Annotated in this window: 45 protein-coding genes and 2 tRNA genes (1 of these 47 cut by a window edge); 22 read left to right on the top strand and 25 right to left on the bottom strand. The window is 68.9% G+C overall.

Annotated elements, in window-relative coordinates; translation table 11 throughout:
* Positions 1–94: 94 nt before the first annotated feature.
* The gene (locus tag VEC11_RS05970; RefSeq protein WP_464129681.1) at positions 95–796 is read right to left on the bottom strand and encodes an FAD-dependent oxidoreductase; all 702 of its coding nucleotides are present in this window, start codon (positions 794–796) and stop codon (positions 95–97) included.
* 110 nt (positions 797–906) lie between these two features.
* Here VEC11_RS05970 and VEC11_RS05965 point away from each other — a divergent pair, with 110 nt between their 5' ends.
* The 3 genes from VEC11_RS05965 (at position 907) to VEC11_RS05955 (ending at position 2,240) form a co-directional block, all read left to right on the top strand.
* A complete protein-coding gene (locus VEC11_RS05965; protein WP_464129680.1) occupies positions 907–1,581 on the top strand; it encodes a TetR/AcrR family transcriptional regulator in 675 nt (224 codons plus the stop codon).
* Between the two features lie 104 nt (positions 1,582–1,685).
* Complete coding sequence (locus VEC11_RS05960; RefSeq protein ID WP_464129679.1) at positions 1,686–1,838, top strand: hypothetical protein; 153 nt, start codon at positions 1,686–1,688, stop codon at positions 1,836–1,838.
* A 3-nt stretch (positions 1,839–1,841) separates the two neighbouring features.
* Positions 1,842–2,240: a hypothetical protein gene (locus VEC11_RS05955; protein WP_464129678.1), complete on the top strand. Its 399-nt coding sequence runs from the start codon at positions 1,842–1,844 to the stop codon at positions 2,238–2,240.
* 39 nt (positions 2,241–2,279) lie between these two features.
* Here VEC11_RS05955 and VEC11_RS05950 read toward each other — a convergent pair whose 3' ends face one another.
* Positions 2,280–2,513 (bottom strand): hypothetical protein, encoded by a 234-nt coding sequence (locus VEC11_RS05950; RefSeq protein ID WP_464129677.1) that lies wholly within the window; start codon positions 2,511–2,513, stop codon positions 2,280–2,282.
* Positions 2,514–2,655: 142 nt separating this feature from the next.
* On the opposite strand from VEC11_RS05950, the gene VEC11_RS05945 reads away from it, so the two are divergent.
* Positions 2,656–3,123, top strand: a complete 468-nt coding sequence (locus tag VEC11_RS05945; RefSeq protein WP_464129676.1) for a hypothetical protein — start codon at positions 2,656–2,658, stop codon at positions 3,121–3,123.
* A 35-nt stretch (positions 3,124–3,158) separates the two neighbouring features.
* On the opposite strand, the gene cmk is transcribed toward VEC11_RS05945, so the two are convergent.
* Entirely contained in the window at positions 3,159–3,788 is a 630-nt protein-coding gene (gene cmk / locus VEC11_RS05940) for a (d)CMP kinase (protein ID WP_464129675.1), read from the bottom strand.
* 139 nt (positions 3,789–3,927) lie between these two features.
* On the opposite strand from cmk, the gene VEC11_RS05935 reads away from it, so the two are divergent.
* The gene (locus VEC11_RS05935; protein WP_464129674.1) at positions 3,928–4,254 is read left to right on the top strand and encodes a TIGR02300 family protein; all 327 of its coding nucleotides are present in this window, start codon (positions 3,928–3,930) and stop codon (positions 4,252–4,254) included.
* 6 nt (positions 4,255–4,260) lie between these two features.
* Positions 4,261–4,788 (top strand): c-type cytochrome, encoded by a 528-nt coding sequence (locus VEC11_RS05930; RefSeq protein ID WP_464129673.1) that lies wholly within the window; start codon positions 4,261–4,263, stop codon positions 4,786–4,788.
* Between the two features lie 42 nt (positions 4,789–4,830).
* Here the strand turns inward: VEC11_RS05930 and VEC11_RS05925 are convergent, their stop codons facing one another.
* The 4 genes from VEC11_RS05925 to VEC11_RS05910 are packed head-to-tail and all read right to left on the bottom strand — an operon-like array spanning position 4,831 to position 6,829.
* The gene (locus tag VEC11_RS05925) at positions 4,831–5,517 is read right to left on the bottom strand and encodes an aquaporin (RefSeq protein ID WP_464129672.1); all 687 of its coding nucleotides are present in this window, start codon (positions 5,515–5,517) and stop codon (positions 4,831–4,833) included.
* Positions 5,510–6,013: an arsenate reductase ArsC gene (locus VEC11_RS05920; protein ID WP_464129671.1), complete on the bottom strand. Its 504-nt coding sequence runs from the start codon at positions 6,011–6,013 to the stop codon at positions 5,510–5,512. Before VEC11_RS05920 ends, VEC11_RS05925 begins: the two co-directional genes overlap by 8 nt.
* A 1-nt stretch (position 6,014) precedes the next feature.
* Positions 6,015–6,488 carry an ArsI/CadI family heavy metal resistance metalloenzyme gene (locus VEC11_RS05915; RefSeq protein ID WP_464129670.1) on the bottom strand — a complete coding sequence of 158 codons (474 nt, stop codon included), beginning with the start codon at positions 6,486–6,488 and terminating at the stop codon, positions 6,015–6,017.
* Positions 6,485–6,829 carry an ArsR/SmtB family transcription factor gene (locus VEC11_RS05910; RefSeq protein WP_464129669.1) on the bottom strand — a complete coding sequence of 115 codons (345 nt, stop codon included), beginning with the start codon at positions 6,827–6,829 and terminating at the stop codon, positions 6,485–6,487. The genes VEC11_RS05915 and VEC11_RS05910 overlap by 4 nt, the downstream gene beginning before the upstream one ends.
* 180 nt (positions 6,830–7,009) lie before the next feature.
* Between VEC11_RS05910 and VEC11_RS05905 the strand changes: the two genes are divergently transcribed.
* From VEC11_RS05905 to VEC11_RS05885, 5 genes are all read left to right on the top strand, one after another.
* Positions 7,010–7,435: a VOC family protein gene (locus VEC11_RS05905; protein WP_464129668.1), complete on the top strand. Its 426-nt coding sequence runs from the start codon at positions 7,010–7,012 to the stop codon at positions 7,433–7,435.
* A 51-nt stretch (positions 7,436–7,486) separates the two neighbouring features.
* A complete protein-coding gene (locus tag VEC11_RS05900; RefSeq protein WP_464129667.1) occupies positions 7,487–7,930 on the top strand; it encodes a hypothetical protein in 444 nt (147 codons plus the stop codon).
* A 195-nt stretch (positions 7,931–8,125) separates the two neighbouring features.
* Positions 8,126–8,201 (top strand) — tRNA-Ala (locus VEC11_RS05895).
* A gap of 112 nt (positions 8,202–8,313) precedes the next feature.
* Complete coding sequence (locus VEC11_RS05890; protein WP_464129666.1) at positions 8,314–9,375, top strand: NAD(P)-dependent alcohol dehydrogenase; 1,062 nt, start codon at positions 8,314–8,316, stop codon at positions 9,373–9,375.
* 108 nt (positions 9,376–9,483) lie between these two features.
* A complete protein-coding gene (locus VEC11_RS05885) occupies positions 9,484–11,181 on the top strand; it encodes a serine hydrolase domain-containing protein (RefSeq protein WP_464129665.1) in 1,698 nt (565 codons plus the stop codon).
* Positions 11,182–11,196: 15 nt separating this feature from the next.
* On the opposite strand, the gene VEC11_RS05880 is transcribed toward VEC11_RS05885, so the two are convergent.
* From VEC11_RS05880 to VEC11_RS05855, 6 genes are all read right to left on the bottom strand, one after another.
* Positions 11,197–11,589: a hypothetical protein gene (locus VEC11_RS05880; protein ID WP_464129664.1), complete on the bottom strand. Its 393-nt coding sequence runs from the start codon at positions 11,587–11,589 to the stop codon at positions 11,197–11,199.
* Between the two features lie 40 nt (positions 11,590–11,629).
* On the bottom strand, positions 11,630–12,643 hold the full coding sequence (gene rtcA, locus VEC11_RS05875) for an RNA 3'-terminal phosphate cyclase (protein WP_464129663.1): 1,014 nt from the start codon (positions 12,641–12,643) through the stop codon (positions 11,630–11,632).
* On the bottom strand, positions 12,640–13,260 hold the full coding sequence (locus VEC11_RS05870; protein ID WP_464129662.1) for a hypothetical protein: 621 nt from the start codon (positions 13,258–13,260) through the stop codon (positions 12,640–12,642). The genes rtcA and VEC11_RS05870 overlap by 4 nt, the downstream gene beginning before the upstream one ends.
* Before the next feature lie 28 nt (positions 13,261–13,288).
* Positions 13,289–14,515, bottom strand: coding sequence for an RtcB family protein (locus tag VEC11_RS05865; RefSeq protein ID WP_464129661.1), 1,227 nt, complete (start codon positions 14,513–14,515; stop codon positions 13,289–13,291).
* A gap of 700 nt (positions 14,516–15,215) precedes the next feature.
* A complete protein-coding gene (locus VEC11_RS05860; protein ID WP_464129660.1) occupies positions 15,216–16,769 on the bottom strand; it encodes a vWA domain-containing protein in 1,554 nt (517 codons plus the stop codon).
* Positions 16,770–16,791: 22 nt separating this feature from the next.
* Positions 16,792–16,867 (bottom strand) — tRNA-Pro (locus VEC11_RS05855).
* 250 nt (positions 16,868–17,117) lie between these two features.
* On the opposite strand from VEC11_RS05855, the gene rtcR reads away from it, so the two are divergent.
* The gene (gene rtcR, locus VEC11_RS05850; RefSeq protein ID WP_464129659.1) at positions 17,118–18,704 is read left to right on the top strand and encodes an RNA repair transcriptional activator RtcR; all 1,587 of its coding nucleotides are present in this window, start codon (positions 17,118–17,120) and stop codon (positions 18,702–18,704) included.
* On the opposite strand, the gene VEC11_RS05845 is transcribed toward rtcR, so the two are convergent.
* The 7 genes from VEC11_RS05845 to VEC11_RS05815 form a co-directional block, all read right to left on the bottom strand.
* Positions 18,701–18,919: a hypothetical protein gene (locus tag VEC11_RS05845; protein ID WP_464129658.1), complete on the bottom strand. Its 219-nt coding sequence runs from the start codon at positions 18,917–18,919 to the stop codon at positions 18,701–18,703. The genes rtcR and VEC11_RS05845 overlap by 4 nt on opposite strands.
* A gap of 11 nt (positions 18,920–18,930) precedes the next feature.
* Entirely contained in the window at positions 18,931–19,560 is a 630-nt protein-coding gene (upp, locus tag VEC11_RS05840) for a uracil phosphoribosyltransferase (RefSeq protein ID WP_464129657.1), read from the bottom strand.
* A 12-nt stretch (positions 19,561–19,572) separates the two neighbouring features.
* Positions 19,573–20,733, bottom strand: a complete 1,161-nt coding sequence (locus VEC11_RS05835; protein WP_464129656.1) for a DUF1688 family protein — start codon at positions 20,731–20,733, stop codon at positions 19,573–19,575.
* Positions 20,734–20,934: 201 nt separating this feature from the next.
* Positions 20,935–22,191, bottom strand: a complete 1,257-nt coding sequence (locus VEC11_RS05830; protein WP_464129655.1) for a GTP cyclohydrolase II — start codon at positions 22,189–22,191, stop codon at positions 20,935–20,937.
* Positions 22,192–22,229: 38 nt separating this feature from the next.
* Positions 22,230–23,399: a winged helix-turn-helix domain-containing protein gene (locus VEC11_RS05825; RefSeq protein ID WP_464129654.1), complete on the bottom strand. Its 1,170-nt coding sequence runs from the start codon at positions 23,397–23,399 to the stop codon at positions 22,230–22,232.
* Between the two features lie 55 nt (positions 23,400–23,454).
* Entirely contained in the window at positions 23,455–25,827 is a 2,373-nt protein-coding gene (locus VEC11_RS05820) for a TonB-dependent receptor (protein ID WP_464129653.1), read from the bottom strand.
* 83 nt (positions 25,828–25,910) lie between these two features.
* Positions 25,911–27,740, bottom strand: a complete 1,830-nt coding sequence (locus tag VEC11_RS05815; protein ID WP_464129652.1) for a tetratricopeptide repeat-containing sulfotransferase family protein — start codon at positions 27,738–27,740, stop codon at positions 25,911–25,913.
* Positions 27,741–27,875: 135 nt separating this feature from the next.
* Between VEC11_RS05815 and VEC11_RS05810 the strand changes: the two genes are divergently transcribed.
* The gene (locus VEC11_RS05810; protein WP_464129651.1) at positions 27,876–28,667 is read left to right on the top strand and encodes a hypothetical protein; all 792 of its coding nucleotides are present in this window, start codon (positions 27,876–27,878) and stop codon (positions 28,665–28,667) included.
* Here VEC11_RS05810 and VEC11_RS05805 read toward each other — a convergent pair.
* Positions 28,664–29,851 (bottom strand): DUF418 domain-containing protein, encoded by a 1,188-nt coding sequence (locus VEC11_RS05805; RefSeq protein ID WP_464129650.1) that lies wholly within the window; start codon positions 29,849–29,851, stop codon positions 28,664–28,666. The genes VEC11_RS05810 and VEC11_RS05805 overlap by 4 nt on opposite strands.
* Positions 29,852–29,985: 134 nt before the next feature.
* On the opposite strand from VEC11_RS05805, the gene VEC11_RS05800 reads away from it, so the two are divergent.
* Complete coding sequence (locus tag VEC11_RS05800) at positions 29,986–30,534, top strand: HD domain-containing protein (protein WP_464129649.1); 549 nt, start codon at positions 29,986–29,988, stop codon at positions 30,532–30,534.
* On the opposite strand, the gene VEC11_RS05795 is transcribed toward VEC11_RS05800, so the two are convergent.
* Positions 30,531–31,988 carry a LytTR family DNA-binding domain-containing protein gene (locus tag VEC11_RS05795; RefSeq protein ID WP_464129648.1) on the bottom strand — a complete coding sequence of 486 codons (1,458 nt, stop codon included), beginning with the start codon at positions 31,986–31,988 and terminating at the stop codon, positions 30,531–30,533. The genes VEC11_RS05800 and VEC11_RS05795 overlap by 4 nt on opposite strands.
* Positions 31,989–32,116: 128 nt before the next feature.
* Here VEC11_RS05795 and VEC11_RS05790 point away from each other — a divergent pair, with 128 nt between their 5' ends.
* The gene (locus tag VEC11_RS05790; protein WP_464129647.1) at positions 32,117–33,532 is read left to right on the top strand and encodes an alpha/beta hydrolase; all 1,416 of its coding nucleotides are present in this window, start codon (positions 32,117–32,119) and stop codon (positions 33,530–33,532) included.
* Positions 33,533–33,620: 88 nt separating this feature from the next.
* Positions 33,621–33,803, top strand: a complete 183-nt coding sequence (locus VEC11_RS05785; protein WP_464129646.1) for a hypothetical protein — start codon at positions 33,621–33,623, stop codon at positions 33,801–33,803.
* 11 nt (positions 33,804–33,814) lie between these two features.
* On the opposite strand, the gene VEC11_RS05780 is transcribed toward VEC11_RS05785, so the two are convergent.
* Positions 33,815–35,194: an MFS transporter gene (locus tag VEC11_RS05780; protein ID WP_464129645.1), complete on the bottom strand. Its 1,380-nt coding sequence runs from the start codon at positions 35,192–35,194 to the stop codon at positions 33,815–33,817.
* A 182-nt stretch (positions 35,195–35,376) separates the two neighbouring features.
* Here VEC11_RS05780 and pgsA point away from each other — a divergent pair, with 182 nt between their 5' ends.
* Complete coding sequence (gene pgsA / locus VEC11_RS05775) at positions 35,377–35,943, top strand: CDP-diacylglycerol--glycerol-3-phosphate 3-phosphatidyltransferase (protein WP_464129644.1); 567 nt, start codon at positions 35,377–35,379, stop codon at positions 35,941–35,943.
* 27 nt (positions 35,944–35,970) lie between these two features.
* Here the strand turns inward: pgsA and VEC11_RS05770 are convergent, their stop codons facing one another.
* Positions 35,971–36,870, bottom strand: coding sequence for a hydrogen peroxide-inducible genes activator (locus VEC11_RS05770; protein WP_464129643.1), 900 nt, complete (start codon positions 36,868–36,870; stop codon positions 35,971–35,973).
* 114 nt (positions 36,871–36,984) lie between these two features.
* Here VEC11_RS05770 and VEC11_RS05765 point away from each other — a divergent pair, with 114 nt between their 5' ends.
* From VEC11_RS05765 to VEC11_RS05750, 4 genes are all read left to right on the top strand, one after another.
* Positions 36,985–37,527 carry a peroxiredoxin gene (locus VEC11_RS05765; RefSeq protein ID WP_464129642.1) on the top strand — a complete coding sequence of 181 codons (543 nt, stop codon included), beginning with the start codon at positions 36,985–36,987 and terminating at the stop codon, positions 37,525–37,527.
* A 223-nt stretch (positions 37,528–37,750) separates the two neighbouring features.
* A complete protein-coding gene (ahpD, locus tag VEC11_RS05760) occupies positions 37,751–38,269 on the top strand; it encodes an alkylhydroperoxidase, AhpD family (RefSeq protein WP_464129641.1) in 519 nt (172 codons plus the stop codon).
* A 32-nt stretch (positions 38,270–38,301) separates the two neighbouring features.
* Positions 38,302–39,342, top strand: a complete 1,041-nt coding sequence (locus tag VEC11_RS05755) for an aldo/keto reductase (protein WP_464129640.1) — start codon at positions 38,302–38,304, stop codon at positions 39,340–39,342.
* A 67-nt stretch (positions 39,343–39,409) separates the two neighbouring features.
* Complete coding sequence (locus tag VEC11_RS05750; RefSeq protein ID WP_464129639.1) at positions 39,410–41,578, top strand: beta-propeller domain-containing protein; 2,169 nt, start codon at positions 39,410–39,412, stop codon at positions 41,576–41,578.
* A 12-nt stretch (positions 41,579–41,590) separates the two neighbouring features.
* On the opposite strand, the gene VEC11_RS05745 is transcribed toward VEC11_RS05750, so the two are convergent.
* Positions 41,591–42,604, bottom strand: a complete 1,014-nt coding sequence (locus VEC11_RS05745) for an adenosine deaminase (protein WP_464129638.1) — start codon at positions 42,602–42,604, stop codon at positions 41,591–41,593.
* 62 nt (positions 42,605–42,666) lie between these two features.
* Here VEC11_RS05745 and VEC11_RS05740 point away from each other — a divergent pair, with 62 nt between their 5' ends.
* Positions 42,667–43,125, top strand: the 5' portion of a protein-coding gene (locus VEC11_RS05740) for a beta-propeller domain-containing protein (RefSeq protein WP_464129637.1). The gene runs 1,845 nt beyond the window's last position; 459 of the gene's 2,304 nt are visible here — the first part of the coding sequence; it begins with the start codon at positions 42,667–42,669; its stop codon lies beyond the right edge, outside the window.

Below are 43,125 nucleotides of genomic sequence, written 5' to 3'. Positions count from 1 at the left end.
GCCGGCGGCGTAGATGCCGGGCATGCTGGTTTCGCGGCGCTCGTCGACCTTGATGGCGATGCCGAGGGGCGTATCGATGGTGAGACCCATTGATTCATGAGCTTGCGGACGGCTTGTTGCGCGGATGCGCGAACAGGATGTCGACCGCGACGTTGGCGCCGGTATCGAGCTTGACGGTGGCGCTATGGCCCCCGTGATGGGCGATCTCGATGATGCGGCCATCGACGACAGGGATGTTGCGGCGCGCGAGGTCGGCCCGGATATCGGGCGGAATGTCGTGACCATTGGCGAACAGCGTCAACCTGTCGGTCCAATCGTGGAACAGCCTGACATGCTGGTGCGACTGCGGGCCGGACCAGACGAGGCCCCAATGCTGGCCGGCGACTTCAAAGCCGTCGCAATAGGGGCAGGGCACGATGGACGTGCCCCAGCCTTCGGCAAAGCCCGGAACATCAGGCATCTGGTCGGCGACGCCATAGCTCAGGATCAGGCGGCGCGCCCCAAGGCTTTCGCCACTGTCGGTGAGGACGGAGAAATCGTCGATGGCGCCGGAGACGCTGTCGGCGCGGGCAGCGACCAGCCTGATCGCGGGATAACGCGCCAGCTGCTGCCGCGCCTCGGCGAGGATGTCCAGCGGTGGCTTGTGATCGTGGCCGAGCAGACCATGCGAGTGGCCGGCGAAGCGATTGCGGGGCAGGCCGGTATCGAGAACGGTGACCTTGCGGCGGGCACGGCCGAGCTGCAGAGCGGCGGCGAGGCCGGCAAAGCTGCCGCCGATGATAATGACGTCATCCATGACGATGGGCTTCCTGTTGCAGATGAAGGGTCAGGCCCGGCTTGCACATTTCCGGTACTACGTGGTATCCTAATGCAGGAATTAGGATACTGTCAAGTACTGGAGTTGTCGTGACCGAAAACAGCCAGGGCCGGCGCGGCCGGCCCGCCAACGAGGCGCTTGGCCAGACGATCGTCGAGGCCGCGTGCGAACTCTTTGTGGAACTGGGTTTTCAGGCGACGACCCTGGACAAGGTCGCCCGACGGGCGAAGGTATCCAAGCTCAGCATCTATCGGCATTTCGAGAACAAGGAGGCGCTGTTCAGCGCGGCCATCGCGGCCCGCTGCCATGAGTTTGCTCCACAGGCGCTTCTGGAAGGTGTCGACGGTTCAGCCGAAGATCAACTCATGGCGGTGGCAACATCCCTGCTGCGCACATTGTTGAGCCCGGACGTCCGCAGTGTCGAAGCCATGATCATGGCTGACAAGACGAATCAAAGGTCGTTGAGCAAGCGCCATTATGAAGCCGGCCCCGCCCATGTCATCGCCGAAATCGAGGCCCTGTTGCGTCACCTGCACGCGGAGGCAGCTCTGAACGTGCCCGATCCTCTCCAGTCCGCCCGCCTGTTTGCCGCGCTTGTCAAAGGATCCGATCTCCTGCTCATCGCACGCTTCGATGAGGCGAGGGCAGGGGACAACAACGAAATCGAAGCCTATTGCCGGTCGGCCGTCGCCATGTTCATCGCCGCGCACGGATTGCGGTCAGAAAGTCCGCGTGGCGTGGCTGGAGAAGAGGCCGGGCAATGACGGAATTGCTGCGCACGCCCCGGGCGCCCGGTGCGTGGCTTCTGACGGGCTTGCACCTCGGGCGGAACAGGCAGATGCTCCCCCTTTCAAAGAGGAGGTGGCGGATGCAGCAGATCCTCTTGCCGGTCGTCGGCGCGCTGGTCGGCGGGGGCACGGCGATGCTCGTGTCGGGGGACGTGACGATCGCGGCGGCGGTCGGCGTCGGCACCGGCATCGGCACCTGGCTGGCGGCCAGGAAGCAGCAGCAGGCGGGCTGAACGGTGCGCGGGCTCAGCCGCCGCTCCTTTCTCGGCAGCGTGGCCGGCGCGGCGGCCGCGGGGGGCGCCCTGCTCGCCGTGACCGGGCCGGGCCGGGCGGCGCCGGCGCGGGCGGGCGACGGGGACTTCGCCAGCCCGGTGCCGGAGGGCGACACCTTCCGCGCCGATCCGGCGCCGGGCCGGCAGACGGGCCGCAACGACAGCGACGGCGGCGAGGCGTTCGATCATGTCGGCTATGGCGCGGGCAGCGGCGCGGCCCGGCGCGAGGCGCATGCGGCGCGCTGCGCGGGGCTCAGGCAAAGGCTGGCGCGGATCGGCGGCGCGCGGCCGCGCACGCCGGATCTGGAGCGGCAGCTCGCAGCGCTCCGGCCCTATCTGGCGCGGTGGCGCTGCGGCAGGTAGGCGGCTCAGGACCGCCTTCGAGCTGACGTGCTTCGGCGCTCAAGGACTGGCGGGGTCGTCGTCCTTGGTGAGCAGGTAGACGCCGCCGATGATCGCCAGCACGATCAGGGTCGGGATGATGAAGCCGCCGCGAATGTCGCCGGGCTGATTCAGGTCCGCGCCCGCCCGCAACCCGGCGGCGAGGCTCAGGGGCGCCGCCGACTGGGCGAGCGCGCCGCTGCCCAGGCCGATCATCGAAAGAGCGGCGGCGACCGCCAGCAAACGTCCACGCATCACTTTCTCCCCGGTAGGTCCGAGCGGCGAGCATGGCAGGTTACGGCAGCGAAGCCAAGCCGGGCGCCCGGCAGCGCAGTGGCGCGGTGGACAGGCGCCGGGCGCGGGCGCATCATGACCGCGCAACAGGGGGAGGCCGGACATGACCATAGCTCTGAAAGCGGCGCTCGCGCTCGGCCTGTGGCTCGCGCCGGCGGCCGCCTCCGCGCAACCGATCGGCGACGCTGCACCGGCAACGGTCGAGCCCGATACGGACGAATATCTGCAGCATGCCGCCTCGGTGGCGCGGGTGGTCGTGCTGGAGCGACAGGGCGATGCCGGCGCCTCGCTGTTCAGCACGACGGGCGGCGACCCGGCGATGAACGGCGAATATATCTATCTCTCCTTCGGGAGCGATCCGCGCGAGGCGGCGCAGATCTTCCGGGTCGGCGACGTGCTCGAATGGCGCGTCGTCGCCGAGACGCCGGGGCGCGTGCTGCTGGCCGTGCGCGAGAACGTCATGAACGCCGATGGCGAGATCGGGGAGCGCCGCCGCCGGGTCGCCGTGACCTGGACGCCGGGGCCAGGCGGGGCCGCGCCGACGGCGGTGACGGTGGCGACGGCCCCCTGAGCCGAGCCCATGGGTCCCGGCTTTCGCCGGGATGACTAGGAGGTCGGCGCGCGCTTGCCCTCGGCCGCGTGGATGGCGGCGGCGATGGCGGCGTCCTGGTCGAGGTCGCTCGTGTCGAGCAGCACCGCGTCCTTCGCCATGACCAGGGGCGCGGCGTCGCGGCCGCAGTCGCGCTCGTCGCGGGCGTGGATGTCGGCGAGCACGTCGGCATAATGGACGTCGAGGCCGCGCGCCTTGAGTTCGGCATAGCGGCGCCGGGCGCGGATTTCGGGCCGGGCGGTGACGAAGAGCTTCACCTCGGCCTCGGGCGCGATCACGGTGCCGATGTCGCGGCCGTCGAGCACGGCGCCGCCGGCCTGGGTGGCGAAGCGCTTCTGCCGCTCGAGCAGGGCCTGGCGGACCTTCGGGTAGGCGGAGATTCGCGAGGCGATGCCGCCGACCATCTCGCTCTTCAGCTGCGGGTCGCCGAAGTCGATCTGGGAAAGATCGGTGGCGCGCGCCGCGGCGAACTCGCTCTCGGGATCGCCGCCCAGCTCCATCAGGTTGAGCGCAGTGGCGCGGTAGAGGAGGCCCGTGTCCATATGCGGCAGGCCGAAATGGGCGGCGAGGGCGCGGGCGATCGTGCCCTTGCCGCTCGCCGCGGGGCCGTCGACGGCGATGATCATGAGGCGGACAATGCGCGAAAGCGGATCATGGGGCTTGGCTTTGACAGCGCCGACCCCATGTGGCAAGGCGCGCGCCGACCCGGCTCCATCCGTCAGGACGGCGCCCGTTTTTTCATTTTCTGTTGGAGAGCCTTCACCCATGGTGAAACCGGAATGGGGCACCAAGCGGACCTGCCCCAAATGCGCGACCCGCTTCTACGATCTCGGCAAGGACGATCCGATCCACTGCATCAATTGCGGGGTCGCCTGGCAGGCTGAGCCGGTGCTGAAGTCCAAGCAGCCCCTGCCGTTCGAGCAGGCCAAGCCCGAGGTCGAGGCCGAGAAGGAAGATGCCGATCTCGCCGCCGAGGATCTGGCGATCGACGTCGACGAGGACGCCGAGGAGAATCCGGACGACGAGGTCGATCTGGGCGGCGACGACGATATCGGCGTGCCCGGCGCCGGCGCGGACGAGGAAGAGGTCTAGGCGCGCGTGGCCGGGCCGGCGCCGCAGCCTTTCAACAAGGGATTGCTGCTGCTGGTCTTTGCCGGGGTTTCCGCGGTCATCGTCACCGCCTGGCTGGTGCTGGGGCAACGCGCCGAAGCGCCGGTCACGGTCGAAACCGTCAAGGTCGACCCCCAGGGCCCGGAGCGGCCGATCGCTTTCTATCTGGCGCAGGCCGACGCGGCCCGCGGCGAGCGCTTCTTCCGGGGGCGCTGCGGCGTGTGCCACACGATCGAGACCGGCGCCCCGCAAGGCATCGGCCCGAATCTCGTCGGCGTGATGGGCAACAACATCGCCTCGCGGCCTGAATATGGCAGCTACTCGACGGCGCTCGCTCAGCAGACCGGCGACTGGGACTGGGAGACGACCAGTCGCTTCCTGCGCTCTCCGCGCGCCTTCGCGCCCGGAACCCGGATGGCCTTCGCCGGCGTCACCGACCCCCAGGACCGCGCCGACGTCATGCTCTACATGAACGGGCAGGGCGGCAGCCTTCCGAACCCCGCCGGCGCGCGCTGAGCCGCGCGACAATCCGGCAGGTAGCAATGCCTGCCAAGCCCCCTAGTCCGGCTTCTCCGTCACGCCCCTGGCGAAGAGAAACGCCGCGACGCCGGCAGCCGCGAGCGCACCAACCAGTTGCGACAGGATGAAGAATGGCACGTTGGCCGGGGCGATTCCGGCGAAGCTGTCGGACAGCGAGCGCGCAATGGTGATCGCCGGGTTGGCGAAGCTGGTGGAGGACGTGAACCAATAGGCAGCGGTTATGTAGAGCGCAACGCTGGCCGGCACCCATTGCGGGCGGTGCCGGACCGTGCCGATGATCGTCAGGATCAGGCCGAAGGTCGCGATCGCCTCGCCGGTACACTGGCCCATGCCGGTGCGCGCCTTCACCGAGAGCTGCAGCGCCGGCAGCTCGAACATCAGGTGGGCGGCCCAGGCGCCGAGGATACCGAAGGCCAGCTGGGCGATCGCATAGGCCCCGGCATCGCGCCAGGCCAGCTCGCGGCGCAGGGCAGCGACCAGGCTCACCGCCGGGTTCATATGCGCCCCGGAGATCGGCCCCAGCATCGTGATGAGCACGAACAGGATGGCGCCGGTCGCCAGCGTGTTGCCGAGCAGGGCCACGGCATCGTTCCCCCGCGACAGGTTCTCGGCCATGATTCCGGAGCCGATCACAGTGGCGAACAGGAAGAATGAGCCGACACCCTCCGCCGCGAGTCGCCGGCCCAGGGGAGTCTCCTCAGTCAAGATTCACCCGCGACATCTGGCCAATCGTCCGCAGCCCGGCCTTCAACTCTTCCCGGTCCGTGCCCCCGGGCAAGGCCAGGAGTGCCTCGATGCGCTCGGCGAGACGTTGCAGCGCCAATTCGAAGGCGGCTCTCTGGTTTGCACCCTCGACAGCAGCCGGATCCTCGATCCCCCAATGAGCCGTCACTGGCTGACCTGGCCAGACAGGGCAGATCTCTCCGGCTGCGTTGTCGCAAACGGTCAGGATGACATCGAGGGGCCGGGCGTCCGCGCCGGCAAACTCGTCCCAGCTTTTGGACCGCAAGCCTCTTGTCGGGAAGCCGCCATCGCGTAACACCTCCAAGGCCATCGGATGGACTTCGCCCTTCGGGTGGCTTCCGGCCGAAAAGGCACGGAAACGCCGACCACCGTCCCGGTTCAGCAGCGCCTCAGCCAAGATCGACCGAGCCGAGTTGCCGGTGCAGAGAAACAGGACGTTGGCGGGCTTCTCGCTCATCCTAGCCGCAGCAATTCGATGCGGCGGACGTCGCGATTGCCGGCGCGCAGCATGTGGCTTCGTCAGCATTGGCCGACAGGGCGGCAAGCTCCGGGCTTTCGCCATAGACCGTCGCCTCGCCGGTCGTGTGGAATGCCTCCCAGATCACGCCATCGGGGTCGGTGACCCAGCTCTTCTCCGATTTCGCGTAGCAGCAGGTCGTCTTGCCTTCCTCCAGCACCGGACGCCCGGCGGTCCTGAGGCGGCCGTAGACCTCGGCCAGCTCCTCGCCACTTTCGGCCTGGATGCCGAGATGCTCGATACCCTTGCGGGCATGCATGCCGGCAGAGATGGCGAAATTGACGCGCGGGTCATCGAGCATCCACCTGGCATAGTCCGCCTTCACCAATGTTGGCTGCGCGCCGAACAGGGTGGAGTAGAAGCCGATCGACTGATCGAGGTCGTTCACCCCGACATGGACGTGGAGACGTTTCATGCTTTCTTCCTTCTCGTGTCTTCAGTTGCCGTGCATGCGGTTTCGGGGGCACAGGCCTGGCCACCGCAGCAATTCTCCATGAGGTAGGCGACGAGCCTGTTCATCGCGTCATAATCGGCGCTGTAGAGCAAAGATCGATGGCGCCGCTCCTGCCGGACCAGGCCCGCGCGATGGAGCTGGGCCAGATGGAATGACAGCGAGGAATTCGGCACGCCGAGAGCGTCCGCAATGGCCCCGGCTGCCATCCCTTCCGGACCCGCCCGGACGAGCAGGCGGAACAGGGTCAACCGATGCTCCTGTGCCAGCGCGCCGAGCGCGGCGATTGCCGAAGGCGAATCCATCACTACCTCTTTTCGATAATCATGGAAATGACAGGTGCCGCTGACGATGTCAACCTCATTTTGAGACTTGTGGAAATGACCGATCGATCAGGTAGCGCCCGAGCTCCGCGACCTTTGTCCGCCTGCCGGGCATGAGCCCCGCTTCCCGGCTGGCGCGTTGTCGCCGCGAAGGAGCCCGGCATGCAGCAGCAGATCGCCGTCATCACCCTGGGCGTCGCCGAGCTCGCGCGCTCGCGGCGCTTCTATGTCGAGGGCTTTGGCTGGGCGCCGGTTTTCGGGAATGAGGAGATCCTCTTCTACCAGATGAACGGCTTCGTGCTCGGCACCTGGCTGCGGGACGCGCTGGCGAAGGATGCCGGGCTGGCGGCCCCGGGGGCGTCGGGCGGGTTCGCGCTGGCGCATAATGTGCGGGACGAGGCGGAGGTCGCGCCGGCCATGGCGCGGCTGCTGGCGGCGGGCGGGACATTGCTGCGGGCGGCGGATGCGCCCGGGCATGGCGGCTGCCGCGGCTATGTCGCGGATCCCGACGGCCATGCCTGGGAGATCGCCTGGAACCCGGCCTGGCCGATCGACGACCAGGGCCATGTCCGCTTCGCCGCGGCCTGAGCGGGAGGGGGCGGCCTTGCCTCGCTGCGTCCCGAGGCAGATGCTGGCGCGATGGCGCATGCGCTGACCATCGATCCGGCAACCGGTGCGCTCGACCTGGCGGGCCTGACGCGGCTCGTGCCGGGGAGCGGCCGGGCCGAGGCGGAAGCGGCGCTCGCGGCGTTTGCGAGCGGGGGGCGCGACTTCGGCAACGGCTATGCCTGGCTCTATTTCGACGGGTTCGAATTCGGCGGCGAATCCTGCTCGCTCGGACTTTGCTATTTCGAAGGGCGGCTGACCATGGCGATGTGGGGCGTGCTGCTGCCGGGCGCCTCGACGGGCGACTGGCCCTCGCCCGAGGAATGCGAGGCCGAGGTGGCCTTCGTCCGCGCCGAATTGCGGCGCCAGCTGGACCGGAGCTTCGCCGGGGGCGAGGAACGCTTCCCCTGGGGCGCGGCCTACAGCCTGTACGATCCGAAGGGCGGCAGCGCGTCCAGCGGCGTGCGGTACAGCTGAAGGGGACGGAAGAGACGATGCGAACAGTCCGACCGCGGGCCTCCCGCTCACCTTCGCCCTGGTGCTGACGGCGTGCGGGGGGCGGGGCCGTCCGCGGCCTCCTGGCGTCCTGCGAAACCGGCCTTGCGCGGCGCGATATCCTCGCCTACATGCGGCGCCTCACCCGCCCCGGACCCATCCGGGCGCGAAGGGTTAGGGGCCGTAGCTCAGCTGGGAGAGCGCCGCAATGGCATTGCGGAGGTCAGGGGTTCGATCCCCCTCGGCTCCACCATCTCCCTGGTCACTGCGCCGATCGCAAGGCCGGCCCCGCCTGACCCCTTATCTCCGTCACACGCCGGCGCTAGAAGCGGCCAACCACGCTCGCGCCTCCGGAGATAGCCCCTATGACCACCACCCGCGCCTTCGCCGCCCAGTCCGCCACCACGCCGCTCGCCGAAACGGTCATCGACCGGCGCGAGCCGGGGCCGAAGGACGTCGCCATCGACATCCTCTATTGCGGGGTCTGCCACAGCGACCTGCACACGGCGCGCGGGGAATGGGGCGGGGTCCGCTTCCCGTCGGTGCCGGGCCACGAGATCGTCGGGCGGGTGACCGCGGTGGGCAATGCGGTGACCAGGGTCGCGGTCGGCGATCTCGCCGGCGTCGGCTGCCTGATCGGCTCCTGCCGGACCTGCGCCTCCTGCGGCGAGGGGCTCGAGCAATATTGCGAGGGGCCGCACGGCTTCCAGGGCACCTATGGCGGCTGGGCCGACGGCTCGGGCGAGAACACCTATGGCGGCTATTCGGCGGCAATCGTGGTGGACGAGCATTTCGTGCTGACCATCGCGCATGGCGAGGAGCAGCTGGCCGGCGTCGCGCCCCTGCTCTGCGCCGGGATCACCACCTGGTCGCCTTTGCGCCACTGGCAGGCGGGGCCGGGCAAGAAGGTCGGCGTCGTCGGCATCGGGGGGCTCGGCCATATGGGCGTGAAGCTCGCCCGGGCGCTGGGCGCGCACGTCGTCGCCTTCACTACCTCGCCGGACAAGAAGCAGGACGCGCTCGATCTCGGCGCGCACGAGGCGGTGCTCTCCAGGGACCGGGACGAGATGAAGGCCCATGCGGGGAGCTTCGACCTGATCCTCAACACGGTGGCCGCACCGCACAATCTCGACGCCTTCACGGCGCTGCTGAAGCGGGACGGCACGATGGTGCTGGTCGGCGTGCCGGACTCGCCGCATCCCTCGCCCTCGGTCGGCGCCCTGATCTTCGGGCGCAAGGCGATCGCCGGCTCGCTGATCGGGGGCATTCCCGAGACGCAGGAGATGCTCGATTTCTGCGCCGAGCACGGCATCGTCTCGGACATCGAGATGATCCGCATGCAGGAGATCGACGCCGCCTATGACCGGATGCTGAAGAGCGACGTGAAGTACCGCTTCGTCATCGACATGGCCTCGCTGAAGGACTGAGCGGCGGCCCGCTTTTCGCTTGACGCCCGCCGGCCGCGCCGCCACATGGTGAGTTAGGCAAGTAATACACATCGCCTGGCGGCGATCGTGCGGAGCGGGGTCAAGCTGATGAAGTTGAAGCATTTGTTCGCGTCGGCCGCGCTGGCGGCGGCGCCCGCTGTCCTGCCGGTCGCCGGGTCCGGCGCGGCGATCGCGCAGCCGGCCGATTTCCGGGCGCGGGCCGATGCGATCCTCGCGGCGGCGTATCCGGCCGACGGGCCGGGGGCGACGGTGATCGTGACGCGGGGCGGGCGGACCATCTACTCGGCCAGCCGCGGCATGGCCGACATAGCGGGGCGCCGGCCGCTCACCGCCGACAGCGTGTTCCGGCTGGGCTCGCTGACCAAGCAGTTCACCGCGGCGATGGTGCTGCAGCTGGTCCAGGAGGGGCGGATCTCGCTGGACGACCCGGTCTCGCGCTTCTTCCCCGATTATCCGCAGCCCGGCGCCGCGGCGACCGTCCGGCAACTGCTCAACCACACGTCCGGCATCCAGTCCTACACCTCGATTCCCGGCTTCATGCGGGACGAGGCGCAGACCAACCGGCCCTATTCGACGGCCGAGATGGTCGCCCTGTTCCGGGACCGGCCCCCGGCGACCCCGCCGGGCCAGGCCTGGGCCTATAACAATAGCGGCTATGTGCTGCTCGGGGCGATCGTCGAGCGGGTCACGGGCAAGCCCTGGCACCGGGTCCTCGCCGAGCGGATCACCGGGCCGCTCGGCCTTGGCTCGATCGGCTATGGCGTCGAGCGCGAGAGCCTTCCCGGCATGGCGCGGGGCTATAGCGGCGGCGATGCGCAGGCGGGGCCCATGCGCCGCCTGCATATGAGCGTGCCGCATGCGGCGGGCGCCCTGGTCGGCTCCGCCGCCGACATGGCCCGCTGGGGCCAGGCGCTGCATCACGGCCGGGTGGTGAGCCCCGAAATGTACCGGCTGATGACGAGCCCCGCGCCCCTGGCCGGGGGCGGCACCCATCCCTACGGCATGGGCCTCCAGATGGAGCAGCTGCGGGGCCGGCCGTCCATCGGCCATAGCGGCGGCATTTTCGGGTTCAGCACCTTTGCCGTCTACGTGCCCGCGCAGGACGTCTATGTCGTGGTGCTCGCGAACAGCGACAATGCGGCGACCCCGCCGGGCGTCGCCGCCTGGCGGCTGGCGGCGCTGGCGGTGGGCGATCCCTTCCCCGTTTTCACCCGGACCGAGGCCGCGCCGGCGGCGGTGGCGCCGTTCCTCGGCGTCTACCGGATCGGCGACGGCAGCGCCACGCGCCGTTTCTTCACGCGCGACGGCAAGCTCTTCACGCAGCGCGAGGGCGGGCAGGACCTGGAGGTGTTCGCCGCCGGCGGCGACCGCTTCTTCTACGGGCCGAACAGCCTGACCTGGTTCCGCATGACGCGCGGCGCCGACGGCGTACCGGTCATGGAGATGTATCCGGAAGGCGAGCCGGCCGCCGAGCGCGCGGTCAGGACCGGGGATCTGCCGCCCGAGCCGGCGGCGTTCGAGGTCGGCCGCGCCGTGCTGCAGAGCTATGTCGGCCGCTACGAGACGGGCGGGCCGGGCGCCGACATCGCGCTTCGCGACGACGGCGTGCTGACCGTGCAGCTCACCGGGCAGGAGGCGATCCCGATGCGCGCGGTCAGCGCCACCGAGTTCATCGTCCAGGGGGTCAATGCGCGGATCGTCTTCCACCCGGAGAACGGGCAGGCGAACCGGTTCGTCATCCACCAGGGGGGACGGCAACTCGAGGCGCGGCGCGCGGCGCGCTGAGCAGGCGGCGCTGCGTCAGCCTGGGCGGCGGGTGCGGAGCAGACGGCCAATCTCCGCGGCAAAGGCGGCGAGCAGGACGAGGATCAGCGAGGGCAGCAGCGCCCAGGCCAGCACCATGACGGAAACCTGCCGGTGCTGCGCCGACTCCGCCGCGATGAAGCGGCCGCGGGTGCGCTCGGTGCAGGCGAACATCTCCCGCCGGTTCGGCCGCCGGGCGAGCAGCTCGCCATTGGCCGCGGCCAGCAGGCGGTCGTCGGCGCAGGCCTGCATCGCCTCGGCATAGCCGGCGCGCCGGTCATAGGTTGGGATGGCGCGGTGGCTCAGCCAGCCGAGCACCGCCCAGAGCAGGCACCAGAGCGCGACGAGGGCCAGCGCCCGGCGGAACAAAGGCGTCTCGGTCCGCGCCATGCACGCGAGGATAGGCCTCTCGCGCGCCAGTGCAATGCGATTAGCGGAGCGCCACCAGATGCGTGCCGTTCGCCTGCTGCGCGATCGCGAAGCGGCGGCCGGTGAACATCGCGATGATCTCGATCGCGGTCAGGCTGTGCTGGCTCGGCTTCACCGTGGTGAAGGCGCCGCCGCCTGCCAGCGCGAAGGGGAGGAGCAGCTGGTCGGCCAGATGCGGGCCGGCAAAAGCAGGGCAGGCGAGGAAGCCGGCCATTCGCTGGGCGGCTTTTTTCGCCAGCGTCTCGGCCGCGATGCCGAGCCGGCCGAAGCCGGTGACGATCTCGGTGGTGTGCGCGAACCGCGCCTCCAGCATCAGCACGTTGCCGGGGCCCATGGCATCGGGCAGCCGGCTGCAGGCGAACGCCTCCTCGGGCCAGTCCAGATGCTGGCGCGCCGTCTTCAGCTCGCGCTCGGCGATGTCGGGGGGCAGGCCGGCGATGAGCGCGGTCGCCGCGACGCTCTCGAGGGCGCCGCGCTCGATGCAGTCGACCGGGGACAGCGGGGCCGGCTGGATCGCCACCTCGATATGCCCGCCGCCGCGCGGGAAGAAGCCGTGGCGGAGCAGCCGCGCCGCGACCGTCGGGCCCATGCGGTTCAGCACCGGCAGGAAGACCCGCTCGATGAACTCGAAGGGCGGCGCGGCCATATTGTGGGTGCCGCCCTCCAGCACCAGGCGCGAGGGCGCGTCCGCCAGCAGCAGCGGGATCAGGATGGTCTGCAGGACGAGGCCGGTGCTGCCCGCAGTGCCGATCGCGAAATGATAGTCGCCGCCGCGGACCTGGCCCGGGCGGAAGACGATCTCCGAGGCGCCGATTGCGAGGCCCTCGCATTCGGCATTGCCGATCGCGCAGGCGGCCTCGATCGCGGTCAGATGCTGGCGCATCAGCCCCGGCTTCTCGCGACGCCCACGGATATTGGTGATGTGGAAGGGCTGGCCGGTCACAAGCGCCAGCGCGCAGGCATTGCGCAGCACCTGCCCGCCGCCTTCGCCTTCCGATCCGTCGATTATGATCATGGATAATCCCAGAAATCAGCCGATCCCTCGCGCCATGACGTGGCACCGGGATCGGGAATGAAAACGACAGGCGTGCAGCAATCGGCCTGCAGCGTGCCTACGTGAACCTTGCAAGTGCAGACCTTGTTCGGGCCGTTCATACCCAGAGGTCCACAACAGCCGCTCAGCCGCTCGCCATCTGGCGAATCGTGCACCCGTTCGGTCAGGTCGCCCGGATCCATCCAGATTTGCGGGAGGAAATCGAGCGGATGACCCGGCGGCACATGCAGCCAGGGCATCGGCTTCCACGACTTGTAGCTGGTGCCCCGGTCGATGAGCGGCTTGCCGATCCGGACATAGGGCTCCTCGACGGCCGGGTCCTTGCCCGAGGCCATGATCAGCGGCGCACTCAGCCGGAAGCGGCAGTTGGTGCAGTAGAGAGATCGAGTGGCCATTGGTTCTTCTCTGAATTCGGAAACTCTAATCCGTTCGGCCTGAGCCTGTCGAAGGCCTGCTTTTCTTCTCAGGTGCAGCAGAGAAGGACAGGGCTTCGACAAGCTCAGCCCGAACGCTGAAGAAGCGAACAGGCTGTCCCTCGCGCTGATCGCTTGCGCGATCCGGTGAGCGGGCCGCGGCATGCCCCCGGCATGCCGCTCCCTGGCCCGCTCACCCCTTCACGCATACCACCTGCTTCAGGGTGTGGACGATCTCGACCAGGTCCGCCTGGGCGGCCATGACCGCCTCGATGGGCTTGTATGCCCGCGGCGTCTCGTCGAGCACGCCTGCATCCTTGCGGCATTCGACGCCTTCCAGCGCCTGGACATGCTCGTCGAGCGAGACCTCCTTCTTGGCCTGGGTGCGGGACATGATGCGGCCCGCGCCGTGGCTGCAGCTGTCGAACGCCTCGGCATTGCCGAGCCCGCGCACGATGAACGATTTGGCGCCCATCGAGCCCGGGATGATGCCCATCACGCCCTTCGCGGCGCGCACCGCGCCCTTGCGGGTCACGAGCACGTTCTCGCCGAAATGGTTCTCCCGCGTCACATAATTGTGATGGCAGTTGACCGCTTCCAGCTCCGCGTCGAACGGCCTGGCGATGGTCCTGCGCAGGGCGGCGATGACGTTGGTCATCATCATCCGCCGGTTCAGCGCCGCGAAGTCCTGCGCCCAGCCGACCGCCTCGACATAATCGTCGAAATGGTCGGTCCCTTCCGGGAAATAGGCGAGGTTCTCGTCCGGCAGGTTGATGAACCACTTGCGCATGTCCTGCTTCGCCAGCTCGATGAAGAAGCTGCCGATCGCATTGCCGACGCCGCGGCTGCCCGAATGGAGCATGACCCAGACGCGGGCCTCCTCGTCGAGGCAGAGCTCGATGAAGTGGTTGCCGGTGCCGAGCGTGCCCAGGTGCACGAGGTTGTTCGTGTTCCTGAGCCGCGGATATTTGTCGGTGATGCGCTGGAAGCGCGCGGCCAAAGTCGCCCAAGCCTCGACGATCGGCGCCGGGGGCGAACCCCAGGAGCCGCAGTCGCGCTTGCCCCGGCCGACGTCGCGGCCGTGCGGCACCGCCTGCTCGATCGCGCTGCGCACGCCCTCCAGATTGTCCGGCAGGTCCGACGCCACCAGGGAGGTGCGCGCCGCCATCATGCCGCAGCCGATGTCGACGCCGACCGCCGCCGGGATCACCGCGCCCCTGGTCGGGATCACGGAACCCACGGTCGCGCCGATCCCGACATGGACGTCGGGCATGGCCGCGACATGCCTGAAGATGAACGGCATTCGCGCCGCCCTGGCGAGCTGGTCCTTCGCCTTGTCGTCGACGGGCACGCCGCGGGTCCACATCTTGACCGGCACGCCGCCCTCGACATGCTGCACATCGTAAGTCTTCTCGGCCATTTGCGGCCTCCTTCCGTTCAGATCATGGTGCCGGCGACGAATTGTGGCGAGACGTTTTTTCTGAGCTACCCGGTCGCCCGGGGGCGGAGTCGAACCGCCGGCCTCCCGCCCCATTGGCGGACGCTCTCACCATGTAGTCCCGCCGGCATTCGCCAGCCTGTTCGTCGTTCGCGGCGACGAGGGATGAAGAGACAAGGCTCTACCCACTGAGCTACGCGCCTCTCGGCACGGCGGGAGTCGAACCCGCGACCCATGTAGTCCCTTCGGCATTCGCCGCTTGTTCAATCGGTACCGGCGACGAGATTTGGCCAGACGGACCAGGGCGGGCGAACCCGCACGCTGGTTCCACGATGTAGTCCCGCCGGCATCGCCAGCCTGTGCGTCGTTCGCGGCGACGAAGTTTTGGAAAGACGCTACCCGCTCTGCCACTAAGCTACGGGCCGTCATGGCCGGCCCGGCGGGATTCGAACCCGCGCCTGGGGATTAACAGTCCATGTAGTCCTTCCGGCATTCGCCGCGATGAAATTGGTCGAAGGGCCGTGGCGACCAGATTGAGCGAGACAGCGGTCCTTAAGCTACGTTCCAGCGGCGGGATTCGAACCCGCATCTCCCTGAAGGCGAACCTTCCGGGCGCTTTACTCGTAGGACCTATCTTTGGTGGATGTAGTCCCACCCGGCATTCGCCACGACCCTTCCTTGCCTACACCTCCATTTCATTCACTTCGGCGAGCCAGTCGCGTGCGTCCTGCCCGGAGGCGAAACGCGCGACCGTGTCGAACACCGCGTCGGAGAAGCCCCCGACGTTGAGGATGTCCCGGCGGCTCTTCGCCTGGGTCGTCCCGTAGGGCTGCAGGTCGATGCAGACGAGCTTCGCGGCCGGCGCACGCGCCTTCAGCTGCTCCCACTCGCGCATCGTCTGCGTCGCCCCGTGACGGTTCGCATCGACCCAGGACTGGTTGTCCGAGACGATCACGACCAGGTCGACCGCCGCCTTGCGCGCATTGAGCGCGGCCAGCGGCGCCGAAACGTTGGTGCCGCCGCCGCCGACCGCCGCGAGGCGCTGGGCGTTGACCGCGACCCGCGCCCGCGGATCGAGCGCCAGCTTCACCACGCGCTCCTCGAACGGGATCACCTCCGCGCCCGGATTGCGCCGCAGCACCGCCGCCGCGACCAAGGCCGCGACATCGACGCAGCGCACCCTGGACGAAGCGCCCTTGCGATAGCCCGTGACCGGCGAGGCCATCGAGCCCGACACGTCGGGACAGACGACGACGCGGCCCGGCACCTTCGGCACGCCGCGGAGCGACAGCTCCAGCGCCTCTTCCAGCGCCGCCTGGACCTTCAGCGGCACGCCGTTGCCGACCTGCCCCAGCGCCACCATCAGCTGCCAGGGCATAGGACGGACCTTGCCGATCGCCTCGCGGTCGGCCAGGCGAGCGGCGACCGCCTCGGCGACCCCCTCCACGCCGAACGCGCCGTTGCGCGCCAGCGTGTTGAGGTTCATGCGCAGCGCCTGCCAGCCCATGCGATCGGCCAGCTCCGCCCACTGCGCGGGGCGCAGCGGGAAGGCGGTGAGCCATTCGAACGGCACCGGGGGCAGCGCCATCCCGCGGGGATTGCGCTTCCAGGCCTCGAAGGCGGCGATCTCCGCCGGCAAGGCGGCCACGTCGTAGGGCTTGCCGATCAGCCAGGCGTAGAAGGCACGGCGGCCCTCGCCGGCCGGCTTCGGGTGGACCATGCGGACGATGTCGGCGAGCGACGGATCGCTGCCGGTCGCCGCCTGCATGAGCGCGCGGACCGAGGCCTGCTCCAGCCAGAGCTGGACCAGCCGCTTCGGCCGCGTGCCGAGCGAGGTTCGCCCGACCGCGCCGGAGCGCATGATCTGCACGAAGCTGCGCAGCATGCGGCCATTGTCGATCACCTTGCCGAAGACGGGGACTGCGAGATCCGGATCCGCGACCGTCAGCCAGGCGGTCAGCAAGGCCGGCATATCCTTCATCGCGCCGCGGGCCCGCGCATAGAGCGCGGCCTTGGCGACGAAGCGCGGATCGCAGGCCTGCGCCGCGTTCAGCACGTCCTCGAGCTGGCTTTCGGCCTGCCCGTAGAAACTGTCCTGCAGCGTTCCCGTCGCGGCGAGCTGGGCGAGGCGGTGCTCGGGCCCATAGCCATAAGCCGGCGAGAAGGCGCGGTTCTGCGCCTCCGCCTTCGGCAGGAACTTCGCCAGCGCGGAAGCAAAAAGGCCCTTGTTTGCCATTGCATCTTCCTTCGCATAAAACTGGTCAGGGCAGCCGGGCTCGAACCGGCGACTCCCGGCTTCCAGGGCCGGTACTCTACCAACTGAGCTACACCCTGAGCGGCGGCTTCGGGGGCGGCCGGCCCATTCCGGCCGCCCCTTCGTTCCGCCCGCCTGGCCGATTGTGCCAGACGCCCGAAATATTGCAGAGGCCGTGCCAGATCGGCGGAGGGCGCCGAGGGAAAACGACAACCGGTTGGTTTCATTTGCCTATTTTTCAGGCTGCGCGAGAAGGATACGGTTCATGGCCGATAGCCTTTACGCCGATTTCATATCGACATTTCTATTGGATTATACGACAGGATAAGAATGAAACCGCTGACCGTCATCGGCTTCCTCGGCTCGACGCTCGACGCGAGCAAGTTCGGGCCGACCCGCTGGAACAAGTGGCGGCCTTCGGTCGGCCTGTGCATGCACCCCGATCTGCGGGTCGACCGCTTCATCATGCTGCATGGCGGCCTGCATCGCCGGCTGGCGGACTATGTGATCGAGGATATCGGCGCCGTTTCGCCGGAGACCAGGGTCGAGCCCCGCCTCCTCGACTTCGACGACGCCTGGGATTTCGAGGAGGTCTACGGCAAATTGCTGGACTTCGCCCGGGCCGAGCCGTTCGACCCCGAGGCGCAGGATTATCTGATCCACATCACGACCGGCACGCACGTCGCGCAGATCTGCCTGTTCCTGCTGACCGAGGCCCATTATCTGCCGGGCCGGCTGCTGCAGACGCAGCCCGCGCGCGGCGCGGTGAGCGCGGCCGGCACCTGGAACATGATCGACCTGGACCTGTCGCGCTACGACAGCATCGCGACCCGCTTCGCGGTGGCGGCGGCGGAGGGGCAGAGCTTTCTCAAGTCGGGGATCGAGACGCGCAATCCCGCCTTCAACCGGATGATCGACGAGATCGAGAAGGTGGCTTTGCGCTCGCGCGCGCCGATGCTGCTGACCGGGCCGACCGGGGCCGGCAAGAGCCAGCTCGCCCGGCGGATCCACGAGCTCAGGCGGGCGAACCATCTGATCGCCGGGCCCTTCGTCGAGGTGAATTGCGCGACCCTGAAGGGCGACGGCGCGATGTCCGCCCTGTTCGGGCACCGGAAGGGCGCCTTCACCGGGGCCGTGGCCGACCGGCCGGGGCTGCTGCGCGCGGCCGACAAGGGCATGCTGTTCCTCGACGAGATCGGCGAGCTCGGGCTGGACGAGCAGGCGATGATCCTGCGCGCGATCGAGGACAAGGTCTTCCTGCCGGTCGGCGCGGACCGGGAAGCCTCGTCCGACTTCCAGTTGGTCGCGGGCACCAACCGGGAGCTGGGCGAGACGGTGGCGGCGGGGCTGTTCCGCGAGGATCTCTATGCGCGGCTCAACCTCTGGACCTTCCGGCTGCCGGGGCTGGCGGAGCGGCGCGAGGATATCGCGCCCAATCTCGACTATGAGCTGGACCGCTTCGCCGAGCGGGAGGGCGACCGGGTCAGCTTCAACAAGGAGGCGCGGGAGCGCTACCTCGCCTTCGCCGTGTCGCCGGACGCGCGCTGGCCGGCCAATTTCCGCGATCTGGCCGCGAGCGTGACGCGGATGGCGACCTTGAGCCCGCGCGGGCGGATCGACCTGGAGTGCGTGGAAAGCGAGATTGCGCGGCTGAAGCGGCTCTGGTCGGGGGCGGCGGAGAGCGACGGGCTGGAGGCGCTGCTCGGCGGGGAGGCGGCGGCCGCGATCGACCCGTTCGACCGGGTCCAGCTGGCGGAGGTGCTGCGCGTCTGCCGGGCGAGCCGTTCGCTGTCCGAAGCGGGGCGGACCCTGTTCGCGGCGTCGCGGCTCAGGCGAAGCAGCGCCAACGACGCCGACCGGCTGCGAAAATATCTGGCGCGGTTCGGGCTGGACTGGGGGACGGTGAGCGCGGCCTAGCCGGCGGCATAGCTTTCGAGGAAGCCGCAGCTGCGGCAGCGCCAGGTCGCGATCTCGACGGGCTTCTTTCCGCGCAGCTTGATGCCGGTCCAGAAGCTCTTCTCGGGGGCGCCCTCCATCCAGCCGCTGACGCTGTAAGCGCCATAGGTGTAGTCGAGGACGAAGCCCTCGACCATTGCGGACTGGCATTTCGGGCAGGTGTGGCTGCGGGCCATAAGCGATACTCCTAGCGCGTGCCGTAGGTGCGGTCGCCGGCGTCGCCGAGGCCGGGGACGATATAGCCGTGGTCGTTCAGCGTCTCGTCCATGCCCGCGGTCCAGATCGGCACGTCGGGATGGGCGGCGCGCAGGGCCTCGGCGCCGGGGCGGGCGGCGAGCAGGCAGACGAAGCGCATGTCGCAGACGCCCGCTTCCTTGAGCCGGTCGATCGCGGCGATCGCGGTGTGGCCGGTGGCGAGCATCGGATCGACGACGATGACGAGCCGCTCGTGGCAATCCTCCGGCGTCTTGAAATAATATTCGACCGCCTGGAGCGTCATCGGGTCGCGGTAGAGGCCGACATGGGCAAGGCGCGCGGAGGGGAGGAGATCGAGCATGCCCTCGGCCATTTGCAGGCCGGCGCGGAGGATCGGGGCGATGACGAGCTTCTTGCCGGCGAGCATGGGCGCGTCGGTCGCGGCGATCGGCGTCTCGATGCGGACGGTCTCCAGCGCGAGGTCGCGGGTGACCTCGTAGCAGAGCAGGGTCGCGGTCTCGCGGACGACCGAGCGGAACAGCTGGATCGAGCTGTTGCGGTCGCGCAGCAGGCTGAGCTTGTGCTGCACCAGGGGGTGGGAAACGATGGTGAGTCCGTCCATGTGCGGGGTCCTTCAGAATACGGTGCCGTCGCTGATGATATTGAAAGGCGGGCCGCCGCCGGGGCGCTTCTCGGCGGCGATGCGCCGGCCCGCGGCCCAGCTGCCGCCCTCGAGCATGCGGGCGAGCGGGAAGCTGGCCTCGTCGACGCCGAGGCGTTCGCGGACGAGGGGCGCCATCCGGTCGAGCAGGGCGACGGTCATGGCGCGCCAGGCGACGATGAGCGGGCCTGAGACGTGGTGCTCGCGCGCGATATCGGCGGGGTCGGTCAGGACGAGCACGCCCGTGTCCACGAACAGGCCGCCATTGCGATATTCGGCGAGGCCGGTGAGGCCATCCACGTCGGTGACTGTGATGCCGGATTCCTCGAGGGGCTCGATCAGCGAGTAGGAGAGCCATTGCGAGAGCTTGTGCAGCGGGACGAGGCTATCGGTCATGTCGTCGCGCCTGATCGCGGGATGGCGCCAGCAATCGCCGAGGTCGACGCCGTCGATCCTGAGCCGGTCCGCCCAGATCGGGCCGAGCGCCTCGAGCAGGAGCTCCAGGATGGCGGGGGCGGGGAGGGTGCCGTTCGCCGCGCGCGCGGCGAGCGCGTCGTAGAGGCCGCCGGGGCGCCCGCCGGGGAACAGGTCGGGTCGCGCCAGCACCTGCGCGCCGAGGCGGCGCAGCAAACCCGCCCGACCTTCGAGGCCGAGCAGCGGATTGTCCTCGCCCACCTGGAAGCCCGCTGCCAGCGTCCCGGCTTCGAGTGTGGGGAGATTGTTTAGCGCGCCGGCCTCGGCCATGCGCTGACTGGCGACGGCGAGGCCCTCGGAGCGGGTGTAGGTGCCGCCGGTGACGGGATCGGTGAAGCGCCAGCCGGGGCCGGTGCCGGCGTCGAGCAGCACGGAGAGGATGACGAGATCGAAGGCGGCGCGGGCGCGTGCCGCGGCGTCGCCTTCGGGCAGGCGGGGCGGGCCGGCCACGAAATGGCGGGCGCGGGCGTGGAAGGGGATGATAAGGTCCGGGTAGTTTTCGCGGGTGACGGCGGCGGTGAGGTCGGCCGCGTCGGCGAGGCGGGCGAGGTCGACCCGCCAGCCGTCGACCTTGCCGTCCAGGGCGAGGCCGAGCATCTCATGCGCCCGCTCGCGGACGGCGGCCGCGCTCAGCAGGCCGCGGATGGGGTCAGTCGGCATTGGAGAATCTGCCGGCATTCGAGTTAACTGTGCTCCGGCGGAGGCCGGAGCCGTGGATGCAGCCCGCTGCCCCGCGACGCCTTGCCCACGACCAGCGCTCCGGCCTTTGCCGGAGCACGGAAAGGGGTGGATGGAGCGCGATGACCCCGGACGGCTTGCCCACGGCCAGCGCTCCGGCCTTCGCCGGAGCACGAGAATGCATCAGAACTTCCCGAGATCCCGCCCCACGGTGGAGCGGAGCTTCTTCTTGCTCGGGGCGCCTTCGGGGGTGAAATAGCCGGCGGCCTTCTTGGCCTCCATCTCGACGCTGGCGTCGGGGGGGACGAGGTCGTCGGGGATCGGCACGCGTTCGCGGATCTCGATGCCGCCCTCGGCCAAGGCGTCATATTTCATGTTCGACATGGAGACGAAGCGGTCGATGCGGCGGATGCCGAGCCAGTGGATCACATCCGGCATGAGCTGTTGGAAGCGCGCGTCCTGGACGCCGGCGACGCATTCGGTGCGCTCGAAATAGGTCGCCGCCTGGTCGCCGCCGGGCTGGCGCTTGCGGGCATTGTAGACGAGGAACTTGGTGACCTCGCCGAGCGCGCGGCCCTCCTTGCGGTTGTAGACGATGAGGCCGACGCCGCCGGCCTGGGCGGAGCGCGTCGCCTCCTCGATGCCGTGGGTGAGATAGGGCCGGCAGGTGCAGATGTCGGAGCCGAACACGTCGGAGCCGTTGCACTCGTCATGGACCCGGCAGGTGAGCGTCTTGCGCTTGTTGCCGAGGAAGGCCGGGTCGCCGAAAATATAGAGCGTCATGCCGCCGATCGGGGGCAGGAAGACGCTCATATCGTGGCGGGTGATCAGCTCGGAATACATGCCGCCGGTCTGCTCGAAGAGCGCGCGGCGGAGATTGGCCTCGGTCACGCCGAACCGCCCGGCGACGCCGGGCAGCCACCAGACCGGGTCGACCGCGATCTTGGTGACCGAGACGTCGCCGGCCTCGTGCACGATCTCGCCGTCCACCTCGAGCCGGCCGGCGGCGATCGCGGCCTGGATCTCGGGCAGCGTCAGCCGCGCCTTGGTGATCGCGATCGAAGGGCGGATGTCGACGCCCTCGGCAAGCTCGTTGCCGAAATCCTGCGCCACGCGGTGGCCCCAGGGATCGAGCGAGACGATCTTGCCGGGCTCGCCCCATTGCTTGTGCGGGCCGATCTCGCAGACCGGCGCCGTGTCGTTGAGGTCCGGACGGGCCGACGGGTCCATCGCCCCCGAAGAAATGGCCAGTGCGCGGTAGATGGAATAGGAGCCGCCATGGGCGCCGATCGCGTTGCGGTTGCTGCCCGCGTTGACCGTGGCGATGACGGGGCCGCGCTCGCTCGCGGTCGGGGCGTCCCAGCGCAGCGGGAAGCGCGCCGGGCCGCGGGGGTGCGAGGTCAGGCGGATATGGCCGCTCTTTGCCTCCGGTGAATTCATTCCAGGTTCCAATCGCTCGTTCGTAATCGAACAGGCTATTACAGTGCGGGCGGCGGCGCCAGCCCCAGCCATTCGGCCATCAGGGCGAGCTCAGCGGTGAGCCGCTCGCGCGTTTCGGGCGGAGCCGCCTCCTCATAGGTGGTCTTCTGCACGAGCAGGCGGCCGTGCTGCCGGTCGCTCTTCAGATCGACGCGGGCGACGAGGGCGCCGTCCAACAGGAAGGGGAGGACGTAATAGCCATGCTGCCTCTTGTGGGCGGGCGTGTAGATCTCGATCCGGTAGCGGAAGCCGAACAGCCGCTCGGTGCGGGCGCGCTCCCAGATCAGGGGGTCGAAGGGAACGAGCAGGGCCTGGCCGGCGATCCGGCGCGGCTGGCGCGCTCCGGGGTGGAGGAAAGCGGGCTGGCGCCAGCCCTCGACAGTGACCGGGAGCAGCCGGCCCTCCTCGACCAGGCTCTCGACGGCGCGGCGATTGTCGTCGAGGTCGAGCCGGAAATAGTCGCGCAGGTCCGCCATCGTCGCGATGCCCATGGCGCGGGCCGCGATCTCGACCAGGTCCCGGTGGGCGTCGGCGGGTGCGGGCGTCGGCAGGTCCATGATGGCGGGCGGGATGACGCGCTCCATGAGGTCGTAGACGCGCTCGAAGCTGCCGCGCCTGGTGGCCGTGGTGATCCGCCCGGACCAGAAGAGGAATTCGAGCGCCTGCTTGGTGTGGCCCCATTCCCACCAGCCGCTCCGGCTCTTGCCATGATCGAAGTCCGAGGCGCCGAGCGGGCCTTCGGCGCGGATTCGGTCCAGCACCGCCTCGGCCTCGGGCCGCCGCTCATGAGCAAAGGCGCGCAAGGTCGTCCAGCCGCGCTCGCCCCGCGCCGCCTGCGCCATCCGCCAGCGCAGCAGGGGGTGCAGGCCGAGCGGGAGCAATGACGCTTCGTGCGCCCAATATTCGAACAGCCGGCGCCGGCTCTTCCGGCCCCACGCGGCCTCGTCGAGCAAGGCCCGGTCATAGGCGCCAAGCCGCGAGAAGGCGGGGAGATAATGGGCGCGGGCGAGGACGTTGACGCTGTCGATCTGGTGCAGGCCGAGCCGCGCGACGGTCTTCGCCAGATGGGCGCGGGTGATATTGGCCGGGCGCGGGACACCGAAGCCTTGCGCCGCCAGCGCGATCCGCCGCGCGGCCTTCAGGGAAAGAGCGTTCGAGCCGCGCGCCATGGCGCGATCAGAACAAAGTGGGAACCGGCTGTCAATCCACAGGCGGAAGGCGCCCCTAGAAGTTCCGTCCGATCCTGATCCCGATCGTCCGCGGCCGGCTCACGAAGGTGTAGATCTTGGGGCCGATCGCGGTGGCGCCGCCGGCGTCGCCGCAGACGAACTCGTTGCACTGGATGCCGCTGCCGAGCGCGCCGCGTTCGTCGAACAGGTTGCGGGCGAAAATCTCGAACGTCCAGTCGTCATTCTGCAGGCCGGCGCTGAGATCGACGATCTGGTAGCTGCCGAGATTGCCGTAAATGGGATTGACGAGCGGCCTGATGTCGCGGGTCCGGCTGCCCTCGTGGCTCGCGGTCATCTGAACATGGCCATTCATGCCCGCGAGCGGGAATTCGTAGCGGATCCTGGCATTGCCCTTGAAGCGCGCGGTGAGCGGCAGCCGCGTGCCTTCCGGCGCCAGCGGGGTCGTGTTCGTGGTCTCGGCGTCGTTGAAGGCGGCGCCGACGCTGATCGTGAGGCCCTGGGTCGGCCGGGCCATGAAGTCGAACTCGGCGCCGCGGATGCGGGCATTGCCGGCATTCTGGATGGAGGTGAGGCCGTTGGCGCCGAGGAAGGACAATTGGATGTCGGTCCAGTCGAGCTGGTAGATGGCCACATTCAGGCGCAGCCGGTGGTTGAGCCAGTCCGTCTTCACGCCCAGCTCGTAATTGCTGATGAAGTCGGCGTCATAGGGTGGCAGCGAGCCGCGCCGGTTGATGCCGCCCGGCCGGAAGCCGCGCGACCAAGTCGCGTAGACCAGATGATCCTCGGTGATCCGGTAAGTGAGATTCAGGCGGTGGATGAAGCCGGTATCCTCGCTGCGCTTCGGCCGCGCGACGCCGTTCGTGAATTCGCCCAGATTGGTGCAGGGCGATTGCGGCACCGTGGGCGGCGCCTGGCAAAGATAGTCCGGATTCGAGCTGAAGCCGGGATTGGCGAAACCGAAGAAGCCGATCAGAGTATTGTCGTAGCGGTAGAGGCGGCCGCCGGCGGTGAAGGTGAGCTGGGGCGTGATGTCCCAGGCCAGCTCGCCGAAGATCGCATAGTCGCGGTCGACGCGGCGCTGCTGGGTCAGCCAGATGTTGCTGTCCGTGCCCGGCACGGTGATCGAGTCGGCGATATTGTCGACGATGTAGTTCTGCTCGATATTGTGCTGCTGGCGCTGGTAGAACAGGCCGGCGACGAGCCGGACCGGGCGGTCGGCGGGCGAGGTCACGCGCAATTCCTGGCTCAGCCGCCGGAAGCTGTCGTCCGAGCGGATATACTGGTTCGGGTTCACCAGATTGCCCTGGTTGTCGTAGAAATAGGCGCCGTAGCCGGCCAGCGCGTCGTAGAAATAGGCATAGTCCGAATAGTCGAACTGGCCGTCGATCTGCCGCTGCATCCAGGCGCCGGCATAAGTGAGGTCCCAATTGCCGATCTTGCCCTGGACGGTCAAAGCCGCCTGGTACCAGCGGTCGTTCACGCGCTCCGGGTTGAACTGCATGACCTGCAGCGGGCCGAGGCCGCGCTCCTGGGTGAACGAGCCGCGCGAAAGCTGGCGCTGGGCCATGATAGAGGGGGTGACCGTCCAGCGGTCGTTGAGCTCGATGCGCAGGGCGGCGCGGGCGCCGTAGGTGTCAACATCGTTGTAATCGTCCTCGACCAGGGCGTCGTTGTTCATGGTGATGCCGGAGGTCGGGAAGGTGAGGCTGCCCGGAATGTTGTCGATATAGCCGGCATCGTGCCGGTACCAGCCGACCACGCGCAACGCGACGGACTCCGACAAAGGCGCGTTGACGAAGCCCTCGATGGTCCCGCCGAAATCGCCATGGGCGACATTGTTCAGCTCGAGATTGACGGTCCCGTAGGTCGAGGCGAGATCCGGCTGGTTGGTGATGATCCGGACCGTGCCGGCCTGGGAGGAGGCGCCGTAGAGCGTGCCCTGCGGCCCGGCCAGAGCCTCGACGCGGGCGATGTCGAAGATGTGCAGGTCGAGCGCGCCCGTCGTCGTGGTGATCGGCTGCTCGTCCAGATAGGTGCCGACGCTGGGCAAAGAGGCCGAGTGGTTGGCATTCTCGCCCGAGGCGACGCCGCGGAAATAGACGTTGGCCGAGCCCGGCCCGAGCGAGCGGTAGGAGAGGCTCGGGACGAAGCGGGCATAATCGTCGAAATTGTCGACCTGGAGCTCGTCCAGGGTCTGGGTGCCGAGCGCAGTGATCGCGATCGGCACGTCCTGCAGATTCTCGGCGCGGCGGGTGGCGGTGACGACGATATCGGTGTCGCTCGACGCCTGCTCCGTGGTCGTGCCGGGAGCCGGCGTTTCCTGCGCCAGCGCGGCGCCGGAGCCGCAAAGCATCGTGGTGGTGAGCAGGCCGAGGCCGGCGACCGTGCGGAAGGATGAAACCGCCATCTGAATTCCCCTCTTGCGCCCGGGGACAGGTTCATCCGGATTTTAACGTGCGTCAATTTGGTTTTGGAGCCGCAACAAAAGCGTCACGCGCCTGTGACGGTTTTGCCACGCCTGTCGTCGGGCGCCTCGGGATAGGCGGCGAGCACAGGGCCGAGCGCATCCTTCAGCGGGCCGAGCCAGGGCTCGAAGGGGCGCCACTGGTCGACACCCTCGCGGTTGATCGGGCGGCGGACCTGCTCCGAGCTGGCGGTGCGCACGGCGCGCTCATTCTCGTGGAAGCGCAGGCAGGCCTCGTTGAACGGCAGGCCGAGGAAGGCGAGCAGGCGGCGGACCTCGGCTTCCGGATCGTCGAGCAGGGCCTCGTGGATGACGCGGTGGACCATGCCCGGCTGCACGGCGTCGAAATGCGCCATCAGGGTCACATAGTCGCGATAGTAACGGCCGAGCTCGGCCAGATCGTAGGTGAAGCCCTGGCCGCGGGCGAAATGCTGCTTGAAGTTGGAGAAGCAGCAGGCGAGCGGATGCCGCCGCGCGTCGATGATTTTCGCGTTCGGCAGGATCAGCCGGATCAGCCCGACATGCAGCCAGTTGTTCGGCATCTTGTCGATGAAGCGCGGCCGGTCCGTCTTGCGCTGGATCCGGGTGCTTTCGAGATAGTCCGCGCCCAGTGCGGCGAGCCCGGACCCGTCCAGGGCGGCGAGGCATTCGGGCCAGGCAGAGGCCTCGCCTTTCGCCCTCCGTCCGCCGAGCCTCCTGGCGAGCTCGGGGATGTCGGGCAGCTCCATCGTGCCCTCGACCCGGGGATGGCTGGCGAGGATCTGCTCGATCAGGGTCGAGCCGGCGCGCGGCATGCCGAGGATGAAGATCGGATCGGGGGCAGGGCAGCCCTCGCCTGCGCGCGCGGCGAACAGGTCCGGGGTGAAGAAGGCGATGCTGCGGCGGACATGCTCGGCAATGGCCCCGGGCTCGTAGCCGAGCTGGCCGCGCCGGAGGGCATTGCCCTCGGCATAGTGGCGGAAGGCGGGCTCGGCCTGCTGCCGGTCCTCGAGCGCCTTGCCGAGGGCGAAATGGAGATGGAGCCGATCCTCCTCGCCGAGGTCCGGCGCGGCGAGCGCGGCCTCCATCGCGGCGACGTCCTCGGCATCGAACCGGACCGTCTTCAGATTGGCGAGGCTCCACCAGACCTCGCCGAGGCCGGGCTGGACGCCGAGCGCGCGGCGATAGGCGGCGATGCTGTCCGCCTGCCGGCCGACCGTCTTCAGGAGATGGCCGTAGCTCATCCAGACCCTGGCCTGGGCCGGGAAGCGCTGCAGCACTGCCTCGTAGAGCGCGATCGCCTCCTCATAGGCGCCGAGCCGGCCGAGCGCGGCGGCCTTGAGGTTCCGGTTCGCCTCCTCGTCCGCGCCCTGCAGCGGTGCCAGCATGGCAACCGCCTCGGCCGGGCGGTTCTGCTTGTAGAGCACCGTCGCGAGATTGGAGCGGGCGGGGGCGAAGCCGGGCGCCAGCTCCAGCGCGCGGCGCAGCAGATGCTCGGCGTCCTGCAGACGGCCGATCCGCCCGGCCAGCTCGGCCATCATCCGGATCGCGGCGACATCGGTCGGCTTGTCGTGCAGGCGCTGGCGAAGGATGGTCTCGACCTCCGGGAGGTCATTGTCGAGGAGGCCCTCCGCGGCGCGGATCAGCGCCGGATCGTGGACCGAGGCCTCGATCGCGTCGAGCTCGGCCCGCTCCGCCGCCTCGTCCGCGCCGGTGCGGCGCAAGGCGGCGCCGAGCAGGCGATAGGCGTCGGCATTGCCGGGCGCCGCATGCAGGATCTCGCGCGCCTGCTCGGCGGCGAGCGCGGGATCGTCGCGCAGCAGCCGGCCGGCCAGCCGCAGCGCCTCCTCCACTGTTCCTGTCGCCGCCCCGTGCATGGCGCAAAGCCTAGTGGAACCCTTTCGGCATTGCGAGTGGGGCCGGCAGCCCGCTTGCCACGGGCCCGGCGCCCAACTATCCCTCGGCGCCGTAGCCCCGGGTTCTGGTCCCGCGGACGCCGGTACCGAAACCCGTTGTTCCAGTCGAAAATCATCGCCGCCACGCCATTTGCCGACCGGTTCCGCACCGGCGCCGGCCGCCGCACGCTCGGCCTCGGCCTGACCCTGCTGATCGAGGCGCTGCTGATCCTGGTGCTGCTCACGCTGAGTCCGGGGATCGAACCCGAGGTCGAGGAGGTGCGCACCAGCGTCGTCAGCATCCGCGCGGACTCGATTTCGCAGGAAGCGCCAGAGGATCGCCGGCCCGAACCCGAGCGAAAGGCGCAGGCGCGGCCCGACCCGCGGCGGCCGGAGCCGGAACAGCCGCAGCCGCCGCAGCCCGCCACGCCGCCCGACGCGCCCGCGGCGCCGCCGACGCGCGCCATCGTGCCGATGCAATGGGAATTGCGGCCGCCCAACCCGCTGCGCATGGCCGAGCGGCCGGCGGCGCCGGCGCGGCCGGTCTACGGGCCGGTGGACAATCGCAGCGCGGCCATGCGCGACACGGAGCGGGTCGGGACCGCGCCCAATGGCGAGCCGCTCTACGCCGCCGCATGGTATCGCGAGCCCGAGGATGCGATGATGCGCGCCTATCTCTCCACCGCGCGCGGGCCCGGCTATGGGCTGATCGCCTGCCGGACGGTCGAGGACTTCCGCGTCGAGGATTGCGTCGGGCTCGAGGAATATCCCACCGGCTCGAACATCATGCGCTCGGCCCTCGCCGCGGCCTGGGAGTTCAGGGTGCGCCCGCCGCGGCGGGGCGGGCAGGTGCTGGTCGGCTCCTGGGTCAGGATCAGGATCAGCTACGAGATGGGCACGCGGCGCTAGCGCGCGGACCCGGCGCCCGCGTAGGTCAGCGCGCGCCAGAGGCGCTCCATCGGCCCCTGGGCATGCCGGCTCAGCCACCAATGAGAGAAGGCGATCTGCGCGGTGAAGATGGCGGCCGCGATCGCATAGAAGCCGAGCGGCGGCACATGGCCGACCAGGCCGAAGCCGATGCCGTAGAAAATGACGATGCCGAGGATTGTCTGCAGCAGATAATTGGTCAGCGCCATGCGGCCGGGCGCGACGAAGATGCCGAGGACACCGCGCCATCGGGGCCAGGCCAGAGCGAAGCCCGCCGCATAAGCGAGCGCCAGCGGCACGGTGCCGAGCAGCGACGGCAGGCTGACCTGCCCGAGATTCGGGGTCAGGCCGTAGGCGAGGCTGAAGGGGAGGCCGATCGCCAGGCCGAGCGCGAAGGTCCACCAGAGCAGGCGGCGATTGCCCAGCAGGCTGCCGTCCGTCAGCCGGCGGCCGAGCAACAGGCCGAGCAGCATGATCCCGAGCAGCTTCGGGATCCGCCAGCTCTCCAGCCGGGTGCTGATCGCGAACGGCCAGCCGCTCAGCACCCAGGCGAAGAAGGCGGACGGCTCCTCGCGGCGCACCCAGCTGACCGAGTCGGCCGGATTTCCGCCAAAGGAGACGAAGATGCGGTCGCCGAACGCGGCCACCGCCTGATGAGGTCGCCATCCCATCGCCTCGAAGAGGGCGTGGCCAGCCCAGGGAACGAGAAAGATCAGGATCGCCGCGGCGATGAGCAACGATCGACCGCTCCAGTTGCGAAAGAAGGGCAGGAGCAGGCCGATCAGCGCGTAGAAGGTGAGGATATCGCCGTCCCAGACCAGCACCATGTGGATGAGGCCGATGCCGAGCAGGATCAGCAAACGCCGGCGGAAGATGCGCGGAGCGTCCAGCTCGCGCGCCTCCAGCCGCTTCAGCTGCAGCGAGAAGCCGATCCCGAAGAGCAGCGAGAAGAGCGTGTAGAATTTTCCGTCAACGAAGGCGTGGTGGAACAGATATTGGGCAGCCACGCCGTCCGCCCCGGCCAAGGCCGCCCGCTGCTCCGCCTGCATGAAGGTCCACCCGGACCAGTAGAGGATGTTGGCGAGGAGAATCCCGAACAGGGCAAAGCCGCGCAAGCCATCGAGCAAGTCGACGCGCTCGGCCCTGGCCGCTCCCCGTTCCGGCATCGCACCCCCTCCGGCCGGTCATTATGTCACTGAACCGGATCCGTCTGCAACGATCCCGGGTTGCCCGGCGGGACCTCGATCAGCTTCTCTGCCCCAGCCAAAAATGCTAGATCGGCGCCAGGAGGAGAGCCGCGATGTTCACCGACATGAAGGACGGCACGCGCGAGGAGTGGATGCATATCGCCGCGGAGCACGGCAAGCATCAGGTCTCGGCGGCGCCGAAGCAGATCATGGAGAGCCTCGCCCGGCTCGACGCGATCGAGGTCGGCTTTGCGGCGACGCAGCTCGGCCACTCGCTGATGGCGGGGACCCTGGCGCGGCGCTCTGGCGCGAGCGACGAGGAGGTGGTGGCGGCGCTCTGCCACGATCTCGGCAAGCTCTTCTCCATCCCCAATCACGGCGCGATCGCGGCGGAGATGCTGAAGCCCTATGTGAGCGAGGACATCTACCACGCGGTCAAATGGCACCAGGAATTCCAGGGCCGCTATTATTTCGAGCATCTGGGCAAGGACCCGGAGGGCCGCGAGCGGTTCAGGGACGAGAGCTGGTACGCCTTCGCCGAGAAGCTGGTCGACGAATGGGACGCGCCGGCCTTCGATCCGGATTTCAGGGCGGACCCGCTGGAGAGCTTCGAGCCCGAGGTGACGCGGGTGTTCTCGAACCCGAAGGCGATGATCACCTAGGTGGGGCCAAGCCAGCGGGCGACCGACGCCGCATAGGTGCGGCCGACGGGGATTTCGCTGCCGTCGCTCAGCATGAGCAAAGTGCCGCCGCCGGGACGCGGCGCGGCGCCGGTGACGTGGGCGCGGTTCACGGCATGGCTCTTGTGGATGCGCACGAAGCGGGGCGGCAGCGTCTCCAGCAATTTTGCCAGCGTCTGCGTAACCAGCAGGGCCCGGCCGTCGCTCAGCATCACGTCGCAATAATCGTCGGCCGCGCGGACCGTGACGATGTCGCCTTCCGCCACGCGGTGGATCCGGCTGCCGTCGCGCAGCGCGAGGATTGGCTCGCCTTTCTGCTCCGCCTCGCGCAGCCGCTCCGCCAGCGCGGCCGCGAGCCGCGCCTGCTCGTCCCGCTCCCCGCGCGCGCGGCGCAGCGCGATCACCTGCTCCGAGACGAGGAGGATGACGACCCCGGCGAGCAGCAGATAATGGGTCCGGTCCAGATAGTCGGTGAAGCCCCAGACCATCAGCGCCAAAGCGGCGATCGCGATGGCCAGCGCGACCGTGGCGGGCTTCCGCGCCGCTCGCCGTCCAAGCAGGGCGGCGACGCCGAGCCACAGCCAGGCGAGCGCGATCGCGCCCATCGCCTTGAAGTCGAAGCCGGGCATCAGCAGGATGTTCGCGGCCGACAGCAGGATGGTCGCGATCACCATCCGGCGCGTCCAGCGCGGGGCGAAGCGCCGGCCGGCATAAAGGACGATCAGGCAGGCGGTGAGCGCCGAGAGCAAAGCGACCGCGCTGACCCGGGTCAGATGCCAGGGATAGGTGTAGGCGATGAAGGCGCGGCTGACCTCGACGAGGAGCTGGACGGCGCCGGCCCCGGCGGCCAGCGAGACGATCAGCGCGCCTCTGTCCGAACGGTAGGAGACGAAGGCGGCGGCGAAATAGACCAGCCCGGCGAGAAGCGCGCCCAAGGTCAGCATCGCGGGGAGATAATAGCTGACGCCCGGCAGATCGGGCGAAGCGTAGAAGCCAACGCTGAAATCGTGGAGCGGCATCACCACCGGCGCCCAGATATAATGACCGGACATCCGCGCCTCGAGGACGTTGACGCCGGGGCGGATCAGCCGGGGCGGGATGATGAAGGAGGAGACGTAGAGGCCCGGGACCTCGCTCGCCCGGTCGCGGCCGGGGACGCCGTTGCTGCCGATCACGACCCCGTTCCAGCTTACCTCGGAGCTTGCCAGGGCGATGAGCGACACGGTCAGCGGCGGCCGGCCCTGCAGCGCCGAAGTGTCGATAGTGATCTGGCGCCTCAGGATCGTCTCCGGGCCCTCAAGCGGCGAGCGCCAGCGCGCGATGGTGACGCAGCCCGCCGCCGACTGCAGCGCCGGGCAGCGCTGGATCGGCCCGTGGCGGACCGGGGCCGCGCCGGTCAGCAGCCAGCAGGCGATCAGGAGCAGGAGCGCGCGCATACCCTCCTTATAGCGCCGTTCACCGACGCGTCTCTGCCGCTCCCCGAGCCGTGCCGTCGTTCACCGAGCGAAGCTGGCGGCCGCCTGGCCGCACGGCGAAGCAGACGGCACTTTCGCGGGAGGGAATGATGCGTCGCGCTTTCACTGTTCTGGTCTCTTTGCTCATGGTCGCCATGGCGGCGCCGGGAGCGGCGCATACCCGGCCGGAGGTCCGGTTCGAGCCCTACAGTTTCCGCCTTCGCGACAATAGCGAGCTGGCCGTCGAGCGCGGGCGGATGCTGGTGCCGGAGGACCGGGGCGATCCCCGCTCGCGGCGCATCGAGCTCGGCTTCCTGCGCTTCCGCTCGACCGCGGCGCGGCCCGGCAACCCGATCGTCTATCTGGCCGGCGGCCCCGGCGGATCGGGCGTCTTCACCGCGCGGGGCCCGCGCCAGCCGATCTTCCTCGCCCTGCGGCAAGTTGCCGACGTCATCGTGCTCGACCAGCGCGGCGTCGGCCTCTCCAACCACATCCCGCCCTGCCGGGCCGAGCGCCGGCTCGATCCGGCGGCGGGGCTGAACGAGGCGGCGCTGACCGCTTATTATCGCGAGACCCTGCTGATGTGCGTCGGGCGCTGGCGCGCCGCGGGCGTCGCGGTGAACGGCTACACGACCGACCAGAGCGCCGACGATATCGAGGACCTGCGCCGCGCGCTCGGCGCCCGGCAGGTCGACCTCTGGGGGATTTCCTACGGCACCCATCTCGGCATGGCGATGATGCGCCGGCACCCGCGCTCGGTCGGCCGCGTCGCCTTCTCCTCGGTGGAGGGGATGAGCCAGACGGTGAAGCTCCCCGCCCATGTCGACGCGACCTATGCGCGGATCGACCGCGCGGTCGGCGGCGGCCTGGTGGAGCGGATGCGCCGGGTCCATGCCCGGCTCGATGCCGCGCCGCTCATGCTGACCGCCGGGCCGGCCGATGCGCGGATCAGCTTCCGCATGGACAGCTTCGCGGCGCGGCGGATGGCGGGCGGGCTGATGTCCGACCCGTCGGGCTATGCGCAGGTGATCGGCGCCTATGCCGCGCTCGACGCGGGGCAGGGGCAGGCGGTCGCCGAACCGCTCTACAATTTCTTCTATCGCGAGCCGATCAGCATGGGCATGGGCGAGCTGATGGACGTGGCGTCCGGGATCACCGACGCCCGCCAGGCTTTGGTCGCGCGGCAGGCACCGGCCTCGCTGCTGGGGCTCTCGGTCAATTTCCCGATGCCGCAGCTGCGCGGCGCGGTGCCGGGGCTCGATCTCGGCGACGGCTTCCGGCGGGAGATCAGGTCGAACCATCCGGTGCTGGTGTTCGAGGGCGACCTCGACGTGCGCACGCCGCTGGAGGAGCAGGCCGAGGCGACGCGCGGGCTGAGGCGCATGCACCGGATCCTCGTCCGCAACGGCGGGCACAATCTGTTCGAGGCGCATCCGGACGTGCCCGGCATCCTGATCGCCTTCTTCTCGGGCCGGCCGGTGACGGTGCGCGAGCTGGTGCTGCCGACGCCAGGCCAGGGACGGTGAGGGGTCGTCCCGCCGCGGAACAACGCGGCGAAAATTAACCTTCCGCACCCGCTTGCGGCGCGATGGTAAATGAATTCTTAATGGCGGCATGAGCCGCCTTGCGCCCCTCATCACCCGCCGCCCCGGCTCCCGTGCCGCGGCGCTCGCGCTGCCGACGGAGCAGGCGGAGCCCTTCACCGAGGCGCAGACGGAGGCCTGGCTCGCCGACCTCAGGCTGTTCGTGACCGCCTGGCTCGGCGGCGTCGTCTTCTTCGGGACCCTGCTCGGCTAGTTTTCGAGGGCTCAGTGCCCCATGCCGCCGGCCGGCGGCACCGCCTCGCCTGCGGCCGCGCCCTGCGTCGCGATCTGCTCGAGCGGATGGTCGCAGGCCTTGTGCAGCACCCAGGCCAGCCAGGCGGCGATGATGCACATGCCCGCGGCCATCAGCAGCTGGTCGGCCGCGCTCACCCCCGCATAGGTGATGCCCATCGTCGCCAGCGCGCCCAGCGTCATGCAGCCGGCATTGACGATATTGTTGGCGGCGACGGTGCGCGCCGCCTCGCTCTTCTGCACCGTGGTGGTGAGGAAGGCGTAGAGCGGGACGACGAAGATGCCGCCGAAAATGGCGATGCCGAGCAGCGACAGGCTGAGCAGCAGCGCGCCCGGATGCTGGAGGAAGTCCCCGACATTGTACAGCGTGCCTTGGGGCGCATGCTCCCATGTCTTGGAGAGATAGTAGAAGGCGAACACGCACGCGCCCATCAGGATCACGGCGACCGGCGAATAGCGGGCCGAAACCTCGCCCTTCAGCAGCCGGTTCACCGCCAGCGAGCCGATCGCGACGCCGATCGAGAAGATGGCAAGGAAGACGCTGGCCACCGCCTTGTCGGAGGTAAGGGCGTTCTTCACCAGCGGCGGGAACTGGATGAACAGCACCGCGCCGATCGTCCAGAAGAAGCTGATCGCGACGATGGCGAGGAACAGGCGCCTGATCTTCAGCGTGCCCTTCACCAGCCGCGCCGAAGCGGTGAAGATGTTCCAGTCGAGTTTCTGCGGCTCCTGGAGCGGCGGCGCCGGCGGCACCTGGCGGCCGAAGACATAGCCGATCAGTGCGACGCTGAGCACCATCGCGGCGGCGACCTCGACCCGGATCAGGCCGGCGAGCAGGGTGCCGCCGAGGATCGCGACATAGGTACCGGCCTCGACCAGGCCGGTGCCGCCGAGCACCTCCTGCTTCTCCAGATGCTGCGGCAGGATCGCATATTTGATCGGCCCGAAGAAGGTGGAGTGGGTGCCCATGGCGAACATCGCCAGCAGCAGGAGGGGGATGGCCACGCTGTCCACCATGATCCCCTTCCAGGCCATGATCAGCCCGGTCGCGCCGACCAGCATGATCCCGATCTCGCAGGCCTTCACGATCCGGATGATCTTCGCCTTGTCGTTCGAATCGGCGAGCTGGCCGGAGATGGCCGAGAGGAAGAAGAAGGGCAGGGTGAACAGGGCCGTGGTCAGCGCGGAGAACCAGGTCTCCGAATTCTCGTCATTATAATGGTTGTAGACGACGAACAGCACGACCGCGTGCTTGAACAGATTGTCGTTGAACGCCCCCAGCAGCTGCGTGACGAAGAGCGGCAGGAAGCGGCGGACGCCAAGCAGGTGGAAGACGCCGGAGGAATGGGACATCTAGGCGCGAGCTCCGGGAAATGCGGCGGATGCGAGGCTTCTGGTCGATTCCATAATGCCCCTCAGAATCCGTGCGAATGGACTTTCATCGATGTTCATAGTCCGCCCGCGCGAGGGCATACAACCCTGGTTGGCGGAACCGCTCCCATTCGTCCCGGTTTGAGGTTAATGGCTGGCCGAACATGCTGACCGTCCCGAACCTGCTGACGCTCTCGCGAATCCTGGCGGTGCCGATCCTGGTGTTCCTGCTCTGGCGGCCGAGCTGGTGGGACTATGGCATCACCTTCGTGCTCTACTGCCTGGTCGGCATCACCGACTATTTCGACGGCTATCTGGCCCGCGCGCAGGGAACGGTCTCGCGGCTCGGCCAGTTCCTCGACCCGATCGCTGACAAGATCATGGTGGTGGCGGTGATCGCGATGCTGATCTCGACCCGGCAGCCGGGGGCGGTGCCGATCATCTGGGGCTTCCACATCATTCCGGCGCTGGTGATCCTGCTGCGCGAGATCACCGTGTCCGGCCTGCGCGAATTCCTGGCGGGCCTGCAGGTCTCCGTGCCGGTGAGCGCGCTCGCCAAGTGGAAGACGGCGCTGCAGATGTTCGCGCTCGGCGCCCTGATCCTCGCCGGCGCGGTGCCGCAATTGCCCTGGGTGCACCAGGTCGGCCTGGTCTCGCTCTGGGGCGCGGCGGCGCTGACCGTGATCACCGGCTGGGATTATCTGCGGGTCGGGCTGAAGCATATGGACTGAGGTCTTTCCTTCCCGTGGGGAGGAAGATCAGGCCGCCACCTTCAGCGCCTCCGCCAGCAGCCGGAACTCCTTCTCGCGCGGGCTGCCGCGGCGCCAGACGAGGGCGATGCGGCGGGAGGGGTGCTCGGCGTCGAGCCTGCGGGTGACGACGCCGGTGCCGGCGAGCAGGCCGGCCTCGACCGCCATTTCCGGGACGAGCGTCATGCCGAGGCCGTTGTCGACCATCTGCACGAGCGTGTGCAGCGAGGTGCCGAGGATCGCCGCCTCGGCGCGCAGCTCGGGCCGGTTGCAGGCGGAGAGCGCATGGTCCTTGAGGCAGTGGCCGTCCTCGAGCAGCAGCAACTTGGTCTCGTCGATCGCGGCGGGCTTGACCTTTTCGGGCAGGGCGTCGGCCGCGCCCGGCGGGAAGGCGACGAGGAAGGAGTCGTCGAACAGGTCCGCGCGCTCGACGTCGCCGCAGGCATAGGGAAGGGCGAGCAGGACGCAGTCGAGCTGGCCGCGGTGCAGCGCCTTGCAGGCGGCGGGACTGGTCTCCTCGCGCAAATAGAGCTTCAGGTCCGGCCATTGCGCGCGCAGGCGCGGCAGCAGGGCCGGGAGCAGGAAGGGCGCGATGGTGGGGATCACGCCGAGCCGGAGCTCGCCGGCCAGCGGCTTGCCCTCGGCGCGGACCATGTCGGTGAGATCCTCGGTCTCGCGCAGGATCCGCCGCGCCTTCTCGGCGACGCGCAGGCCGAGCGGGCTGAAGCGGACGACGCGGCGGGTGCGCTCGACCAGGGTGACGCCGATCAGGCTCTCCAGCTCCTTGATGCCGGCGGAGAGGGTGGACTGGGTGACGAAGCAGGCCTCGGCCGCGCGGCCGAAATGACCGTGGGTGTGGAGGGCCACGAGATACTGGAGCTGTTTCAGGGTGGGGAGGTGGACACTCATCGTTTCAATCGATCAATACGACAGATTTAATCAATTTGCACGATGAAATTCGCGTCTTATATGCGATGCACAAGGTTTTTGACGCAGCGCACAAAAACAGGAGAAACGACGCGTATGCTTACCGTTGGCGACAAGCTTCCGGAACTGACCCTTCCCGTCCAGCAGGGCACTGCCGCCCTGCCGGCGGGCGAGACGATCGACCTCGCCGAGACGAACGGCAAGTGGAAGATCCTGTTCTACTGGCCGAAGGACTTCACCTTCGTCTGCCCCACCGAAATCGCCGGCTATGCCGAGCTGAAGCAGGATTTCGAGGATCGCGACGCATTGCTGATCGGCGCCTCGACCGACACCGCCCATGTTCACTTCGCCTGGCGCCGGTCGGACGAGCAGCTGGCCAATGCGGACTTCCCCTGGATCGCCGACAATGGCGCGAAGCTGGCCGAGGCGCTCGGCATTCTCGACCGCAATGAGCATGTCGCCTTCCGCGCCACGTTCATCGTCGATCCGGACAACATCATCCAGCACGTCACGGTGAACGGCCTCAACGTCGGCCGCAATCCGGCGGAGACGCTCCGCGTGCTGGACGCATTGCAGACCGACGAGTTGTGCCCCTGCAACTGGTCGGCCGGCGAAGAGGTCCTCCGCCCCGCGGCCTAGGGCTCCCCTCCCTGCCCTCCCCGAACAGGGGTGGCGGACCTCGATCCGGGGCGCGGCGGCTACGGTTGCCGCGCCCCTTTTTCATTCAACTCCTCCCCGGAACGGGGAGGTGGCAGCGCGACGCGCTGACGGAGGGGGCTCAACGACCCGCTCCGAGCCCCCTCCACCATGCTTCGCATGGCCCCCTCCCCGTGCCGGGGAGGAGCAACCGAAGGAACTTTTAATGTCTCTCAAGCTCTTCGCCGACGCCCTTCCCGATTACGCGAAGGATCTCCGGCTCAACCTCTCCTCCTTGCTCAGCGACCAATTGCTCGGCGACAACCGCAAATACGGCCTGCTGCTCGCCTGCGCCCACGGCACCGGCCACAAGCCGCTCGTCGAGGCCGCCGAGGCCGAGGCGGCAGGCAAGCTGGACGAGGCCTATGCGAACGCGGCGCGTGCCGCGGCGGCGGTGATGGCGATGAACAACGTCTATTACCGCTTCGTCCACCTCGCCTCGAACCCGGTCTATGCGACGCTTCCGGCGAAGCTCAGGATGAACGTCATCGGGTCGCCGGGCATCGACAGGGCGGACTTCGAATTGTTCAGCCTTGCCGTCTCTGCGCAGAATGGCTGCGGGATGTGCATCGACAGCCACGAGAAGGTGCTTGGCCAGCATGGCGTGAAACCCGAGACCATCCAGGCCGCCGCCCGCATCGCCGCCGTGATGACGGCGGTGGCGACGGTCCACGCCACGCTGTAAGGGCGCGGCTAACCCAGCGAGGAGTCGCCCACATGCGCTACAACCCCCTCGGCCGCTCCGGCCTCTACGTCTCCGAGCTCTGCCTCGGCACGATGACCTTCGGCGGCGGCGACGGCATGTGGCAGGTGGTCGGCCGGGTGCAGCAGGACGAGGCGGACACGATCCTGAAGGCGGCGCTCGATGCCGGGATCAACTTCGTCGACACCGCCAACATCTATTCGGAAGGGGCCGCCGAGACGATCCTGGGGCAGGGGCTGAAGAATCTCGGCATCGCGCGCGACCAGGTGGTGGTCGCGACCAAGGTGCTGGGCCGGATGAGCCCGGGGCCGAACGGGGCCGGGGCCTCGCGGGGCCATATCATGGACCAGGTCGAGGCGAGCCTGAAGCGGCTGCAGCTGGACCATATCGACCTTTACCAGATCCATGGCGTCGATCCGCTCACCCCGGTCGAGGAGACGGTGGAGGCGCTCGACAATCTCGTGCGGCGCGGGCTGGTGCGCTACGTGGGCCTGTCCAACTGGGCGGCTTGGCAGGTCGCCAAGGCGGCGGGGATTGCGGAGGCGCGGCGGCTGACCCGGCCCGTCTCGCTGCAGGCTTATTACACGATCGCCGGGCGCGACCTGGAGCGCGAGATTATCCCGATGATGGAGAGCGAGGGCGTCGGCCTGATGGTCTGGAGCCCGCTTGCCGGCGGTCTGCTCTCGGGCAAGTACAGCCGCGAGGACGAGAAAGGCGATGGCGGCCGGCGCGCCAATTTCGATTTCCCGCCGATCGACAGGGAGCGTGCCTACGACATTATCGACGCGATGCGCGGCATCGCCGAGGCGAAGGGCGTGACGGTCCCGCAGGTCGCAATTGCCTGGCTGCTTCACCAGAAGGCGGTGAGCAGCGTGATCATCGGCGCCAAGCGCATCGACCAGCTCCAGGACAATCTCGGCGCGGTCGAGGTCGCGCTTTCGGCCGAGGAACTGGCCGCGCTCGACGCCGTCTCGAAGCTGCCGGCCGAATATCCCGGCTGGATGATCGAGCGGCAGGGCGGCTATCGCTACCAGGCCCCGCCGCCGCGCGGCTGACGCCGTTCATCGGGCTGTCAGCCGGGCCCGTTTAGCCTCCGTCACGAATTTGCGAGGGAGGACTGCGATGGGCTTCTGGCGCAACCTGGGTCTGGCGGCCGCCTGTGCCGCGCTGATCGCTCCCGCCGCGGCGCAGCGGCGCACGCCGATGACGGAGGAGCAGAAGCAAAGGGCGGAAGCCGAGCTCGCCCGCTTCACCAGCCCGACCCTCACCCGCTTCGAGAGCGAGGAGGAGTTCCGCCGCTATCTGGGCGCGGTGCTCTCCGCCGGCCGCGCGCGGGGGCAATGGTGGGCCTCGTCCGGCCAGATCCAGTTCGCCCAGGCCGGCCAGTCCGATCAGGTCGAGCCGATCTGCCCCGACGGCGATCCCGCCTGCGCGGCGCCGCCGGAGGCGGAGAGCGATCAGGCGGTCACCGTGACGGGCAGCCGCATCGCCCGCCCGAACATGAGCGCCGCCTCGCCGGTCAGGACGGTCAATGCGGGCCGGGCGACCGGTCAGCCCAGCAACCCCGGCATCACCAACAACCAGATGCAGGGCGTGGACGAGGGCGACATCGTCAAGCAGATCGGCCATTATCTGCTGGTCCTGCAGGACGGGCGGATCTTCGTGATCGACACCCGCGCCCGCGGCGGCCGCCGGCTCGCTTTGTCGGACCGGATGAACGTCTATCGCGATCCGCGCCAGCATATGTGGTATGACGAGATGCTGGTCTTCGGCGACCGCGTTCTCATCACCGGCTATTCCTACGGCCAGCAGGCGACCGAGCTGTCGGTCTTCCGGCTCGACATGGGCTCGGGGACGCTGAGCCGGCAGGGCGTCTTCTACATGTCGTCCAACGACTATTACAGCAGCACCAATTACGCCTCGCGGCTCGTCGGCGACAATCTCGTCGTCTACACGCCGTTCAGCCTGGTCTCGATGACCCGGCCAAGCTTCCGCTGGCCGATGGTGCGGCGCTGGGTGGAGGGCGAGGACCGGCTGGCGGCCGACCGGCGCGGCCGGCCCCTGTTCGACGCCGGGCAGATCTACCGGCCGCTTCGCGACCCCGGCAATTATGCGACCGTGCACACGGTGTCGGTCTGCCCGCTCGGCGAGGTCGGCCCGGGCCGCGAGCTCGAATGCCGCAGCACCGCCTTCGTCGGGCCGAGCCAGGCGCAATGGTATGTGACCGAGCAGGATGCCTATCTGTGGACGACTGGCTACGAGTCCCGCTACGCGCGCGCCGCCGAGGCGAACTGCCAGGCGCCGCGCCGCTTCGCCGCGGACGAATATGCGCCGGCCTTGCTGTTCCGGGTGCCGGTGAACGGCGCCGCGCCGCTGGTGGCGGGGACCCGGGGCACGCCACCCGACCAATTCTCGCTCGATGCACGGAACGGCCATTTCCGGGCCCTGGTCAGGGGCGCCTCGCGCGCCTGCGCCGGCGGCCTCGCGGAATCGCAGCTCGCTTTCTTCGATCTGCCCCTGGGCCGCTTCTCGCGCACCCTGGCCGAGGCGGCGGACGACCGCTACACGCCGATGCCCGGGGTGAAGTCCGACAATATCGCCAACCGCTTCACCGAAACGCATCTCGTCTATGGCAGCGTCGGCATGACCCGGCGGGGCTTTGCCGAGAACAGCATGCCGCCGGCCTATGTGGTGCCGGTGAACCGGCCCGCCGACGTGCGCGCCATTCCGGTGCGGCATACGGTGCTCCGCGCCGAGCAGGCGGGCAGCGACATCGTCGTCACCGGCTATCGCAACCAGCAGGGCCTGATCGTGACGCTGATCGATCTGGACGGACGCCCCCGCATCGCCTCGCAGGTGCAGCTCGAGCGGCGCTTCGAGGCGGAGGGGAGGAGCCATGCCTTCAACAGCCTGATCGAGGAGGACGGCAGCGGCGTGATGGGCCTGCCGACGATCGCCCGCGAAGGCTGGTCGAGCCGGGCGCCCTGGCGGAGCAGCGCGTCGGACCTGTCCTACCTCACGGTCGACTCGCGCGGCCGGCTGCAGCCGGTCGGCGAGCTCGAGCGGCGCTTCGAATATAGCGACCGCGGCAGCGGCGGCGTCGCCGGCTATACCTGCGAGGTGTCGTGCATCGACTGGTACGGCAACAGCCGGCCGATCTTCACCGACGGCCGCGTCTTCGGCCTGACCGGCACCGAGCTGATCGAGGGCCGGATCCGGGGCGGCGAGATCCACGAGGTGCAGCGGCTCAACATCGCGCTCTCGCGGCCGCCGCAGCTGGCCTCGCGCTAGCGGCCGGCGCCCTCAATGGGCGGCCAGATAGGCCTCCAGCCGCGCGAGATGCCGCGCTTTCGCCTCCTCGTCGAGGAACGAGCCGAGGAAGGAGTTGCGCGCCAGCGTGGCGAGATCGTCGCGGGTGAGGCCGCGGCCCGCGGCGGCGGCGCGGTAATTGTCGTTGATATAACCGCCGAAATAGGCCGGGTCGTCGGAGTTGATCGTCGCACGCAGGCCGAGCTGCAGCATGCGGTCGATCGGATGCTGGTCGATCGAGGCGACGTTGCAGAGCTTGACGTTGGAGAGCGGGCAGACGGTGAGCGTCATCTGCTCGCCGACGAGCCGGTCGGTCAGCGCGGGGTCCTCCAGGCTGCGATTGCCATGGTCGAGCCGGTCGATGCGCAGGACGTCCAGCGCCTCATGGACGTAGGCGGGCGGACCTTCCTCGCCGGCATGGGCGACCAGCTTCAGGCCGAGCCCGCGGGCGGCGGGGAAGACGCGCGCGAACTTGCTCGGTGGATGGCCGAGCTCGGAGCTGTCCAGCCCGACCGCCTCGATCTGGTCGAGCCAGGGCCTGGCCTGTTCGAGCGTGGCGAAGGCGGCCTGCTCGTCGAGATGGCGGAGGAAGCAGAGGATGAGCTTCGACGTGATGCCATGCTTCGCCTCGGCCTCGGCCATGCCGGCGAGCAGGCCCTTCATCACCGTGTCGAAGGGGATGCCCCGATCGGTATGGGTCTGCGGATCGAAGAAGATCTCGGCATGGACGACGCCGTCGGCGGCGATCCGGTCGAAATAGGCGGTCGCCAGGTCCTGGAAGTCGCGCTCGGTGCGGAGCACGTTGGCGCCCTGGTAATAGATGTCGAGAAAGTCCTGCAGGTTGGAGAAACTGTAGGCTGCCCGCACCGCCTCGACGCTGTCGAACGGGATCTCGACCCCGTTCCGCTCGGCCAGAGCGAACATCAGTTCGGGCTCCAGGCTGCCCTCGATATGCATGTGCAGTTCGGCCTTGGGCAGGCCGGCGATGAAGGCGTCGAGATCGGTCATTCCGGAAGGCTAGTGCAAGCGCGGGCGAAGGCAATAGCCTGCGAAGGACGGGGAGGGATGCGATGAAGGGTTTGCGGAGGGCGGTGGCCCTCGGTGTCGTGCTGACGGCGGCGACGGCTGCGGCGGCGCAGCAGCGTCCGCAGCGGCATCAGGTCACGCAGGAGGAGCGCGAGGCCGCGCGCAATGCGCTCGACGCGTTCACCAGTCCGACCCTGACCCGCTTCCGCGACGAGGCGGAGTTCCGCCGCTACCTCGCCGCCGTCCGCGCCGAACAAAGGACGCGCGGCGATTATTATTACAGCTCTGCCGCGGTCCCTCCCGGCCGGCAGCTTCTCGCCCAGGCGGCGTCGCCCGCGGCGAGCCAGCCGACGACGCAGCACGACGTGCCCGGGCAAGAATGCGTGCCGACGCCGGGGCACCCCTGCACGACTGGGGAAGAGGGCGGGGAAATGGTGGTCGTCACCGGCTCCCGGATCGCGCCGCCGCGTAATCCCTCGATCACCAACAACCAGATGCGCAAT

This window comes from Allosphingosinicella sp., from assembly GCF_035626655.1.
GTDB lineage: Bacteria > Pseudomonadota > Alphaproteobacteria > Sphingomonadales > Sphingomonadaceae > Allosphingosinicella.
The sequence above is the reverse complement of the archived record's forward strand: the minus strand, read 5'-3'. Positions and strand labels throughout refer to the sequence as shown.

Bases quoted from the DNA above. Each gene is read 5' to 3' on its own strand.
- VEC11_RS05795 (WP_464129648.1), bottom strand. From the start codon at position 31,988: ATGCGCGCGCTCCTGCTCCTGATCGCCTGCTGGCTGCTGACCGGCGCG.
- VEC11_RS05825 (WP_464129654.1), bottom strand. From the start codon at position 23,399: ATGGCGCGCGGCTCGAACGCTCTTTCCCTGAAGGCCGCGCGGCGGATC.
- VEC11_RS05755 (WP_464129640.1), top strand. From the start codon at position 38,302: ATGCGCTACAACCCCCTCGGCCGCTCCGGCCTCTACGTCTCCGAGCTC.
- VEC11_RS05920 (WP_464129671.1), bottom strand. From the start codon at position 6,013: ATGAGCGAGAAGCCCGCCAACGTCCTGTTTCTCTGCACCGGCAACTCG.
- VEC11_RS05885 (WP_464129665.1), top strand. From the start codon at position 9,484: ATGAAGTTGAAGCATTTGTTCGCGTCGGCCGCGCTGGCGGCGGCGCCC.
- VEC11_RS05880 (WP_464129664.1), bottom strand. From the start codon at position 11,589: ATGGCGCGGACCGAGACGCCTTTGTTCCGCCGGGCGCTGGCCCTCGTC.
- VEC11_RS05800 (WP_464129649.1), top strand. From the start codon at position 29,986: ATGTTCACCGACATGAAGGACGGCACGCGCGAGGAGTGGATGCATATC.
- VEC11_RS05860 (WP_464129660.1), bottom strand. From the start codon at position 16,769: ATGGCAAACAAGGGCCTTTTTGCTTCCGCGCTGGCGAAGTTCCTGCCG.
- VEC11_RS05970 (WP_464129681.1), bottom strand. From the start codon at position 796: ATGGATGACGTCATTATCATCGGCGGCAGCTTTGCCGGCCTCGCCGCC.
- rtcR (WP_464129659.1), top strand. From the start codon at position 17,118: ATGAAACCGCTGACCGTCATCGGCTTCCTCGGCTCGACGCTCGACGCG.
- VEC11_RS05770 (WP_464129643.1), bottom strand. From the start codon at position 36,870: ATGAGTGTCCACCTCCCCACCCTGAAACAGCTCCAGTATCTCGTGGCC.
- VEC11_RS05805 (WP_464129650.1), bottom strand. From the start codon at position 29,851: ATGCCGGAACGGGGAGCGGCCAGGGCCGAGCGCGTCGACTTGCTCGAT.
- VEC11_RS05750 (WP_464129639.1), top strand. From the start codon at position 39,410: ATGGGCTTCTGGCGCAACCTGGGTCTGGCGGCCGCCTGTGCCGCGCTG.
- cmk (WP_464129675.1), bottom strand. From the start codon at position 3,788: ATGATCATCGCCGTCGACGGCCCCGCGGCGAGCGGCAAGGGCACGATC.
- VEC11_RS05790 (WP_464129647.1), top strand. From the start codon at position 32,117: ATGCGTCGCGCTTTCACTGTTCTGGTCTCTTTGCTCATGGTCGCCATG.
- VEC11_RS05830 (WP_464129655.1), bottom strand. From the start codon at position 22,191: ATGAATTCACCGGAGGCAAAGAGCGGCCATATCCGCCTGACCTCGCAC.
- VEC11_RS05815 (WP_464129652.1), bottom strand. From the start codon at position 27,740: ATGCACGGGGCGGCGACAGGAACAGTGGAGGAGGCGCTGCGGCTGGCC.
- VEC11_RS05905 (WP_464129668.1), top strand. From the start codon at position 7,010: ATGCAGCAGCAGATCGCCGTCATCACCCTGGGCGTCGCCGAGCTCGCG.
- VEC11_RS05890 (WP_464129666.1), top strand. From the start codon at position 8,314: ATGACCACCACCCGCGCCTTCGCCGCCCAGTCCGCCACCACGCCGCTC.
- VEC11_RS05870 (WP_464129662.1), bottom strand. From the start codon at position 13,260: ATGCCGCGGCCCGCTCACCGGATCGCGCAAGCGATCAGCGCGAGGGAC.
- VEC11_RS05960 (WP_464129679.1), top strand. From the start codon at position 1,686: ATGCAGCAGATCCTCTTGCCGGTCGTCGGCGCGCTGGTCGGCGGGGGC.
- VEC11_RS05865 (WP_464129661.1), bottom strand. From the start codon at position 14,515: ATGGCCGAGAAGACTTACGATGTGCAGCATGTCGAGGGCGGCGTGCCG.
- ahpD (WP_464129641.1), top strand. From the start codon at position 37,751: ATGTCTCTCAAGCTCTTCGCCGACGCCCTTCCCGATTACGCGAAGGAT.
- VEC11_RS05900 (WP_464129667.1), top strand. From the start codon at position 7,487: ATGGCGCATGCGCTGACCATCGATCCGGCAACCGGTGCGCTCGACCTG.
- VEC11_RS05915 (WP_464129670.1), bottom strand. From the start codon at position 6,488: ATGAAACGTCTCCACGTCCATGTCGGGGTGAACGACCTCGATCAGTCG.
- VEC11_RS05765 (WP_464129642.1), top strand. From the start codon at position 36,985: ATGCTTACCGTTGGCGACAAGCTTCCGGAACTGACCCTTCCCGTCCAG.
- VEC11_RS05835 (WP_464129656.1), bottom strand. From the start codon at position 20,733: ATGCCGACTGACCCCATCCGCGGCCTGCTGAGCGCGGCCGCCGTCCGC.
- rtcA (WP_464129663.1), bottom strand. From the start codon at position 12,643: ATGATCATAATCGACGGATCGGAAGGCGAAGGCGGCGGGCAGGTGCTG.
- VEC11_RS05780 (WP_464129645.1), bottom strand. From the start codon at position 35,194: ATGTCCCATTCCTCCGGCGTCTTCCACCTGCTTGGCGTCCGCCGCTTC.
- upp (WP_464129657.1), bottom strand. From the start codon at position 19,560: ATGGACGGACTCACCATCGTTTCCCACCCCCTGGTGCAGCACAAGCTC.
- VEC11_RS05935 (WP_464129674.1), top strand. From the start codon at position 3,928: ATGGTGAAACCGGAATGGGGCACCAAGCGGACCTGCCCCAAATGCGCG.
- VEC11_RS05745 (WP_464129638.1), bottom strand. From the start codon at position 42,604: ATGACCGATCTCGACGCCTTCATCGCCGGCCTGCCCAAGGCCGAACTG.
- VEC11_RS05910 (WP_464129669.1), bottom strand. From the start codon at position 6,829: ATGGATTCGCCTTCGGCAATCGCCGCGCTCGGCGCGCTGGCACAGGAG.
- VEC11_RS05950 (WP_464129677.1), bottom strand. From the start codon at position 2,513: ATGCGTGGACGTTTGCTGGCGGTCGCCGCCGCTCTTTCGATGATCGGC.
- VEC11_RS05820 (WP_464129653.1), bottom strand. From the start codon at position 25,827: ATGGCGGTTTCATCCTTCCGCACGGTCGCCGGCCTCGGCCTGCTCACC.
- pgsA (WP_464129644.1), top strand. From the start codon at position 35,377: ATGCTGACCGTCCCGAACCTGCTGACGCTCTCGCGAATCCTGGCGGTG.
- VEC11_RS05845 (WP_464129658.1), bottom strand. From the start codon at position 18,919: ATGGCCCGCAGCCACACCTGCCCGAAATGCCAGTCCGCAATGGTCGAG.
- VEC11_RS05785 (WP_464129646.1), top strand. From the start codon at position 33,621: ATGAGCCGCCTTGCGCCCCTCATCACCCGCCGCCCCGGCTCCCGTGCC.
- VEC11_RS05945 (WP_464129676.1), top strand. From the start codon at position 2,656: ATGACCATAGCTCTGAAAGCGGCGCTCGCGCTCGGCCTGTGGCTCGCG.